Here is a 53,930-nt window from a genome sequence, read left to right on the forward strand (position 1 = left end):
CTTCATCAATAACACGGATGCGGAAGTGCGCCTTCTGGTGGTCGGGGAGGCCAACAAGGGCGAAAACCGGCTTTTCTATCCGAAGAATCTCGACTTGAAAGCGATCCGCCCCGACTGGTGGGACGACGCACCGGAGCGGCCGCTCGGCCCCCATGACGGCATACCGGATAAGGTGCGGGCCTGGAAGGCCGAGAAGGCAGCAAAGGAAACCGGCGGTGAGTGACGAGGAAAGACTGATCAAGCTCGAGGAGCTTGCTGCCTACCAAACAAAGGTGATCGAGGAATTGTCCGACCAGCTCGCCGAGCAATGGAAGGTGATGGAACAGACGCGCGCCAAGCTCGACCGGCTGACCGAACGGTTCCTGTCGCTGGAGGAATCCTCGCTGGAAGCGCCTTCCATCACCAAGCCGCCGCATTATTGACAGTCCGGCTGCCGCTCGGGCAGCCTGGATCGTATTTGTCGTCTCGCCGGCAATCCAGAAATATTTCGGCTGGTTCGTGGCCCGCATGCCTTCGCCGACAAGATAAGCTGGTTTGACGGGCGTCAATCGGCATGCTGAAAATGCTGATAGAGAGGAAGGGGCCGGACCATCCCGGCCACTTCGACAGGCAGTTGCATGACCCTTCCGGAATTCACCCTCGCCGTCCTCCTGCTTCTCTGCACGCCGGGGCCGACCAATACGCTGATGGCGCTTGGCGGGTATGCGCGCGGCTGGCTGAAGGGCCTGCCCCTGATCGCCGGCGAACTCGGCGGTTATCTGCTGGTGATCGTGCCGATGGCAACCCTTGCGGCGCCTTTCTTCGATACCTATCCGCAGGCGCTGGTCTGGGCGAAGCTCGCGGCAGGCGTCTGGGTGCTCTATTTGGTGTATCGTTTATGGACGTCCGAAAAGCAGGCGAAGGAAGCGGTGGAGATTTCCATCCGCCAGGTCTTCGTCACCACGGTTTTGAACCCCAAGACGCTGATCATCGCGCTCGTCATCATGCCGCATGATGGCCTCACCGAACTCGCGCCCTGGCTTGCGCTGTTTGCCGGACTGGTGCTCCTGGCCGCCAATGGCTGGATCGCCTTCGGCAGCCTGATGCGGCGGACCGAGCGTTTCGAAGTGAAGCCGATCGCCGTGCGTCGCACCGCTGCCGCCTGCCTCGTGCTCTTCGCAATGATCCTCGCCAGCGCATCGATCCAGTCGCTGGCCTGAGATAGACGACCTCGACCCGAGTTGACGAATCAAGGCCGGCTCGGCATCTTGGCCCTTGCGTGGCCTGCGCCGAACCTCCCCGGACCTTCTCCAGCATGGTCCTGAAACGGAGGCAAAGGGACTTCAGTCTCGGGTCGCTATCTTGGTCCGACCGTTTCGGATGTGGTTGCTGGGGAACTCCGTCCGGGACGTGAAAGGCTCAAGATGACCCAGAACGGAAATTTCAAACGCCGTGTCCGTGCCCGTGCCGCAAAGACAGGCGAATCCTATACCGCAGCCCTCAGCCACCTCCGCGGCAGCGCACCAAGCGATCCGCCGCAGGCAAGATTTGTGCGTCTGGCGGTGGCCCAGACCACGCCCTATGTCGATCCTGGCAACGTTGCCGAGCTTCGTGCAAGCGGAGCGGAGATGCGGCGCCTGATGCGCGAGGCGCAGAAGGCGAGCGTCAGAATAATCCACTTTCCTGAAGGCGCGACCTGCTCTCCCAACAAGCGCATCATGTCTTCGACTGGCCGCGATCCGGTCGGGCCGTCCGACTGGACCCGGTTCGAATGGACGGTGCTGCGCGAGGAACTGGATGCCACGAGGGCACTGGCAGGTGAGCTTGGGCTCTTTGCAGTGATTGGCTCCGTGCACCGGCTCACCGAGCCGCATCGGCCGCATAACAGCCTCTATGTCATCTCCGACCGTGGAGAGCTGGTAACGCGTTACGACGAGCGGCTGTTGTCGAACACCAAGATCTCGTTCATGTACACGCCGGGCTCGACCCCGGTGATCTTCGAGGTCGATGGCGTCCGTTTCGGCTGTTCGCTCGGCATGGAGACGCACTTTCCCGAAATCTTCAGGGAATACGAGCAGCTCGACGTCGATTGCGTCCTGTTCTCGACCACCGGCGCAACGCCGGCCTTCGCAGCCGAGGCGCTGGGACATGCGGCGAGCAACCGCTACTGGGTGAGCTTCTCGGTCCTTGCCTATCCCGGTTTCATGCCGCCCTCCGGGATCGCCGCGCCGGGCGGCGAATGGGCGGCGCAATGCCCGGCGGATGCCATGCCCTCGTTTGCGATCGTCGATGTCGAGCACAATCCGGGAGAGATCGCCCGCCCTTGGAGGCGGAAGGCGCGGGCCGGCATCTATGAGCCGCATAGGGTGAGCGACCCGCGCAGCGGCGGCCGCGACACCTTCTAGGCGCCCAAAGAAAAAGCCGCTCGCAACGACTTGTTGCGAGCGGCTTCAAAGTGTCGGCATCAAGATGCTCAGCTATCGAAGAATTCCTTCATCCGAGCGAAGAAGCCCGTCGATTCCGGATTGTTCTCCTTCGAGGAGAGTTCCTCGAATTCCTGCAGCAGCTCGCGCTGCCGCTTGGTGAGCTTCTGCGGCGTTTCGATCTGGATCTGGATGTAGAGGTCGCCCGTCTGGCTGGAGCGCAATACCGGCATGCCCTTGCCCTTCAGGCGGAACTGCTTGCCCGGCTGCGTGCCTTCCGGCACGGTCACGCGGGACTTGGTTCCGTCGAGCGTCGCCACGTCGAACGTGCCGCCGAGGGCGGCCGTCGTCATGGAGATCGGGACGGCACAATAGAGATCGGCGCCGTCGCGCTGGAAGAACTGGTGCGGCTTCACCGACAGGAAGATGTAGAGGTCTCCTGCAGGCCCGCCGCGCGTGCCGGCCTCGCCTTCGCCCTGCAGGCGGATGCGGGTGCCGTCTTCGATGCCGGCCGGGATGTTGACCGACAGCGACCGCTCTTCGGTGACGCGGCCCTGGCCGTGGCACTTGGAGCAGGGATCGGTGATCGTCTGGCCGCGCCCGTGGCAGGTCGGGCAGGTGCGTTCGACCGAGAAGAAACCCTGGCTTGCGCGCACACGGCCGGAACCCTGGCAGGTGCCGCAGGTCTTCGGCTGTGTGCCCGGCTTGGCGCCCGAACCGGAACAGAGGTCGCAGGTGATCGAGGTCGGAACCCGGATCTGCGCCGTCTTGCCGGCAAACGCCTCTTCGAGGGTGATTTCCATATTGTAGCGAAGATCAGCCCCGCGTTCACGACCGCCGGAGGACCGGCGGGCGCGTCCGCCGCCCATCATTTCGCCAAAGATGTCTTCGAAGATATCGGAGAAGCCACCGGCGCCCGCGCCCGAGAAGCCGCCGCCACCGCCGCCCATTCCGCCGTGTTCGAAGGCGGCATGGCCGAAGCGGTCGTAGGCCGCCCGCTTCTGGGGATCCTTCAAGGTCTCGTAGGCTTCGCCGAGCTCCTTGAACTTCTTTTCGGCTTCTGCGTCGCCCGGATTCTTGTCGGGATGATATTTCATCGCGAGCTTGCGAAAGGCGCTTTTCAGCTCCTTCTCATCGGCGGTCTTGCCGACACCCAGCGTTTCGTAAAAGTCTGCTTTTGCCATGGAGGTAACCGGCTCCGGAAAGGATTCCGGCTGCACGATGGCAGCCGGATACTTCAGTCAACTATGGTCGAGGTCTGGCCATCAGGCAACCGGCGGATCAGGCGGACTTCTTGTCGTCCTTGACTTCCTCGTAGTCGGCATCGACGATATCGTCCTTGCCGCCCTCGGAACCTTCGCCGCCTTCGGCCTGCTGGGCCTCGTAGATGGCCTGACCAAGCTTCATCGACACTTCCATCAGGGTCTGCGTCTTCGCCTGGATGTCATCGGCATCCGGCTCGGAAACTTCGATGGCGGCCTTCAGCGAAGCGATCGCATCCTCGATCGCCTTGCGGTCGGTCTCGGAAACCTTGTCGCCATATTCCTTCACCGACTTTTCGGTCGAGTGAACGAGGCTTTCGGCCTGGTTCTTGGCTTCGACGCCGGCGCGGCGCTTCTTGTCGGCTTCGGCATTGGCCTCGGCATCCTTGACCATCTTCTCGATCTCCGCGTCGGAGAGACCGCCGGAAGCCTGGATGCGGATCTGCTGTTCCTTGCCGGTGCCCTTGTCCTTGGCCGAAACCTGGACGATGCCGTTGGCGTCGATGTCGAACGTGACTTCGATCTGCGGCATGCCGCGCGGCGACGGCGGCAGGCCGACGAGGTCGAACTGGCCGAGCAGCTTGTTGTCGGCAGCCATTTCGCGCTCGCCCTGGGACACGCGGATCGTCACGGCCTGCTGGTTGTCCTCGGCGGTCGAGAAGACCTGGGACTTCTTGGTCGGGATCGTCGTGTTGCGGTCGATGAGGCGGGTGAAGACGCCACCGAGCGTTTCGATGCCGAGCGACAGCGGGGTCACGTCGAGCAGCAGAACGTCCTTGACGTCACCCTGCAGAACGCCGGCCTGGATGGCGGCGCCGAGAGCGACGACTTCATCCGGGTTGACGCCCTTGTGCGGCTCCTTGCCGAACAGCTGCTTGACGACTTCCTGGACCTTCGGCATGCGGCTCATGCCGCCGACGAGAACCACTTCATCGATTTCGGCTGCAGTGACGCCGGCATCCTTGAGGGCTGCCTTGCACGGTGCGATGGTGCGCTGGACGAGATCGTCGACCAGGCTTTCGAACTTGGCGCGGGTCAGCTTCAGGGTCAGGTGCTTCGGACCGGAAGCGTCGGCCGTGATGAACGGCAGGTTGATTTCGGTCTGCTGCGAGGAGGAGAGTTCGATCTTGGCCTTTTCGGCAGCTTCCTTGAGGCGCTGCAGAGCGAGCTTGTCGTTCTTCAGGTCGATGCCGTTGTCCTTCTTGAACTCGGCTGCGAGATATTCGACGAGACGCATGTCGAAGTCTTCACCGCCGAGGAAGGTGTCGCCGTTGGTCGACTTCACTTCGAAGACGCCGTCGCCGATTTCGAGAACCGAGATGTCGAACGTGCCGCCGCCAAGGTCGTAGACGGCGATCGTCTTGCCGTCCTTCTTGTCGAGGCCGTAGGCGAGCGCGGCGGCTGTCGGCTCGTTGATGATGCGGAGAACTTCGAGGCCGGCGATGCGGCCTGCATCCTTGGTGGCCTGGCGCTGCGCGTCGTTGAAGTAGGCCGGAACGGTGATGACGGCCTTTTCGACCTTCTCACCAAGATAGGATTCGGCAGTTTCCTTCATCTTCTGAAGGATCATCGCGGAAATCTGTGCGGGGGAATAGTTCTTGCCCTGGGCCTTGACCCATGCATCGCCATTGTCACCCTTGACGATATCGAAAGGAACGAGGCCCTTGTCCTTTTCGACGGTCGGATCTTCGTAGCGGCGGCCGATAAGGCGCTTCACGGCGAAGAGGGTATTGGTGGGGTTGGTCACCGCCTGGCGCTTGGCCGGCTGGCCGACGAGGCGTTCGCCGTCATCGGAAAATGCGACCATGGAGGGCGTGGTACGCGCGCCTTCGGCGTTCTCGATCACCTTCGCATCTTTGCCGTCCATGATGGCGACGCAGGAGTTGGTGGTTCCGAGGTCGATGCCAATTACTTTTGCCATTTTCTTCTCTCTCCTTTAAGCGAACCATCGGAACCCCTCAAAGGCATTCCATTGACAGTTCCTCGACTGGGATGGTGCGCAGCATCGGCTGCGGTCATGCGGCGTATATAAGGACGGGTTTTTAGGACTGCAAGGCGAGAAATCGCCCGTATCCGAGCAAAAAGAAGACTTTGCCGAGCAATACTGCGAATACGCTTCACTGACCCATGATCAGGTCGAAAAGCGTGGTCTGTCGGGGCTGGCCTCCGGGGCCTGCAATGCCGACGTCGCCGGGCGGAACGGGGCCGCCGCCGATCGTTCCGGGAGGGACCGGAGCAGACGAATCATAGGGGCCGCGATACTGGCGATAGTCGCGGACCGGGACGTCGCCAGGCGGTATCGCGTCTCCCCGACGGCCGCGGTCGCCATAGATCTGCCGATTGTCGTAGACCTGTCTGTTGTCCCTGTTGTCGTATCCCTGGCTGTCGCCGTAGACCGGCCGCACGCGGGCGGGTTCCCGTTCGATCGAGGCAGAATCCTGGGCGGGAGGGCGCGGTGCCGGCGGGTAATCGGCGGGCGGTTCCGGAGCCTGGCGGGCCCCCGGCAGGATGCCGGAAATGATGTCGCCGATCGTCGTCGATGGTGAGTCCGGCTGGGCGGCAGGCGGCGGCAGATCGAGGCCGCGTCCGGTGCCGAACAGCGGCGTCGGCGTATAACCCTTCATCGCCGCCGTCATGTATTCCTTCCAGGCTTTTGCCGGCAGCCCGCCGCCGGTAACCTTTTTCATGAAGGCGCCGTCGTCGTTGCCGACCCAGATGCCGGTCGTCATGATGCTGGTATAACCGACGAACAGCGCATCGCGGAACGACTGGGTGGTGCCCGACTTGCCGGCTGCCTGCCAGCCGTCGATCTTCGCGGCCTTGCCGGTGCCCTCGTTGATGACGCGGTTCATCATGCCGTTCATCGTCGCCGCCACCGGCTCGCTGAGCACGCGCGGCGGGTTGGCGTAGTCGGCCTCGTAAAGCACCTTGCCGTCCGGATCGGTGATGCGCTTGACGATATGCGGGGTCGCCTTGTAGCCGCCGTTCATGAACGACGCATAGGCCGAGGTCAGCTCGACCAGCGAGACTTCCGAGGTGCCGAGCGCGATCGAGGCATTCGCCTGGATATCGGAATCGATGCCGAGCCGGTGGGCAAGGCTCACCACCTTGTCGGGGCCGACCTGCATGACGAGCTGTGCGGCGACCGTATTCAGCGACTGCGCGAAGGCCGAGGCGAGCGTCACGGGACCGCGGTACTTTTCGTCGAAATTTTCCGGCGACCAGTTGCCGATCTTGACCGGCGCGTCGTTGACCATCGAGTCCGGCCGGGCGCCGGCTTCGAGTGCCGAGGCATAGACGAAGGGCTTGAAAGCCGAACCCGGCTGGCGCTTGGCCTTGACGGCGCGATTGAACTGGCTCGTCGCATAATCGCGGCCGCCGACCAGCGCCCGGATCGCACCGGTCGCATCGACCGAGACGAGGGCTGCCTGAGAGGCGTTGAGCTTGCCGCCTTCCTTCTTGAGAACGTCGTTCAGCGACTTTTCGGCGGCGGCTTCGAGGCGCATGTCGAGCGTCGTTTCGACGGTCACGTCGACTTTCGGCTCGCCGATCAGGCTCTTCACCTCGTCGACAACCATGTCGGCGGCATAGTGCTGGGCGCCTGTCCAGTAGCTCTTCGCCTTTGCCGGCGGCTGCGACATGGCGGTCTTGAGGTCGCTGTCGGTGACATAACCTTCCTCGCGCATCGTGCCGAGCACGACCTGGGCGCGGGCCTCCGCCGCCTTCGGATCACGGGCGGGCGACAGGCGGGATGGGGCTTTCAGGAGACCGGCAAGCGTCGCCGCCTCGCCGAGGTTCACGTCGCGGGCAGACTTGTTGAAATACCGCCGGGAAGCAGCCTCCACGCCATAGGCGTTCGAACCGAAGAACACCCGGTTCAGATACATGGCGAGAATCTGGTCCTTGGTGAACTTGTGCTCCAGCCAGAAGGACAGCAGCACTTCCTGGATCTTGCGCTCGAACGTGCGGTCCGGCGACAGGAACAGGTTCTTGGCAAGCTGTTGGGTGATGGTCGAACCGCCCTGGATCGGCTGGCCGGTCAGATTGTTGACGAGGGCGCGCGCCAGGCCCAACGGGTCGACGCCGAAATGCGAATAGAAACGCCGGTCTTCGATGGCGATCACCGCCTGCGGCAGGTAGGGCGACATTTCCTCGAGCGCCAGGGCTTCGCCGCCGGTCGAGCCGCGATTGGCGACGACCGAGCCATCGACCGCGGTGATCTTCATGTTCGGCGGACGATCCGGGATCGACCAGGTGCTGGCGGCCGGCATCTTGGCGCCGTAATAGAGCACCAGCCCGCCAACGGCGATGCCGGCCCAGATGCCGAGCACGAAACACCAGTAGATCAATCTGCGCAGCGGCGCGAAGAACCCGCCGCCCTGGCGGCGGGCCGGAGCTTTTTTGTTGCGGGAGGGGCGGCCGCGTTCCGGCGGCTCGTCGCGGTCCTCGCTTTCGGCTTTCGATGGACGCCTGCCGGGCCGGCCGTTGCCCACGACCCGTTCGTCCGCGTCGAGGCGGAAATCGCTGCTCGGCCGCGAACCTTCGAAGGATGGTTCAACGCGTTTGTCTGATCTGCCTCTGGCTGCCATGGTGAGCCGGCATACCCCCGTTACGCGCCTGTCAAAACAGGCTGTTACTGAATGTCTGATCGCCCAAACCTTGGCTGGACTCTAAATGCGGCGATTTAAGGAGGCGTAAAGGAATGGTTTATCGGCCGATACTTCTTGAACCGGTTGACTTCCGTTTCTATTTATGAGAACAAATAGAGAACATTTGGAGGGTGCTGATGAGCAGAACCGAACAGGTGATCGAACGTGCCATGGCTGCGGTCGCGGCATCGAAGGCTCTGCGCGAGGCTGAAGCGCAGCGTCGGCGCGAGACGTTCCAGAAGATACAGATCGCCAGCCAGCGACGCCCGAATATTCCCAAAGGCATCCAGCTGCCGCTGGACCTTCATTGAAATGCCGCAACGCCCCGCAATGCCGGGCGTTGGCCTATGTCACAAAAGCTGCCCGAGACCGTATTCGACCTTAAAAAAATCCGATTCCTGATGGAACAAGGAGGTAAGATCCGCGTTACGACGGATTCCGCCTTGGAGGAGGGGAGGATATGCAGAAAATCGTCGAGGCAGTCGTCCGCAATGGCGACCAGCGTGTCCCGGTCGGGCTGGTCAGCGTCAAGCAGGCGCTCGAAATGCCTGAAAGGGGGACGCTGGAATTCAGCCATCCCGCCTACGAGGCTGGGAAGACGGATATCTTCGTCAACCGCGAAACCCTTTCAAAGCTGATGTGATCGCGGCAGGCGACGAGAACAGGCAGCATGATGGCAGCTCGAAACGCGAATTCGTGATTTCGGGTTCATCATGTTGCGGGTTACCTTGACGACTGCAACCACAGCGAAAGGAGAATGGCATGAAGACAGTTCTCATCATCGCCGCCATGCTCGGCCTGTCGTCCACCGCAGCTCTTGCGGAATGCGCCGGCCACAACGTCACGGCTTCCGCCGAGGTGGACAAGGAAGTCACCACGGCAAGCATCGCAGCTCCGAAAATGGACCCGCGCGAGGAAGCCGTCGTGCTGAAGCAGTCCGAAGGACAGGCTAAAGTCACCGAATAATCGCTTTGCCCGCGCCGGCTATGTCGGCGCGGATTTCATTTCCTTCCGATAGCCTGCCCCTTCAGATAAGGAGCCGGAGACGGAACCTCGCGTTCCGCTTGGGTGTTGTTTCCGAAAAGGAGACCTCCAATGACCAAAAAACCTCTCGCCGCCGGCTTTACCGGTGATGTCGCTGAAGAGACAGGCGTTGCCGCCCGCACGAAATCTGCCGTTCACCATGTCAAGGACGAGGCAGGCATGGTCGCCGCCCACGCCGTCGACCATCCGGCCGCTACCGGCTCGGCAATCGCCGTCGTTGGCCTGCTCGGCCTGGCGATAGGTTACATGCTCGGCATATCGTCCGCCTCCCGCGACCGTCGCCGGTATCGCTAGGATTCGGCGGAATACCCGCTTCCCTCGGAACCGAGGCGGGCCACAGCCGTTGGGTCTCTGACAGGAAAAGGAGGCTATCATGCCCAATCGAGATCCCATCCCGACACCGAGCCCTCAGCCGCGCGGGCCGACACCGGCAGGCGGAGTTCCAGATCGCACCCAGGAGAAGCCGCCATTGACGCCTGCACAGGATCCTGGCGACAGCAAGAACCCGCAGGACCCGACGCTCGATCCCGCCCTGATGCCGACTGGAGATCCGGCGGGTATGGCATAAGCCGTCGTTGAACCTTCATGCCTCGTCTGTGGACACCCGGTGGACCCGTATAGGTAGTAACCCGTAAGGGTCCACCCTTATATTACACCCGTCTATTATTGTTATTGCCAATTTATTAGCCAAGGCTCAGAATCCTTTCTCCTGTAGCTTGTAGACCTTTTTGTTCCTCGGGCGCCGACAAGGCCGGCGCAAGTCTGCCGCAATAGAAGGCCGCTGGCAATTATTCGGCCGCCGTTGCTGAGCAGGGCGAGGGGAATGGTCCGCCGGTCGGGCACCGTATGATCGGGAGGGTTATATGCCTACACAGATGGTTAGAAATCCTGTCAATCCCGACCAGCTCAGCTTGCTGCAGCAGGTCTTTGACCAGGCTTGCGCCGAACACCAGATCGACAAGGCGAGCCCCGATGCGGAGGCGCTCGCACTGATCCTGGTGAACTCCCTTCAAAAAGGCTCGGACGACAAGCAAAAGCTCTCGGCGCTCGCCGAGGCGCTGGCGAAAAGCCGATAGCTTCCTGCTTTAAACGAGGAACCTATCAGTCCTTCGACAGTTGAACGGTCTCTTGATCAACCCAAGGAGGCCGTAATGGCAGAACCCGTCAGAAACCTGAACACCCCCGTGAAGTCGGATACGCCCTCTTTCGATCACCAACCCAGCGAAAACGTTAATGCTCAGATTGCGACGCTTCGTTCCGAGATCGCCAACCTGCGCGAAATGCTTTCCGAAAAGACCGGTGCTGCCTATGGCAAGGTCGCCGAGCGCGCCGGTAGCGCTGCGCATTACGTACAGAACGAAGCGAGTTCGGTGGCCGGGACCATCCGCGAGCATCCCGCAGCCACGACGACGCTGTTCACCCTGATCGGCGCAATCGGCTTCGCTATTGGCTATGTGGTGGCGACCGCTTCGGCGGAAAGCAAACATGCCTGGTACGACCGCTATCTGAGCGGCCGCCTTTAAGCGGCATCGCCGCCTGAAACCGGATCCTGGCCGACATCGATCCAGATCGCTGCGGTCAGGTCCGCCATGCGGTCGGGGCTGATGCGCACGGCGGCATTGATGGCGCCGGCCGCAGGCACGACTTCTCCGAATTTCCGAAGCGACACGTCGCAATAGATCGGCATCGGCGAGGGCAGCCCGAACGGGCACACACCGCCGATGGGGTGGCCGGTGATGTCTGCCACCTCGTCACCGCCGAGCATGCGCGGCTTGGCGCCGAAGCGATCCCGGAATTTACGGTTGTCCAGGCGACTGGTTCCCGACATCACCACAAGCAGGGTGATGTCGCCGGCGCGCACGCAGATCGTCTTGGCAATCTGCTCGGGAGCCACCCCGTGAGCGGCGGCGGCAAGCGGCACCGTCGCCGAGCTTTCCTCGGTCATGATCACGAGGATATCGGGGGCGTTGGCGGCAAGGAAGGCGCGGACGGATTCGAGGCTCATGCCCTCAAACTGGCGCAGGATGGTGCCGGCCGCAAGAGGACGAAGAAGCCATGCGAAAATTGCAATGCTGCACTGCGATATCGTGACTGTTTTTTAAGCTTGGCTCCTTTATGTTCAATTCATCGACGGGCGCACTCCTCCTCCCAGCGCCCCCGATGGGACCGACAACACCTCCTCCTCCCAGTTGTTGGTCAGTTTCGGAGACCCGGCGCACCTCCTCCCGCGCCGGGTTTTCTGTTTTATGCCCATTGAAATTGCTGGCAATTTTGCCTCTCCGGGCAAGCCTTAATTTTCCCGATCTTGACCTTTTTGAGCGAAGCCATTATCTGGTTCGCCATCGATATTTGTTTGATAGCCAGCACTATGCGCCTCGCGGCGTTTGCGACGATCTCTCTTCAAATACGAAACTTCAACGTTCCAAGCACCTAGCGTGGAATAGTCGGTCATATTTGCAAGGGAAAGGCATCGTTATGGCTACCGGTACTGTTAAGTGGTTCAACGCAACCAAGGGCTACGGCTTCATTCAGCCTGACGACGGTTCGCAGGACGTTTTCGTTCACATCTCTGCTGTTGAGCGCGCCGGTCTCGGCCAGCTCAAGGACGGTCAGAAGATCTCCTACGAACTCGTCAGCGACAAGCGTTCTGGCAAGGTTTCTGCAGACCGCCTCCAGGGCGCATGATCTGCTGAAGACTTTAAGTCTTGAGATTGCGAAAGGCCGGCTCGTCCGGCCTTTCTGCTTTTTGGAACGAGGGTTCTTCCGTCTAGAACGATTCTAAGGTGACCCCTTGTAAACGGAAACGGCAGCTCCCATGTAGGGATCAATAGCGTTTCCGACGCACCGCATGCTCGGGGCTCCAAAAGCTTCAGCGAGCATGTGCGTTACGGCAAATACGGGCGACCGTGCCGTCTTGAGGCGGTTTTCATATCTGCGTTAACGGAATGTTTACTCAGCCGAGGGACGATGATCGCTAGAGCCGCAGGGATCTGAAAAGGTCGGAAGCGGCCGCGTCGGAAATGCTTGTCCCATTTAGAGTGACCACGGATGTACTGGCACCAATGAATGGGAGTGGAAAGGTCGGGCTTGCCCCGGCCTTTTTGTTTTTTAGGGGCCTGACGCCGAGACGCGTCAGGCCCTTTCAGTTTCAGGCCCTGTTTCAGGCGAAAGGTCAGTCAGCCAGCGCCGCGATGATGCGCGCCCACGAGCGGATACCCTTGTGGAAGGAGCGCAGGTCGTATTTTTCATTCGGCGAGTGGATGCGGTCGTCGCTGAGGCCGAAGCCGACGAGCAGCGATTCCATGCCGAGGGTCTTCTGGAAATCGCCGACGATCGGGATCGAGCCTCCGACTCCGACAACCAGAGCCGGCTTCGGCCACTCCTCGGAAAGCGCCGTCTTCGCCTTGGTGAGCACTGGTGAATCGTAACCGAGCTGGATCGCCGGCGAGCCGCCATGCGTCAGGAATTCCACCGAGCAGTCAGCGGGGATCTTCGAGCGCACATAGGCGCGAAAACTCTCGCGGATCTTCTCCGGATCCTGGCCTCCGACCAGACGGCAGGACACTTTGGCCGAGGCCTTCGAGGCGATGACGGTCTTGAAGCCCTGGCCCTCGTAACCGCCGCTGATGCCGTTGAATTCGCAGGTCGGCCGCGCCCAGAGCAGTTCGAGCAGCGAACGGCCCTTTTCGCCGGCCAATTCAGACAAGCCCACCTCGCCAAGGAAATCGCCGCGGCCGCTGGCCAGGCTTTCCCAGGCCGCCTTGATGTTGGACGGTGTCTCCTCGACGCCATCATAGAAGCCTTCGAGCGTCACGCGGCCGGTATCGTCGTGCAGGCCGGCGAGGATTTTCGACAGGATCTGGATCGGGTTCGCCGCAGCGCCGCCGTACATGCCGGAATGAAGGTCGCGATTGGCGGCGGTGACGATGACTTCCTCGCCGACCAGGCCGCGCAGCGACGCGGTGATCGCCGGCGTATCCGCGTCCCACATGCCGGTATCGCACACGAGTGCGTAATCGGCCTTCAGTTCGGCGGCATTGGCATCGAGGAAGGGCGTGAGCGACGGGGAGCCGGATTCTTCCTCGCCTTCGAAGAGGATTGTGACGCGCACCGGCAGCGAGCCATGGACATCCTTGTAGGCCCTGCAGGCTTCGACGAAGGTCATCAGCTGTCCCTTGTCGTCGGCAACGCCGCGGCCCGTTAGCACCTTGCGACCGGCACCGAGTTCCTTGACCTTGGGATCGAAGGGATCGTCCTCCCAGAGCTCGATCGGATCGATCGGCTGGACGTCGTAGTGGCCATAGAACAGTACGTGCGGCGCGTCGGTGCTGGCGCCCGGATGATGGCCGACGACCATCGGATGGCCGGTCGTATCGCGAACCGACGCGTCGAAGCCGAGATCCTTCAGTTCGGCCACCAGCCACTCGGCTGCCTTGCGGCAATCCGGCTTGAAGGCCGGGTCGGTGGAGATCGACTTGATGCGGACGAGGCCGAACAGGCGATCGAGGCTTGCGGGAAGGTTTTGGTCGGCGCGGTCGAGGACGGAGGAAAGATCGGTCATGGGAAATCCTGTCTTTGAAATGCGGACCTCGAGGCCAGGAGGCAAGCGGCCCGTCGTTTCGAATGCCCGACCTTGTTAGCAAGTCCGGGACGGCGGAGACAATGGCAAAGACACGGAGGCCGTTGGCTTCAGATCTTGCGGGCGTTTTCGACGATCATCCGCATGTATTCGATCATCAGTTCGCGCTCGAAGCGGCGAAAGCCTGAAAAAAGTGCTGCATCCGCTTCGGATGCCGCTTCGACGGCCTGGACTTCCAGCTCGCGGCCGAGCGAGGTCAGCGTGATGATCTGTGCCCGGCGGTCGTTCGGATGGGGGGTGCGCTGGATGAGGCCGTCCCGCTCCATGCGGGCAAGCGTGTTGGCGAGCGTCGCCTGCTCGACCTCCAGCTTGTCGAGGAGCTGCTTCTGCGTGAGGCCGTCTTCCTGCCAGAGTTCGAGCAGGACGGGAAACTGGCCGGGAGAAAAGCCAAGCACCATGGCCCGCTTCTGCAAGGAGCGCGCAAAGCCTTTGGCGAGTTGGCCCGCCAGGTAAGTCGCCGAATGCGAGCGGTCGAATCCCATGGCTTGGTCTTCATCCCTCCCTGAACGAGCCCGTTTGCGAGCAATATCTGCCAGATATATCGCACGCCATGCTTTCGCCAAGCCTGTGCGAAGACGGGGGAAATGACAAGTCTTTCCTGCGAAAGGGCAATAAAAAACCGCCACGGCAGGGAGGGGACAGCCGTGGCGGTTCTGATGGAAGGACAAAGGCCCGGAGAGGGGGATAGGCCTTTGTCCGGTCTGGTTCGGCGGGGGACAGGCCGGCTGCCAGACTGCGGCGTGATCAATCGCCGGTGATACTGAAATGTGGGGCCGAACGCCGGTTTTCAAGCCATGCGCATATTACAAATCGGTAACGTTCCGGTGAGGCGCAGCGGGTCGCTGGGGCTCAAGTTTTCGTGGACGGATGAAGTGCCCCACGCTATTCCTTGCGCCATGAAAAAAGGCGATCATCTTTTCCTTATCGACGGTTCCGGCTTCATTTTCCGCGCCTTCCACGCGTTGCCGCCGCTCACCCGCAAATCCGACGGCCTGCCGGTCGGCGCCGTCTCCGGCTTCTGCAACATGCTGTGGAAGCTCTTGACCGACGCGCGCGACACCTCGGTCGGCGTGACGCCCAGCCATTTCGCGGTCATCTTCGACTATTCGGCCAAAACCTTCCGCAAGGAACTCTACGATGCCTACAAGGCGAACCGTTCGGCGCCGCCGGATGAGCTGATCCCGCAATTCGGTCTGATCCGCCAGGCGACCCGCGCCTTCAACCTGCCCTGCATCGAGACCGAAGGTTTCGAGGCCGACGACATCATCGCGACCTACGCCCGCCAGGCGGAAGCGACCGGCGCCGACGTGACCATCGTCTCGTCCGACAAGGACCTGATGCAGCTCGTGACGCCGAACGTCCACATGTACGACAGCATGAAGGACAAGCAGATCGGCATTCCCGACGTCATCGAGAAATGGGGCGTGCCGCCGGAGAAGATGATCGACCTGCAGGCGATGGTCGGCGATTCGGTTGACAACGTGCCGGGCATTCCGGGCATCGGCCCGAAGACGGCGGCCCAGCTTCTCGAGGAATTCGGCGATCTCGACACGCTGCTTGCCCGCGCCGGCGAGATCAAGCAGGTGAAGCGCCGCGAGAACATCGTCGCCAATGCCGATCTGGCCCGCCTGTCCCGCCGGCTGGTGTCGCTGCGGCTCGACGTGCCGCTGGATCTGGATCTCGACGCATTGGTGCTGGAGCCTCAGGATGGCCCGAAACTGGTCGCCTTCCTGAAGACGATGGAGTTCGGCACGCTGACGCGCCGTGTCGCTGCTGCCTGCAACTGCGATGCCGATGCCATCGAACCTGCCGTCGTGAATGTCGAATGGGGCCAGGCCGCCCGCGGCCCGGATCTCGATGCCGGCGGTGCGGCAGCGGTCGATACCGGCGAGGCAGCGGCAGAAGCGCCTGCCAATCCGGCCAAGGCGCCGGTCGCCAAGGGCACCGGTGAAGCCACGCCTTCGGAATTTGCCAAGACCCGCATAGACGCCTTTGCCAACGCGAAGCTCGATCCGAGCTGCTACGTGACCATCCGCGACCTCACAGTGCTGGACGACTGGATCAAGGCCGCGCGGGAAACCGGCCTCGTCGCCTTCGATACGGAAACCACGTCGCTCGATCCGATGCAGGCGGAACTGGTCGGCTTTTCGCTGGCGCTTGCGGACAATATTGCCAGCCCGTCCGGCCTTGAAGTCCGCGCGGCCTATGTGCCGCTCATCCACAAGACCGGCGTCGGCGATCTGCTCGGCGGCGGACTTGCCGAAAACCAGATTCCGACACGCGAAGCGCTGGCGCGCCTGAAGCCGCTGCTGGAGGACCCATCGGTCCTGAAAGTGGCGCAGAATATGAAGTTCGATTACCTGCTGATGCGGCGCCACGGCATCACCGTCGAGGGTTACGACGACACGATGCTGATGTCCTACGTGCTGGAGGCGGGCAAGGCGAACCACGGCATGGATGCGCTGTCCGAGCGCTGGCTGAATCACAAGCCGATCACTTTCAAGGAAGTTGCCGGCAGCGGCAAGGCGGGCGTCACCTTCGATTTCGTCGATATCGACAAGGCGACCGCCTATGCGGCGGAAGACGCCGACGTGACGCTGCGCCTGTGGATGGTGCTGAAACCCCAGCTGACGGCCGCGGGCCTGACGCGCATCTACGAGCGGCTGGAGCGGCCGCTGGTCTCCGTGCTCGCCCGCATGGAAGAACGCGGCATCACCATCGACCGGCAGATCCTCTCCAGGCTTTCCGGCGAGCTCGCCCAGCGGGCCGCCGCCTTCGAAGACGAGATCTACGAACTGGCGGGGGAAAAATTCACCATCGGTTCGCCGAAGCAGCTCGGCGACATCCTGTTCGGCAAGATGGGCCTGCCTGGCGGCGCCAAGACCAAGACCGGCCAGTGGTCGACCTCGGCCAGCGTGTTGGAAGACTTGGCCGCCGAAGGTCATCCCCTGCCGCGCAAGATCGTAGACTGGCGCCAGCTCACCAAGCTGAAATCCACCTATACGGATGCGCTGCCGGGTTACGTCCATCCCGAGACGAAGCGGGTCCACACCTCCTATGCGCTGGCCTCGACGACGACCGGCCGCCTGTCTTCCTCCGAGCCGAACCTGCAGAACATTCCCGTGCGCACGGCGGAAGGCCGCAAGATCCGCACCGCCTTCATCACGACGCCCGGCCACAAGCTGGTCTCGGCAGACTACAGCCAGATCGAGCTGCGCGTGCTCGCCCATGTTGCCGACATTCCGCAGCTGCGCCAGGCGTTTGCAGATGGGATCGACATTCACGCGATGACGGCTTCGGAAATGTTCGGCGTGCCGGTGGAAGGCATGCCGAGCGAAGTGCGCCGCCGCGCCAAGGCGATCAACTTCGGCATCATCTACGGCATTTCCGCCTTCGGGCTCGCCAACCAGCTGTCGATCGAACGTTCGGAAGCGGGCGATTACATCAAGAAGTATTTCGAGCGCTTCCCGGGCATTCGCGACTACATGGAAAGCACCAAGACCTTCGCCCGCGAGAACGGTTACGTCGAGACGATCTTCGGCCGCCGGGCGCATTATCCGGATATCAAGTCCTCCAACCCTTCGCTGCGCGCTTTCAACGAACGCGCGTCGATCAATGCACCCATCCAGGGTTCGGCCGCCGATATCATCCGCCGCGCCATGGCGAAGATGGAGCCGGCGCTCGAAGCGGCCGGACTGAACGGAAGAGCCCGCATGCTGCTTCAGGTGCATGACGAACTGATCTTCGAGGTCGAGGACGAGGCGATCGACAAGACCTTGCCGGTGATCATCTCGACCATGGAACACGCGGCCATGCCGGCGATCTCGATGCGGGTGCCGCTGAAGGTCGATGCTCGCGCCGCCAGCAATTGGGACGAAGCGCATTGAGCCTAAGGCTCAGTGCTCCTGCGGATAGAGAGACAGAAGTGCGGTCGAAAGCAGCTCGTCGGCATAGGTGCAGGCGGTAAGCCGCGCATCGTCCGGCATGTTCATCTCGTGACAACGCTGGTGCACGGCTTCGAGAACGAGGCTGCTGATTCCGCGGGCATATTCGACATCCGCATTTTTGGACGTGTCCATGGCAAGCGCCAATGCCGTCATGGAGACGATTTCCAGAACAACGACGCGCGCTTCCAGATCGATGGCGGTTGCCCCATCGGGATGTTGCCCTTCGCGCGGCTTGCTCTGGCTCATGATTTTTCCTTTCCTAATATAAGAAAAGACACATAGAGCCGGATCAGGGACTTTAAAGAACGATCGAACGTTTTTCGCTAGCCAATCGAGTGGCTCGCAAAGCAGCCGTTGAGGGCCTCGACCAGGGCCCTGCCGGCGTCTTCGAGCGATCCGCTATTGTCGATCGTCACGACACGGTAGTCGCCGGTCACGGCAAGCGAGCTGCGTTCGAGACGCCGAAGTATCTCCTCGCGGGTTTCCCGTCCGCGCGCTTCGAGCCGGGCCGCCAACACGTCCAGGCTGGCGGTGATGTTGATAACCACCAGCGACGGATAGGTATCCTTGAACCGGGGGAGCGCTGAACGCGAGCCGTTGGCGACGACCACCAGGCCTTTCGCGATGGCCTCTTTCGTCTCGACGGGGATGCCGTATCGCAGACCGTGGGCTCCCCAGGAGACGGCAAAACGGCCGGCCTGATCCAGGGCTTCGAATTCCGCTTCGGAAACGCCGTCATGGTCTTCACCCCCGGCGGCGGCATCGCGGGTGATAATCCGCCGTGCAAAGACGACGTCATCGCGCCCCTCAAAATGCCGGGCGGCATAGGCCATCAGCGTGTCCTTGCCGGCCCCGCTCGGGCCGACGACCGCGACCATGCAGCCGCCTTGCTGCCGTTCCGTTGCTGTCGGCCTAGCGTCCATCAGGCGACCCGCCGGCCTTCCCGCCAGACGGCGCGGGAGACGGGAACCCCCTCTTCGTGATGGACGCGGACGATATCGGCGCGCAGGCCGGCCGCGATCCGGCCCCGGTCGTCGAGGCTGACGGTGCGGGCAGGGGTCGAGGTGACCATGGCGAGCGCCTTCGGCAGCGAGATGCTCTCCACCTCTGCGGCAAGCACGAACGGCGCGTGCAGCAGGCTGAGCGGCACGTAATCGGAAGAGAGCACGTCGAGCACGCCGCGTTCAGCGAGATCGCGGGCGGCGATATTGCCGGAATGCGATTTGCCGCGAACGATGTTCGGCGCCCCCATCAGCACGCTCATGCCCGCTCCGTGCGAGGCCTTGGCGGCATCGAAGCTGGTCGGGAATTCCGCCAGCCGCACACCGTTGTCGATCGCCTCGTCCACATGGGAGAGCGTCGCGTCGTCATGGCTTGCGACAGTAATCCGACGCTCGGCGCAGACCTTGGAGATCGCGACACGGTGCGGCGTCGCGTTGCGTGCCGATTCTCCCTGGCGTTTGGCCACGAAGGCGGCGAATGCCTCGTCGCTGAGGCCGCGCTTCTTCTGGTAATAGAGCGTGTACTGATCCATCGTCTGGAACTGCCGCTGGCCCGGCGCGTGATCCATCAGCGAGACGAGCCGCACATGCGGATCGTTCTCGAAGTCGGCGAAATGCTCCATGCAATTGTCGGCGGAGACCTCGCAGCGCAGGTGCAGGAAATGTTCGGAGCGCAGGCGGCCGTCCGCGCCCGCGGCGGCAATCGCATCCGCCATGGCGCGCATCTCGCCATTCGCAAAGCCGCCGTCCTCGTCGGCGCCCATGCGCAGGCAGTCGAAGACGGTGGTGATGCCGGACGTGGCAATCTGCGCGTCATGGGCCTGGATCGCCGCCGTGGTGTTCCAGCGCACGCCCGGACGCGGCGAATAATGCTGCTCCAGATGGTCGGTATGGAGTTCGACCAGGCCGGGGATCAGGTAGTCGCCCTCGAAATCCTCGCCGGTATGGACATTGCCTTCCGAGATATCGGTGATCTTGCCGTTCCGGATCTGGACGGAACCGGAGATCACGCTGTCCTCGAGCACGATGCGGGCATTGGTGAGCACGAGTTCGGCGGTCATGATGCGGTCTTTCTGTTTTCGAAGGCGGACGCCAGCGGAAGCCAGCTATGGGCGATGAAGGGTGCGCCGCGCTCGGGTTCGACGAAAATGGCGAGGCCATCGATCGTCAGCGGCGCATTGGCGAAATCGGCGAAACGGCGGTCCAGCTCGCGACGCATGACGGGCGCCTGTTCCGTGGGGACCTGCCCCGTCAACGTCATGTGAAAACGGAACTCGTCCATGACATAAGGGTAACCCCAGCGATCGAGATTGGCGCGCTGGGCAGAGCTTAGCATATCAGGTTTACGCCGTGCGATGTCGGCCTCCGACAGCGGCGCGCGAAAATGTTCGAACTCCTCGACGACGCGGCCGGCGTAATGCTGGAGCTCTGGGTAAATCGTATCGGGAACGAGAGCGAAGAACCGCCCCAGCTGGCCGACAATCACGTTCGGGATATCGAAGACCGGCGTCTCTTCCGCAAACCGTTCGGCGGCATGGATCAACTGGGCTTCCGTCCGGTCGGGATGCAGTTCGAACGGCGCCTTGAGCGTCGCGTGAAAGGCGTAGCGGCGCGGATCGGCGGTCAGTTCGTGGACGGTGTCGCGGGGCAGGCCTTCGACATCGGGCGTCGGAAACGCCTCGCCGGTAAAGGCGTCGCGGCCGAGCCAACGCGCTGCCGCCTTCGTCAGCGGATGGTTTTCGGCGGGCGAAAAATAGAGAGCGTAGCGCAAAATGGGATTCCGGAATCAGGAGAAGGCCGGCCGACCTTACCTGTCTGCCGGCCCGCGAAACAGGACCCTCGGCTAAAAGATTTCCATGACAGAATGATGATAATCAGGCCTGTCAGTGGCCCTTTTTGCCCATGACGCGCGAACGCAGCGCGTTGGAGAGGTTGTCGAAGACGAAGACCACCAGAAGGATCAGCAGGACCATGTAAGCGACCTTGTCCCAGTCGGCATTGGTCTTCATGGATTCGAGCAGCTTGAGGCCGATACCGCCCGCACCGACGGCGCCGATCGCGGTTGCCGAACGGGTGTTGGACTCCCAGAAATACAGCGATTGCGAGATGAAGATCGGCAGGACCTGCGGCACGACGCCATAGCGCTGCACGATGACCGGTGCCGCACCCACCGACTTGACGCCCTCGCGCTGCTTGTCATCGACATTCTCCAGCGCTTCCGAATAGACCTTGCCGAGCGCGCCGGTATCCGTGAAGAAAATCGCGGCAATGCCGGGCAGCGGCCCCGGCCCGAAGGCGCGGGTGAAGAACAGCGCCCAGATCAGCATGTCGATGGAGCGCAGGAAGTCGAAAAAGCGCTTCATGCCCCAGTTGAGCGGTCGGCTCGTCGTGATGTTGCGTGCCGCGACGAAGGCAAGCGGGAAGGCGATGATGGTGGCAAACAGCGTGCCGACAAAGGCCATGACCAGCGTCTGCATCAGCTTGGAGAGAATATCGCCATGCTGCCAGCTGCTATTGTTGAGAAAGTTGTCGAGCGCCAGCGAGGCATTGGACTGGGCGGGGTCGATCCGCTCGCCGAAGAGCATCAGCCCGGCGACGCTGGTGACGCTGCGGCCCCAGAACGGCGATTGCGTGTCGAAGAAGAAATTTGCCCAGCCGAGAAAACGCCGCTGCACATAGACCTGGCTGTTGCGGATTTCCGCCTGGCCAGCAAAGCCGAAATGGACATTGACCTTGTTGCCGTCCTGTATCATCCGCGCCGGCGCACCGGCCGGCAGGATCGCCTGGTCTCCTTTGATCGCTACGGGATAGAGTTTGCCGTCGATATAGACGTCGACCTGGCTCGGGGTGACGTCGAGCCGGTCGTCGCTACCGAAGATCACCGTGTAGCCGCCATTGGAGGTCGGCTTCAGCCAGTCGATCGCCGCACCCTCCGGATATTGCCCGCGGCTCGTCCATTGCGGGACGACCTGACCGTTCTGGAAGCGCAGGCGGGGCTGGGCGCGCCATGAATACCAGTCCTGCAGGTAGATCGCCGCGCGATCCCAGTTGCCGTTGGCGAAGGTCGGAATGACGTTGAAGAAGGAGAAGCAGAACGCGAGGTAGACGAAGACTGCGACGGCCGCGATCGCAAGGCCCCAGCGCTGCATGAAGCTGCGGTGAAAGATTTCCGGATAGGTGCGAAGCAGGCGTTCGCGATCGGCGGCATTGACGGCGAGATTGGACATCAGGCAGCTCCACGGCCGAATTCGAACGATTGCTTGCCGATCAGCCGGCGGCGCAGCCAGGCCGAGAACTGGTCGACGCAGATGACCGTAATCAGAAGAAGAATGATGATCGCATAGGTCTTGGCGGCATGGTCGCGGCCGATCGACAGGCTGAACACTTCGCCGATGCCGCCGCCGCCGACGGCGCCGATGATCGTCGAGGCGCGCACATTGATTTCGGTGCGCAGCAGCGTGTAGGAGACGAAATTCGGCAGGACCTGCGGCAGGATCGCGAAGCGGACGCGCTCCAGCCAGCTGGCGCCCGAAGCGCGCAGACCCTCGTCCGGCTTCATGTCGGCATTCTCGACCACTTCGAAGAACAGCTTTCCGAGCGCCCCGACGGTGTGGACCGACACGGCGATGATCGCCGCGATCGGACCGATCGACAGGATCGCTGCCAAAAGGCCTGCGACGACGATTTCCGGAAAGGCGCGCAGGATTTCCATGATGCGCCGCACCACCCAGCGCGTGAGACCGGCGCCGACGAGATTGGTGGAGGCGAAGAAGCAGAGAAGGAAGGCGCCCGTGGCGCCGAGTATGGTCGAAACGATGGCGATGTTGATGGTGATTGCCAGCTGGTAGAAGAAGTTCGGGATATAGAAACTGTCGGTGATCCAGACGCGATCGCTCGTATAGTCGAACTTGATCGACCCGTCGGCATAGGGCGACGGCAGGTCGAACATGGCGCGGAAGATCTCCAGCGGGCTGTTCGGCACGAAGCTCTTCAGGAAATCGAATAAATAGGGAAGGCGTTCGAAGAACTTGCCGGAATTGGCTTCGTTGGCGAAATCCAGCGACGCTCCGAGCACGACCAGGAAAACGATGATGGAGACGACGGTATAGATCCGCCGGGTCCGCACCTGTTGCTGATAATGGTCGAGGATGGTGCGGGAGCTTTCCTGCAGCCCGCTGAGCTGAGCGGGTCCGGCCACGTGCGCCATTCGGGGTATCCTTGTTGAACGAGCGGCGGCACCGTCATGGCGCCGCCGCAGGAAGAATGTTCGGGCAGTATCAGCCGCCGATGACGGCCTTACGAGCGTCGATGATGGTCTGGTAGAACTTCTGGTCGACCGGCGACCAGTCGACGTAACCGCCGCCCGTGAAGCTCTCGAAGCAAGATTTGTCCTTCTTCGGCAGCTCGGCGAAGTAGGCGGTCACCTTCTTCTTCATGTCGTCCGAAAGTTTGTTGGAAACCATCAGCGGGCCGTTCGGGATGAGCGGCGATTTCCAGACCTGGACGATGTCGTCCATGTCGAGCAGGCCCTTGGAGACCATGATGCGCAGGTTGCCGGACGAGTACCCCTGCGCCCAGTCGCCGACGGCCGAGCCGAAGGTGGTGCCGACGTCGAACTTCTTGTCGAGAACGCCGAGAACGAGGTTCTCATGGCCGCCGCCGAAGCCGGTTTCGGAGAAGTACTGCTTGACCGGCATGCCGATGTCCTTCGGCAGGGCGACGTTCGGCACGAGGTAGCCGGAGGTCGAGTCCGGATCGGCGAAGCCGATCTTCTTGCCCTTGGCGTCGGCGAGCGTCTTGATGCCCGAATCCTTGCGGGCAACCATGATCGAGTAATAGCCGGTCGAACCGTCGGCCTGCTTGGTGGTCAGGACCGGGGTAACGGCGTTTGGGTCCTTGATGTAGATCGCGGCATAGGAAGCCGCGCCCATGACGGCGAGGTCGATCGTGCCGCCGAGCAGGCCCTGGATGACGCCGTTATAGTTCGGCGACGGGAACAGCTTGACGTCCGAAGCGCCGGTCGCGGCGATCAGGCCCGGCTTGACGCATTCGGTGCGGCGGACCTGGTCGGCTTCGTTTTCGCCGCCGTCGAGGCCGATGCGCAGAACCGGTGCGCTCTGGGCGTGGGCCTGGCCGGCAACGGCGGCGATGGCGATCGTCGCCATCAGGATCTTGCGGAATGCAGACATGGAAGTCTCCTTTGGTGATTGGGGTGGTCAACCCGGAAAGGGCGTCAGTCTTCCGGCCGCGGGTCGCAGCCGGAAACGGGTCAGCGCATGGCGGCGGCTTCGGTCACCATGCCGGATGTGTCGATCGCGGCCGGAGCCCCGCCGCGGCGGGTGGCGGCAAGGCTGGTCGATGTCATGGTCTCGTCGATCCCGGCGCCATCCTTGTCGGAACCGTAGATCTCGCGCACCGCATTGGCATTGAGCTGCTGCGGCGGGCCGTCGAAGACGACGCGGCCGCCCGCCATGCCGATGATCCGCTCGCAATAGCTGCGGGCCGTATCGAGCGTATGCAGATTGGTGATGACCGTGATGCCTTCGCGTTCGTTGATGTCGCGCAGCGCATCCATGACGATCTTGGCGTTGAGCGGATCGAGCGAGGCGATCGGCTCGTCGGCAAGCATCATTTTCGGTGCCTGCACGAGGGCCCGGGCAATCGCCACACGCTGCTGCTGGCCGCCCGACAATGTTCCGGCCGCCTGCAGCGCCGTCTGTTCGATGCCGAGCCGCTCGAGCGCCGCCATCGCCATGACGCGCTCGTCACGGCTGAAGATCTTCAGCAGGCTCATCGTCGTCGAGCGGTGATTGAGACGGCCGAGCAGCACGTTGGTCATCACGTCGAGGCGCGGCACCAGGTTGAACTGCTGGAAGATCATCGCGCAGTCGCGCTGCCAGTTGCGCAGCGCCCGGCCCTTGAGGGAAGAGACCTCGGAGCCGTTGAAATGGATGGAGCCGGAACTCGGCTCCTGCAGGCGGTTGATCATGCGCAGCAGGGTCGACTTGCCGGCGCCGGAGCGCCCGATGATGCCGACCATCTGGCCCTGGGGAATCTCGACGTTCACGGCGCTCACCGCGATACGATCGCCGAAACGGCGGGTGATGTCCCTCAATTCGAACTTCATGCTCTCTCGCCAATTCAGCTTTTTTCTGAGAGCTCGATAGCGATGGTTGATGAAGTCTGAATGTCGGATTTATGTCGGATTTATTATATTCCGGAAGCGCCCGCCGCGCTTCCGTTACCTGGCATGACGGGACACGAATTCCTCTGCCGAAAGTGTCCGGAAGTCGTCGAGAGCAGCCCTCAGTTTCAGGTGGTCCCAGTCCCACCAGGCAAGCCGGTCCATCGCCTCGCCGACCGCTTTCGTGAAGCGCTCGCGGATGAGTTTTGCCGGCACGCCGCCGACGATCGTATAGGGGGCGACATCCTTGGAGACAACCGCGCCGGCGCCGATCACCGCGCCGTTGCCGACGGTGACGCCCGGCAGCACGGTGGCGCCATGGCCGATCCAAACGTCATGGCCGATCGTGACGCGATGGTCGCGCCGCCATTCGAAGAAGCTCTTCTCGTCCTCGGCATCGTCCCAGTAGCTGGCGGCGCGATAGGTGAAGTGGTGCAGCGTCGCCCGCCATGTCGGATGGTTGGTGGCGTTGATGCGAACCGAGGCCGCCATGTTGACGAACTTGCCGATCGTCGCACACCAGATCGAGCCGTCCTGCATGATGTAGGAATAGGCGCCGATCTCGGCCTCGCTGATGCGGCAGCGCTCGGAAACTTCGGTATATGGACCGAGCGTGGAATTGCTGACGTTTGCCGTTTCGTGGATCGCGGGCTCGAGCCCGACCTTGACGCTCATGCTGCGACTGCCTTTCGCGGGGAAAACCGGGAGACGTCGAGAACGCGGTCGGCCACCGCCTCGCGTACTTCCTCGTCGTGGAAGATGCCGAGAAGGGCGACGCCTTCGCGTTTCTTGTCCGCGATCATGTCCACGACGACGCGCCGGTTGACCGCGTCGAGCGAAGCGGTCGGCTCGTCGAGGAGCAGGATGCGGTGGCTGGTGATGAAACCGCGGGCGATGTTGACCCGCTGCTGTTCGCCACCCGAAAACGTTGCTGGCGGCAGGGTCCAGAGCTCCTGCGGGAGGTTGAGTTTGGCCAGAAGCTCGGCAGCCTTGTCGCGCGCTTCCGGCGCTGCGACGCCGCGCGCAACGAGCGGTTCGGCGACCACGTCGAGCGCGGAGACGCGCGGCACGGTGCGCAGGAACTGGCTGACATAACCGAGCGTATGGCGGCGCACGTCGAGCACGGTGCGCGGGTCGGCGCGGGCGATATCGACGATCCGGTCCTTGTGGTCGACAAGGATCTGCCCGGCATCGACGGCGTAGTTGCCGTAGAGCATCTTCAGGATCGAGCTCTTGCCGATGCCCGACGGACCGCCGAGCACGACGCATTCGCCGCTTGCTACGGAAAAATTCACATCGTTGACGACCGGCAGCTTGATGCCGTCGCGTAAGTGCATGGTGAAGCTCTTGAAGACTTCGGAAACGACGAGAGGGGTAGCCATCAGTATTCTCCTCAGACCTGCAGGATCGATGAGACGAGCAACTGCGTATAGGGCTCGCGGGGGTCGTCGAGCACCCGGTCGGTCAGCCCGTGTTCGATCACATGGCCGTCCTTCATCACCATCATCCGGTGCGAGAGGAGGCGGGCCACCGCGAGATCGTGGGTGACGACGATCGCCGACAGGCCGAGATCGTTGACGAGGCCGCGCACTAGGTCGAGCAGGCGGGCCTGGACCGAGACGTCGAGGCCGCCGGTCGGCTCGTCCATGAACACCAGGCGCGGGCCGGTCACCAGGTTGCGGGCGATCTGCAGGCGCTGGCGCATGCCGCCGGAAAAGGCGCGCGGCTGGTCGTCGATGCGGTCGGTGCCGATCTCGACGCGGGTCAGCCAGTCGCTCGCCGTCTCGCGGATCCTGCCGTAATGCCGGTCGCCGACCGCCATCAGCCGCTCGCCGACATTGGCGCCGGCCGAGACCGTCATGCGCAGGCCATCGGCCGGGTTCTGGTGCACGAAGCCCCAGTCGGTGCGCATCAGGAAGCGACGCTCGGCCTCGCTCATATGGTAGAGATCGCGGAAATTGCCGTCGCGCATCCGGTACTCGACGCTGCCAGTGGTCGGCATCAGCCGGGTCGACAGGCAGTTGAGCAACGTCGTCTTGCCCGAGCCGGATTCGCCGACGATGGCGAGCACTTCGCCCGGCCACAGGTCGAAGGAGACGTCCTTGCAGCCGATCCGGCTGCCGTAGAATTTCGAGACGCCGCTGACTTTGAGGAGGGGTGTGTCGGTCATTGAGCGTTGTCCTTGGGTGTCAGTGCGTGTGGTTTATTCCTCTCTGTCCTGCCGGACGCCACTGCCTTCGCCGTCATCCTCGGGCTCGACCCGAGGATCCAGGCCATCGCGCTCCATGCGTCGAAATTTGGAGAGCCGCTGCGGCAAAAGAGTGTGGGTCCCCGGGTCAAGCCCGGGGATGACGGAAGGTGAAGAGGGGGAGATGTCCGGCAGGACAGAGGGGGGTGAACCGCAACCACCATCACTCAGCCGCCTCCTTGGCAGGCGCCAGCATGGCGCCGACATGGCCGTGTTCGCGGCGGTCCTCGCAATTGTCGGTATCGGAGCAGACGAACATGCGGCCGCCCTTGTCGTCGAGCACCACCTCGTCGAGATAGACGTTCTCGGCGCCACAGAGCGCGCAGGGCTTGTCGAACGTCTGGATTTCGAACGGATGATCCTCGAAGTCGAGGCTGACGACATCCGTATAAGGCGGCACGGCGTAAATGCGCTTCTCGCGGCCGGCGCCGAACAGCTGCAGCGCTTCCGACCGGTGCATTTTCGGATTGTCGAATTTCGGCGTCGGCGACGGGTCCATGACGTAGCGGCCCGCGACTTTGACCGGATAGGCGTAGGTCTTCGAGATGCGGCCGTTATGGGCGATGTCCTCGTAGAGCTTCACATGCATGAGGCCATATTCTTCCAGCGCATGCATCTTGCGGGTCTCGGTCTCGCGCGGCTCGAGGAAGCGCAGCGGTTCCGGGATCGGCACCTGGTAGACGAGGATCTGGTCCTCGGCGAGCTTGTGTTCTGGAATCCGGTGGCGGGTCTGGATGATCGTCGCGTCCTTCGTATGGGTGGTGACGGCGACATTGGCGACCTTCTGGAAGAAGGCACGGATCGAGACCGCATTGGTCGTGTCGTCGGCGCCCTGGTCGATCACCTTCAGCACGTCTTGCGGGCCGATGATCGCCGCCGTCACCTGCACGCCGCCGGTGCCCCAGCCGTAAGGCATCGGCATTTCGCGGGAGGCGAAGGGTACCTGGTAACCGGGGATGGCGATTGCTTTCAGGATCGCGCGGCGAATCATCCGCTTCGTCTGCTCGTCGAGATAGGCGAAGTTGTAAGTGGCGAGGTCCGTCATCGTGGAGTATCCTGTGACTGCGTGAACCAACTAGAAGGAAAGGCTGTCATGGACGCCATCACTTCGAACGGATTGCGGGGCGTGGCCGTCTTCGCGGCCTTCATCGCCTGCGGGATCATCATTCCCTTTTATCTCGTCAAGCCGCCAAAGGACGCCGCGATTGCCAATGCCGGCAGCGATGGCGGCTGGGCCGGAGGCTCCGCGAACGGCTGCGACAGCAGCGGTACGGGCGCCTGCGATGGCGGCGGTGACGGGGGAGGTGGCGGAGGCGATTGATACGTCCCTGAACCGCGACCGAACCGGCATCGCCGTCATTCGGCCGCCTCCTGCAGGCCTTTGCCGCCGTTGCGCGCCGTCTCAATATTCGAGCGCATCTTGCGCACCAGCCCAAGCTCGGCCTGGAAGTCGACGTAATGCGGCAGTTTCAGGTGCTCGACGAAACCGGTCGCCTGGACGTTGTCCGAATGCGAGATCACGAATTCCTCGTCCTGCGCCGGCGCGGTAATGTCCTCGCCGAGTTCTTCGGCCCGCAGGGCGCGATCCACCAGCGACATCGACATCGCCTTGCGTTCGCTCTGGCCGAAGACGAGGCCGTAACCGCGGGTGAACTGTGGCGGCGCCTTGGACGAACCCTTGAACTGGTTGACCATCTGGCATTCGGTGATCCGGATGCGGCCGAGCGAGACGGCAAAGCCGAGTTCGGCGACTTCGATCTCGACGTCCACTTCGCCGATGCGGATTTCGCCGACGAACGGGTGGTTGCCGCCGTATCCGCGCTGGGTGGAATAACCGAGCGCCAAAAGGAAACCCTCGTCGCCGCGGGCGAGCGCCTGCAGCCGCAGATCCCGGCTCATCGGAAATTCCAGCGGCTCGCGGGTAAGGTCACCGGCCTGATGATCCTCGGAAAACTCGCCATCGCCCTCGATCAGGCCCTCATGGGCAAGAATGTCGGAGACCCGCATGATGTGTTCTTCCGACGTGTCGCGGCGCTCCGGCTCGTCGACCGGTTCGTCGGTGAGCAGCGAAGGGTCGAGCAGGCGGTGGGTATAGTCGAAGGTCGGCCCGAGAAGCTGGCCGCCCGGCAGGTCCTTGTAGGTCGCCGAAACGCGCCGCTCGACCTTCATCGCCGCCGTATCGACCGGAACGGAAGAGCCGAAGCGCGGCAGCGTGGTGCGATAGGCGCGCAGCAGGAAGATCGCCTCGATCATGTCGCCACGCGCCTGCCGGACCGCAAGCGCTGCGAGCGCCCGGTCATAAAGCGAAGCTTCTGCCATCACACGATCGACGGCGAGGCCAAGCTGCTCGACGATCTGCTCGATGGTGACGGAAGGAAGCGAGCGATCACCCCGACGCCGGTCGGCCAGCAGCCTGTGAGCGTTGTTGATGGCGGCCTCGCCACCCTTGACGGCAACATACATGGTTCATTCTCCTGGCCATCACCGGCATCTCGATCGGAGATGCGGGAAGGTTGGTCACTCGGCCCAAAGGGTAAAAGTCAGGCATCCGTTCATTGCGTTGCGATCCGCACCGTCCGCGGTAGGCACAACAGGTTCTTACCCGACGTCAGGATGACATCGACGCCGCGCGGGAAGAGCGCCCGGTTGTCGGCCCAGAGCCGCGGAAAAACCTCCGGCAGGCCCTTCACCATGACAGTCGTCGCATGCGGAATACCGGGGCCGGTCAGTGTCAGCGGCTGGCCTTCGCCAAGTGCTGCCACCTCGATCACCAGCGTCGTCGAGCGGTCGGGATATTCCTGAGTACCGGCCGAGAACAGGCCGAACGAGGCGAGCGTCGCGCCGGCCTCCACGAAGGCGAAGCGGGCCTCGGCCTTCTCGCGGGTGATCGGCGCTCCGGTATGGAAACCGATCCATTCGCCGACGGCGGATTTGGCCAGGCCTGCGCTCAGCCAGACGGGCGTTTCATGGTCGCAGAGGGTCACGGCGATCGCCCCGGCCGCTCCTCCAAGCGGCTCCGGCTGGCCGACATCCGGTCCGACGGTGCGGATGGTTCCGGGACGGGCCATGCTGTCCATGAGCATGCGGAACACGCCCTGGGATTCGAAGACCGGCTCTTTAAACCCCCCGGAAAGCGCTTGCGTCTTGATGTTCATCAGTCGTCCCCCCGTGCCATGGTGAAGAAATCGACGCGGGTCGCCGCCGTCTCCTCCGCCTTCTGTTTATCCTCTGCTGCGCTGCGTTGCTCGATCCGGTCGAGCAACGCGGCCTCCACGAAATCGCGCGTGCTCGCCTCCTGCCAGAGTGCGTCGAAGACGGCTGCGAGCCGGACATTCGCCTTCGCGGTGCCGAGCGCCTGCGCATGGCCGGCGGTGCCGGATGCCAGGAGCACGGTCGCGCGCGTCACGGTCGCCTCGCCGAGATTGAAGGGTGCGCCGCCGCCGCCGATGCGGCCGCGGATCATCACCAGCCCGGTCTCTGGTCCGCGCACCGGCTTCACCTCTGGTTTGGCCGGAAGCTTTTCCCAGGCGGCATGCAGTTCGTTCGTCGTCGCGCGCGCAAGCAGCCCGATGGCGCGACGGCGCGCGGCGATTTCTGCATTCGGCTCGATTTGTTCCGCCAGGTCCATCGCCAAGCTCCTAAATGTCTATTGATATAGACAACTATACAAGTTATATGTACTACTAACTTCTGGATATAACAAGCGTGTGACATGGATACGGGGCAGACAAACGTTCACCGTCAAAACGGCGTGGCACTATGGCGGCAGATCGCCGACCGCATTCGCGCCTCGATCGCCGATGGCGACTATGACGCGACCGGCAAGATGCCGCCGGAATTCACCCTCGCCGCACAGTTCGGCGTCAACCGTCATACGGTGAGAAGCGCGCTTGCCGCGTTAGCTCAAGAAGGCATCGTTCGTTCGGTTCAGGGGCGGGGTACGCTGATCGAGCGCAAGGAGCGGCTGAACTTCCCGATCACGCGGCGCACCCGGTTCAGCGAGGGCATCGGTGATCAGGCGCGGGAAAAGGAGGGCCTGCTGCTTCATTCGGCGCAGGAACCGGCGTCTGCCGACCTGTCGGCGCGGCTGCGCATTCCGGAAGGCGCCACGGTGATTCGCCTGGAAACGCTGAGGAAAGCGGATCACCGCCCGGTCTCCCGCTCGACCACCTGGTTTCCGGCCGACCGTTTCGGCGGCATCGAAGAAGCCTACAGCAAAAGCGGCTCGATCACCGTGGCATTCCGGATGCTCGGCCTTTCCGACTATCTGCGTGTCTCGACGGAAGTGACCGCGGTCCATGCGGATGGAGCTGATCTCGCCGACCTGCAGCTGTCGCCGGGCGCTATCATCCTCGTCGCCCGCGCGCTCAACACCGATACGGAAGGCGTGCCGGTCCAATACGCCGTCAGCCGCTTCCCGGCCGACATGGTGCAGTTCACGATCGAGAATTGAATCTTCACGCGCGCGGCGGGCTTGCATAATGGCAAAATTATAATTATATTTTTGTAATGGACCTGATGCGTTTCGAATGGGATCGCGCAAAGGCGGCGACGAACATCAAGAAGCACGGCATCAGCTTCGAGACCGCTGTGCGTATTTTTGCCGACCCTTTCGTCCTGATCGAGCAGGATCGCATCGAAGGTGGAGAGCAGCGCTGGCAGGCGGTTGGCTCGGTCGACGGTCTTGCCGTCCTTCTCGTTGCCCACACCGTATACGAGGACGAAGAGGATGACGGCCGGACCTACGAAGTGATCCGCATCATTTCCGCGCGAAAAGCCGATCCGAGAGAAAGACGACGTTATGAAGAAGAGCGCTGAGATCGTCAGATACGAAGTTGATAGGGATAGTTTGCCGCCTCTGACCGAGAAGCAGAAGGCTGAGCTTGCAGCCCTGTCGGAGCTTCCTGACGAGCAGATTGATTACAGTGACATTCCAAGGCTGACCGACGAACAACTCCAAAATGCCGGAAGGGGACGTTTCTATCGCCCCCTGAAGCAGCAGATTACGGCCCGAGTGGATGCTGATGTAGTGGACTGGCTCAAGTCGCAGGGCAAAGGGTATCAGGCCCGCATGAACGCGATCCTTCGCCGGGAAATGCTGGCGTCACTGAAATCCCAGAAGCGGACCTGATTGCTTCCGACGCGCTCAATGCGCGCCGGACATATCTCCGAGAACATCCTTGGAAGCGACGGTCGAGTCGGCCTTGAGCGTGTAGACCATCGGCACGCCGGTCGCGAGGTTGAGCTTGAGGATCTCTTCCTTGCTGAGCCGGTCGAGAACCATCACCAGCGAGCGAAGCGAATTGCCGTGTGCGGCGACGAGGACCTTTTCGCCACGCAGCACGCGCGGCAGGATTTCCGTCATGTAGTAGGGCCAGACGCGGGCGCCGGTATCGCGCAGGCTTTCGCCGCCCGGCGGCGGAATGTCGTAGGAACGGCGCCAGATATGCACCTGCTCCTCGCCCCACTTGGCGCGCGCATCGTCCTTGTTGAGTCCGGAAAGATCGCCGTAGTCGCGCTCGTTGAGCGCCTGATCGCGGATCGTCTCGAGATCCGGCTGGCCGACCTTGTCGAGGACGATCTTCAGCGTGTCCTGGGCGCGCTTCAGCACCGAGGTGAAGGCAATGTCGAACTTGATGCCCGTTGCCGCCAGCGCTTCGCCGCCGGCCTCGGCTTCCTGGATACCGAGCGGCGTCAGATCCGGATCGCGCCAGCCGGTGAAAAGGTTCTTGAGATTCCAGTCGCTCTGGCCGTGGCGAACGAGGACGAGAGTTCCGCTCATGGGATGAATTCCTCCGGGAAGATTTTCAGGAAAGCCCGAGCACGTCGAGCATGGAATAGTTGCCGGGCTTCTTGTCGCGCGCCCAGAGCGCCGCGGCAACCGCGCCGCGGGCGAAGATCGAGCGGTCGCGCGCGCTGTGGGAGAGCGTCACCAGTTCCCCTTCGCCGGCAAGGACGACCGAATGGTCGCCGACGACCGAGCCGCCGCGCAGCGTCGCAAACCCGATCGTGCCGGTCGGGCGGGCGCCCGTATGGCCGTCGCGCACTCGGACCGACTCGCTTGCGAGATCGATGCCGCGGCCTTGCGCTGCGGCTTCGCCGAGCAGCAGCGCCGTCCCGGATGGCGCATCGACCTTGTGCTTGTGATGCATTTCGACGATCTCGATATCCCAGCCGGCGGCGGGCAAGGCCTTCGCCGCCTGCGCGACGAGCACGCCGAGCAGGTTGACGCCGAGGCTCATATTGCCGGACTTGACGACGCGGGCGTGACGGCCGGCGGCCTTGAACTTTTCCTCGTCCTCGACAGAGCATCCGGTCGTACCGATCACATGGACGATGCGTGCCTGCGCGGCGAGGACCGAGAAGGCAACGCTGGCCGCGGGCGTGGTGAAATCGAGAACACCATCGGCATCGAGAAAAGCCTTCAGCGGATCGGAGGTTACGGGAACGCCAAGAGTTCCGACACCCGCAAGCTCGCCCGCGTCCTTGCCGATGAATGGCGAACCCTCGCGCTGAACGGCCGCGTGCAGCGTCACGCCTGCTGTTTCATGGATGACCCGGATCATGGCCTGGCCCATCCGGCCTGCAGCACCAACCACCACGAGTTTCATGTCATTTGCGGTCATGCGCGGTGCAGTCCTTGCTTCGTCGGTCAGTCTTTTCGAGCGGTTACAGCTTGTTGGAGCGAGCGTAAAGGCCACTTCCGCACCGCGCAAGCATCTCTTGCGTGGTGTCTCCAGGAAAACGGGCGTCGCCCGCGACGATAACCTCGGGCCGCACCTAGCGTTGCCAGCGGCGGCCGTCCATCGAAAGGCCGTAGGCAGAAGGCGTGCGGGCAAAGCTTGCAAGGCCGGCGAGCGCCGCCTGCGGATGGGTCACCACGAAGGTGGGAATCGTGCCCATCAGCTCCGTATGCGGCGCCTTGTCCTCGAAGGCGGCGCGGAATTCGGGGCCTTTCAGCGCCGGAACGATCTTCTGCGAGATGCCGCCGGCGAGATAGACGCCGCCGCGCGCCATGAAGATCAGCGCCATGTCGCCGGCGACCCGGCCTAGATAGGTGGCAAATAGCGAAAGCGTTTCGACGGCCTGGGAATTCTTGCCGTTCAGACCGTGGGCCGTGATATCCGCCGGATCGGAAAACGCTGGCTGCAGACCGTCTGCCGCACAGACGGCCTGGTAGATGTTGACGACGCCGCGCCCGCTCAGGATTTCTTCCGCAGAAACGCGACCCTCGATGCGCTTGAGGTGCGGAAAGATCTCGAAATCCCGCTCCGAGCGCGGCCCGACATCCACATGCCCGCCCTCACCGGGAACCGGGAACCACATGTGGCGGGCATAAACGAGACCGGCGACACCGAGGCCGGTGCCGGGACCCAGCACAACACGCGATGCCATGTGCGGCTCGTTGTTTGCACCGAGCGTCTCGCGGTATTCGTCGGGCATGGCCGCGACGGCAAGCGCCTGGGCTTCGAAATCGTTGACGACCAGCACGTCCTCGAAGCCGAGATCGGCGATCATGCCTTTCGGCCGCACCACCCAATCGCAATTGGTGAGATCGATCTCGTCGCCGTCGATCGGACCGGCGATCGCAAGGATAGCTGAACGGGGCTTTATCGAACTCCTGTCGAGCACGATTTTCCGGATCGCCTCATCGATCGTCGGGTAGTCGGCGGTGCGCACGTTCGGGAACGGCTTCGGTTCCGTATCGGCGTCGAGGAGAATGGAGAAGCGGGCATTGGTGCCGCCGATATCGCCGATCAGGATCGGAAACGGCAACTTGTCGGTCTTCATGGTATCGGCCATCGGGAAGCTTAGTCCTTCTGAAAGTCGATGAGTTTTTCGGCTGTGGCGCGGTTGAGCGCCATCGGTATGTCATAGACCGTCGCAAGCCGGGTCAACGCCTTGACGTCGACATCGTGGGGAAGCGCGCTCAAGGGATCGATGAAGAACACCAGCATGTCGACCTCGCCGGTGGCGATCATCGCGCCGATCTGTTGGTCGCCGCCGAGCGGGCCGCTCTTCAGCCGCGTCACTTCGAGGCCGGGGCAGGCATCCTGAACCCGGCCGCCCGTCGTGCCGGTGGCGACGATGCGGAACCGCGAAAGGGCCACCTGGTGATGGCGGGCGAAATCCGCCATGTCGTCCTTCTTCTGGTCGTGCGCGATCAACGCGATGCAGGGCTTGGCCGACATGATTGGGTATCCTCGCCAGAACGATATTCAATCGATTTGTGACGCGTTCTAGCGTGCCCTTTCGTTCTTGGAAAGGTGGCGGCAAGACCGGCGGTTTCGATTGCCGGCCTTATCCGGCACTATTGCAGCGGCCGCGGCGTCGGGATCGGCATGTCGTCGGAAGCGGCCGGCGGATCGTTGACGATCGCCTCGATGGTCTTTGCCGGAGCCGACGCGGCAGGCTGAGCCGTGTAGGCCACAGCGCTGCCGCCGAAGGTCGCGTCGTCTTCGGGGCGCGAGGGGGCGGCAAGCACGGCTGCGCAGGCTTTGGGCAGGTCCGAGAGCATGACCTGGCGAGGCTTGACCGGCTTCTTGTTCGGGTCCGGCTTTGGCGGCGGCGCCCACGGTTCCTTGCTGAACCACCAGGCGAGGGAATTGTCGCAGCCATCGCCCTTGGCGACCGGCGCCTGGCTCTGACAGGTCGCAGCGCCGGCGGGGCAGTGGATGCGGATATGGAAATGTTCGTCATGGCCGTAGATCGGCCGCACCTTGCCGAGCAGGCTCCGGTCGCCGGTCCAGGTTTCGCAGAGCTTCTTCTTGATGGCGGGGTTGACGAAGACCCGCTCCACCTGCGGATAGCTCGCCGCCTGCATGACGACCTTGGCGTGGGTGCTGGTCCAGCGGCTGGGATCGACGGTCAGGAACTTGCTCTTGTCGAGCATGGAGGTGAACGGCAGGCTTTCGCGTTGCTGCGCGCTCAGAGGTTGGGCGGGCTTCGGCGTGAACCAGATATCGGCGTCGAGGCCGATCTGGTGCGAGGCATGGCCGGTAAGCATCGGGCCGCCGCGCGGCTGGGAAATGTCGCCGACGAGGATGCCGGAACCCCAGCCGAGCCTTGCGGCATCGCCGGAGAACCGTTCGAGCAATGAGATCATTGCCGGATTGCCCCAGCGGCGGTTGCGCGAGAGGCGCATCGCCTGCCAGGTCGGTCCGTCGGTCGGCAACGCCACGGCACCGGACATGCAGCCCTTCGCATAAAAACCGAGCGGTTCCGCCTCCGCCTTGCTCGGGAGCTTCACGGCACCGAAAAGCTGTTTCGCCGGCGTGCCTTCCTGCGCTGCCACCGGCCCTGTGAAGGCGCCGCAAAGGAAAGCGGTCATCGTCAACCGCAAAATAGTACCCGAAATCGATCTCATGCCCATCCGCCGCAAATCACCTGATCGCCTCGAATCTACCGTGAAACAGGATTTTGGTGAAATGGAGATGGTGGAAGCCCTGCCGATTTCCGAAAGATAAACGCCGGATAAAACGGATGTGAGCGCCGGACTCCTGTTTTTCGCCGCCTTTTGTCCTATGCTTCACCGCAACAAGGAAACCCGGAAGAGGTAACGAATGGTCTTGGCTCGGCTGAAGGTAGGTTTCGCGATCGTCCTGGTGACGGTTCTCGCAGCGTCGAACGTGCCGGCCCAGGAACCGAAATGGCGGCATGGCATGGCCGTTGTAGGGGATCTCAAGCTGCCGGAAGGCTTCAAGCAGCTCCCCTATGTCGATGTGAACGCGCCGAAGGCCGGCGAACTGCGCCTCGGCGACGAAGGCACGTTCGACAACCTCAATCTGGTGATCGACCGGGGTGCGGTGGCTTCGGGCGTCAGCCTGATCTACGACACGCTCATGAAGCGGTCGGAGGACGAGGTTTTCGGCACCTATGGCCTTTTGGCCGAGGCGGTGTCCTATCCCGACGATGTGTCTTCGGTGACGTTCCGGTTGAGGGCGGAGGCGAAATGGTCGGACGGGCAGCCGGTCACCCCGGAAGACGTGATCTTCAGCCTGGAGAAGCTGAAGGAGCACAGCGCCCTCTATTCCGGCTATTATCGGCACGTCACCGCTGCTGAAAAGACCGGCGATCGCGAAGTGACCTTCCGCTTCGACGAAAAGAACAACCGCGAACTGCCTTCGATCGTCGGCGATTTCCCGGTCCTGCCCAAGCACTGGTGGGAAGGCAAGGACGCACAGGGCAACCAGCGCGACATTTCCCGCACCACCCTGGAGCCGCCGATCGGGTCCGGACCCTACAAGATCGGCGCCGTTCAGCCGGGCTCCACCATTCGCTATGAGCTGCGCGACGATTATTGGGGCAAGAACCTGCCGATCAATCTCGGCCAGCATAACTTCCGGACGATCAGCTATACCTATTTTTCGGATGCCGACGTGGAATTCGAGGCTTTCCGGGCCGGCACGATCGATTATCGCCAGGAGAACAGTTCGAGCCGCTGGGTCACCCGTTATGATTTCGATGCGGTGAAGGACGGGCGGGTTATCAAGGAAGCCCTGACCAATCCGTTCAAGGCCGTCGGCGTCATGCAGGCTTTCGTGCCGAATATGCGGCGCGACATCTTCAAGGATGCGCGCGTCCGCGAGGCGCTGAACTACGCCTACGACTTCGAGGATCTCAACAAGAACCTTGCCTATGGCGGCCTGAAGCGGGTCGACAGCTTCTTCTGGGGCACCGAGCTTGCTTCATCCGGCCTGCCGCAGGGGAAAGAGCTGGAGATACTCAACGGATTGAAGGACAAGATTCCGGCGCGGGTGTTCACCACCCCGTACACCAATCCCGTGGGCGGCGACCCGAACAAGGTGCGGGATAACCTGCGCACGGCCATCAGCCTGCTGAAGGAGGCCGGCTGGGAGCTGAAGGGCAACCGGATGCTCAATGCCAAGACCGGACAGCCCCTGAGCTTCGAAATTCTCCTGAACAGCCAGTCGCAGGAGCGCACCGTGATGCCCTATGTGACGAGCCTCAAGAAGATCGGCATCGACGCCCGGCTCCGGATAGTCGACGCGTCGCAATATATCAATCGAATCCGCAGCTTCGACTACGACATGATGTATGGGGTTTGGGCCCAGACCATGAACCCCGGCAACGAACAGGCGGACTACTGGGGATCGGCGTCCGTCAACCGGCCCGGATCACGCAACTATGCCGGCATTGCCGATCCGGCGGTGGACCAGCTCATCAACATGATCACCTTTGCTCAGAACCGGGAGGACCAGGTGGCAGCCGTCAAGGCGATGGACCGTGTGCTGCTCGCCAACCACTATGTGGTCCCGATGTTCTATTCCGGCGAAGCAAGGATCGCCTATTGGAACCGCATCACACACCCGCAGAGACTGCCGGAATACAGCATCGGTTTCCCGGAGACCTGGTCGGCCAGAAACCCTGCGAAATGACGCAAGAAGCGCGGACTTGCGCCGCCGACCGGCACCTGTTCCAAATGAACCCGTATGATTCGCACCGGAAAAGAGGAAAGAGCCATTTGATCGGCATTGGGATATGCGGTGAGACAAGCCCTGTGGCCACGGGCAGGGAGCTCTGATGGGCGCCTATATTCTCCGCCGTCTTCTGCTGATGATACCGACGATCGTCGGCATCATGGCGATTTCCTTCCTCGTCGTGCAGTTCGCGCCGGGAGGCCCGGTCGAGCAGGTGATCGCCCAGATCCAGGGCCAGGATACCGGCGACCGGCTTTCCGGCGGTGGCGGCGACGTGCTCCAGCAGCAGGGCGGAGGCGAGGAAAGCCGCTACCGTGGTGCCCAGGGCCTCGACCCGGAATTCATCGCCAAGCTCGAGAAGCAGTTCGGTTTCGACAAGCCGCCGGCGACCCGCTTCCTCGAAATGATGTGGAATTACATCCGCTTCGACTTCGGCGAGAGCTTCTTCCGCAATACCTCGGTTCTCGATCTGATCATCGACAAGATGCCGGTATCGATCTCGCTCGGCTTCTGGATCCTGATCGTCTCCTATCTGATCTCGATTCCCTTGGGCATCCGCAAGGCCGTCAAGGACGGCTCGACTTTCGACGTCTGGACATCCGGGGTGATCATTATCGGTTATGCGGTGCCGAGCTTCCTGTTCGGCATCCTGCTGATCGTGCTTTTCGCGGGCGGTTCCTTCTTCGACTGGTTCCCCTTGCGCGGCCTAGTTTCGGATAATTTTTCCGAACTCTCCTGGTGGGAGAAGATCATCGACTATTTCTGGCACCTGACATTGCCGCTGATCGCGATGTCGCTGTCGGCCTTCGCCACCACCACTCTGCTGACCAAGAACTCGTTCATCGACGAGATCAAGAAACAGTATGTGACGACGGCCCGCGCCAAGGGCCTGAACGAGCGGCAGGTTCTCTACGGCCACGTCTTCCGCAATGCCATGCTGATCGTCATCGCAGGGTTTCCGGGCGCCTTCATCTCCGCATTCTTCACCGGTTCGCTGCTGATCGAGAACATCTTCTCGCTCGATGGACTGGGGCGCCTCGGTTACCTCGCGATCGTCAACCGCGATTACCCGATCGTTTTCGGCACGCTCTACATATTCTCGCTGATGGGCCTGTTCGTCAGCCTGATTTCGGACCTGATCTATACCTGGATCGACCCGCGCATCGATTTCGAGCGGAGGGATGTCTGATGGAGGCGACCGCCGCAAAGATCCCCGTGCAGACGGCACCGCCGCAAAAGCGGCCCTGGATCTCGCCGACCAACCGCCGCCGGCTCGCCAATTTCCGCGCCAACAAGCGTGGTTACTGGTCGTTCTGGCTGTTCATGATCCTTTTCGTGCTCAGCCTGTTTGCGGAATTCATCGCCAACGACCGGCCGATCGTCGCCTCCTACAAGGGCGAGATCCTCTACCCGGTCCTGGTGGATTATCCGGAAGAGAAGTTCGGCGGCTTCCTGGCGACGACCGATTACCGCTCCGACTACATCCAGCAGGAAATCGAGGCGAACGGCTGGATGGTCTGGCCGCCGATCCGCTATTCCTACCAGACGGTCAATTCCAACATCCCCCATTCGGCGCCGACCGAACCCTTCTGGCTGATGGAGAAGGCGGATCGCTGCGCCGCCTATCCGCAGAAGGATCAGGACCCGAACTGCATCCTCGGCAACCTGAATTGGCTCGGCACCGACGACCAGGCACGCGACGTGACCGCCCGCATGATCTACGGCTTCCGCATCTCCGTCCTGTTCGGCCTGGTACTGACGATCTGCTCGGCGGTGATCGGTGTGACGGCCGGCGCGGTGCAGGGTTATTTCGGCGGATGGACGGACCTGCTGATGCAGCGGTTCATCGAGATCTGGTCGTCCATGCCGGTTCTCTACATCCTGCTGATCATCGCCTCGATTCTGCCGCCGGGATTCTTCATCCTGCTCGGCATCCTCCTGCTGTTCTCCTGGGTCGGTTTCGTCGGGGTGGTGCGCGCCGAATTCCTGCGGGCCCGCAATTTCGAATATGTCCGCGCCGCCCGCGCGCTCGGCGTCGGCAACTGGACGATCATGTCCCGGCACCTGCTGCCGAACGCCATGGTCGCGACGCTGACCTTTCTGCCCTTCATCCTGTCGGGTTCGATCGCGACGCTGACCTCGCTCGACTTTCTGGGATTCGGCCTGCCGGCAGGCTCTCCGTCTCTCGGCGAGATGATTTCGCAGGGAAAGAACAACCTGCAGGCGCCGTGGCTCGGCTTCACTGCCTTCTTCACAATGTCCCTCATGCTGTCATTGCTGATCTTCATCGGCGAGGCCGTGCGCGATGCCTTCGATCCCAGAAAGACGTTCGGGTGAGCGCGGGTCGTAATTGCGCGATGGATGCGCTAGATTGTCGGGGAGGCCAGCGAGCGTGACGCCATGAACAAGATCGTCAGAGAGCACTATCCAGTCGCCAACCTTCCCGAGGACCTTCGGGAGGGACTGGAGAGGGACGCGACCGTGCGGGTGGTCATCGAAAGTCACACTGTAACCGATGCCGAGGATATCGAACGCGATTCCGTCTTCAAGGACTTCGGGATGCCGGTGCGAAAGCCACTCACGATTGAGGAAACGCTGGAGATGATCCGCCGGATCAGGGCAGAGGACAGGCCATCCGTGTCCATGGAAGAAGCCGTAGCTCGCATTCGAGAATTGCGGGACGAATGGGACTATTGATGGGGAGCTTTGCTCGTATCTATCTTGATACGAATATCTTCATATTGGCGTTCGAAAAAAAGGACGCCTCGGGCGCTATGTTGTCAAATCTCTTTGCGGTGGGCAAAAATTTCTCAAATCGCCTCTTTGTGACGAGCGAGCTGACACTTTCCGAGCTTCTTGTCGTGCCATATAGGGCTAATGATGCGACGTTCATAGAAGCCTATGCATCATTGCTTCAGAGTAATGAATGGCTGGAGGTGCACCCAGTTGAACGGTCGGTTCTTGTGCAGGCTGCATTCCTGCGCTCACGTAAGCAAGGACTGAAATTGCCGGACGCCATTCATCTTTCAACCGCAATTGGAACACGGTGTTCGCACATCCTCACGGCAGATGCGGGGATAAACGAGCAGGCCTTTCAGGCGAATGAACTAGGGGTTCTCCGCCCCGACGCGCCTACGCTGCAATCACTCATCGAAAGCCTTGGCCGATGACAGAGCCGCTTCTTTCCGTCCGCGATCTCTCCGTCGCCTTCCATCAAGGCGGCGATACCTCGATTGCCGTCGATAGGGTCTCGTTCGATATCATGCCCGGCGAGGTGATGGCGCTGGTCGGGGAATCCGGGTCCGGCAAGTCGGTGACGGCCAATTCCATCCTCAAGCTGCTGCCCTATCCTTCGGCAAGCCACCCGTCCGGCCAGATCCTGTTCGACGGCAAGGACATGTTGAAGGCGTCCGAGCCAGAACTGCGCCATGTGCGCGGCAACGACGTCACGATGATCTTCCAGGAGCCGATGACCTCGCTCAATCCGCTTCATTCGATCGAGAAGCAGATCGGGGAAATCCTGGAACTTCATCACGGAATTGCCGGTCACGCAGTGCGTATCCGCACCCTCGAACTCCTGAACCAGGTCGGCATACGCGAGCCGGAAAAGCGGCTGAAAGCCTATCCGCACGAACTGTCCGGCGGCCAGCGCCAGCGCGTCATGATTGCCATGGCGCTCGCCAACCGCCCGAAACTGCTGATTGCCGACGAGCCGACCACGGCGCTCGACGTCACCGTGCAGGCGCAGATCCTCGATCTTCTGCGCGGACTGAAGGGCGAGCACGGCATGTCCATGCTGTTCATCACCCACGACCTGGGCATCGTCCGGAAATTCGCCGATCGTGTCTGCGTCATGACCAAGGGCAGGATCGTCGAGACCGGCACGGTGGAGGATGTCTTCACCAGCCCGCAGCACGCCTATACGCGTCATCTGCTCGCCTCCGAGCCGCGCGGCGAGCCGCCACCGACCGATCCCTCGAAGCCGGTGGTGATGGAAGGCAGGGACATCCGCGTCTGGTTTCCGATCAAGGCGGGTTTCCTGCGCAAGGTGGTCGATCATGTGAAGGCGGTCGATGGCGTCGATCTCGAGCTTCGGGCAGGCGAAACGCTCGGCGTCGTCGGCGAATCCGGTTCCGGCAAGACGACGCTCGGCCTGGCGCTGGCAAGGCTCATCTCCTCCAAGGGCCGCATCGCCTTCATCGGAACGGACATCGACAAGTTCTCCTTCAAGGAGATGCGACCGTTCCGCGACCGTCTCCAGGTGGTGTTCCAGGATCCTTACGGATCGCTGAGCCCCCGTATGTCGGTCGGCGATATCGTCGCCGAGGGGCTGAAGGTGCATGAACGGTCGCTCTCCGCCGACGACCGCGACGAGCGCGTCGCCTGGGCCTTGAGCGAGGTCGGCCTCGATCCGGCGACCCGCTGGCGTTATCCGCACGAATTTTCCGGCGGCCAGCGGCAGCGCATCGCGATCGCCCGCGCCATGGTGCTGAAACCGCGTTTCGTGATGCTCGACGAGCCGACGTCGGCGCTCGACATGACCGTCCAGGCGCAGGTCGTCGATCTGTTGCGCGACCTGCAGAAGAAGCACGATCTCGCCTATCTCTTCATCAGCCACGATCTGAAGGTCGTGAAGGCGCTCGCCAACCACGTCATTGTCATGCGGCTCGGCAAGGTGGTGGAAGAAGGTCCCGCGGACCAGATTTTCCAGGCGCCGAGGCAGGATTATACCCGTGCCCTGATGGCCGCAGCCTTCAATCTTGAAGCCGTCGAAATCGAAGCCATCAGTCAATAAACCTGAATTAGATCAAGGTCATCAGTCCATGCCTGCCAAACATCCGGTCGTCGTCGATCTTAAATTCGAGCGCCGCGAGATCGACGCTGCGCTCGCAAGCGCCTTCACCGGCCGCACCGTGCTGCACGCCTCCGACCCCGGCCTGGACATTTCCGAGGCCCGCTATGCGGTGATCTGGAAGCCGGACCCGGACCTGTTCCAGCGGGCGCCGAAGCTGGAAGTCCTGTTTTCCGGCGGCGCCGGCGTTGATTATATCCTCACCATGCCCGGCCTGCCGGATATCCCGATCGTCCGTTTCGTGGACGAAAGCCTGACGACGCGGATGAGCGAATGGGTCGTGCTGCAGGCCCTGAGCCACCTGCGGCAGGTGCCGGCCTATCTCGGGCAGCAGCGCGAACGCCAGTGGCGCGAACTCTCCCAGCCGGAAGCGAAGGACCTGACCGTCGGCGTGATGGGCCTTGGCGTGCTCGGCCTGGACTCTGTCCGGAAGCTGAAGATCATGGGTTTCGATGTGATCGGCTGGTCGCGCAGTAAGAAGACGATCGAAGGTGTCGAGACTTTCGATGGTGGCGAACTCGATACTTTCCTTGCCCGCACCGATATTCTCGTCGGCCTCCTGCCGCTGACGCCGGAGACGCGCGGCATCTTCAATGCCTCGCTGTTTGCGAAGCTTCGCCAGGGCGGCGCCCTGGGCAGACCGGTCTTCATCAATGCCGGACGCGGCGGCAGCCAGGTGGAGAGCGATCTTGTTGCCGCGCTCGATAACGGCATTCTCGGCGGCGCGTCGCTGGATGTCTTCGAGAAGGAGCCGCTCAGCGCGGATAGTCCGCTCTGGGAGATGGACAATGTCATCATTACGCCGCACGCTGCTTCCGCGTCCGATGTGAGGGCGCTGTTCCGCAACGCGGAAACCCAGATGGAGCGTTACGAGGCGGGCGCCCCCCTGCAGCACGTGGTGGATCGCCGGGCGGGCTACTGACCCCCCCTGCCGGAACATTCGTATCCGCCAACCGTTTCTTGTGCACGGGCCGGGCATTCCGGCCGAACAAGGAGCGAAATCATGAACACTCGTTTCGATCCCGAGGACGCCGAAACCCGTCATCCGAACCCGATCGGTTCGCCGCCGGTGGTGGAAACCGCCACGGAAGCGCGCCAGGGAAGCTGGGGCGCGCCGGTGCTGAAGATGCTGATTGCCGGCCTCATCCTGGCAATGGTCGCCTGGGCGGGCGCCGAGTGGTACGGCCAGAGCTCCGCACCACCGGACGAACAGACCGCTACGCCGCCAGCCGGAAGCACGACGCCCGCAAACCCGAATGCGCCGCCGACCGCCAATCCCTCTACGCCGCCGGCCGCCACGCCACCGGCAACCAACTCCCAGTCAGGCAACTGACGTGCATCATTGGTGATTTCTTCGGCCGCGATCCCTCGCGGCCGAATTGCGTCTGGACTTACTCTGCATTTTTTTCGATAAAAATGCCCGGAGGTTGATCAGCCGCTGCCTCCATATGCATCGAAATCGGCGGAGCCGGCCCGGAAGGGCCGGGGCAGGGGCAGGCATGACCAAGACCGATATCGCGAGCAGGGTTTACAATCACACCTGGAAGCTCGACCCGATCATCCGCAGTCTGATCGATACGGATTTCTACAAGCTCCTGATGCTGCAGATGATCTGGAAGCTCCATCCGGACGTGGACGCCACCTTCTCGCTGATCAACCGCACGACCAGCGTCAAGCTGGCGGAGGAGATCGAAGAGGGCGCGCTGCGCGAGCAACTCGACCATGCCCGCACGGTCGGCCTGTCGAAGAAGGAGATGATCTGGCTCGCGGGTAACACGTTTTATGGTCGCAAGCAGATTTTCGAGCCCGAATTCCTGAACTGGCTGTCCACCTACAAGCTGCCGGAATACGAGCTTTCGAAGCGCGACGGCCAGTACGAACTGACCTTCCACGGCAAGTGGATGGAAACGACGCTCTGGGAAATTCCGGCCCTTGCGATCATCAACGAGCTGCGCTCCCGCTCCGCGATGCGCTCGCTGGGCTTCTTCACGCTCGATGTGCTTTATGCGCGAGCCAAGGCCAAGATGTGGGAAAAGGTCGAGCGGCTGCAGGCCTTGCCGGGCCTGCGCATCTCCGATTTCGGCACGCGCCGCCGCCATAGTTTCCTGTGGCAGCGCTGGTGTGTCGAGGCGCTCAAGGAAGGCATCGGCCCGGCGTTTACCGGCACCAGCAACGTCCTGCTGGCGATGGACTCCGATCTCGAAGCCGTGGGGACCAACGCGCACGAGTTGCCCATGGTGGCCGCGGCACTCGCCGATACTGACGAGCAGCTGCGCGCCTCCCCTTACCAGGTCCTGAAGGACTGGAACCGGCTTTACGGCGGCAACCTGCTGATCGTTTTGCCGGATTCCTTCGGCACGGCGGCGTTCCTGCGCGATGCGCCGGACTGGGTGGCCGACTGGACCGGTTTCCGCCCCGACAGCGCGCCGCCGATCGAGGGCGGCGAAAAGATCATTGCCTGGTGGAAGAAGATGGGCCGCAACCCCAAGGAAAAACTGCTGATCTTCTCCGACGGGCTGGACGTCGATGCGATCATCGATACCTACCGGCATTTCGAGGGCCGCGTGCGCATGAGCTTCGGCTGGGGCACCAACCTGACCAACGATTTCGCCGGCTGCGCACCCCACGAGATTGCCGGCCTGATGCCGATCTCCATCGTCTGCAAGGTAAGCGAGGCGAATGGCCGTCCGGCGGTGAAACTCTCCGACAATCCGCGCAAGGCAACGGGAGATCCCGCCGAGGTCGAACGCTATCTCAAGTTTTTCGGTCAGGAAGATCGCGTCGATCAGGTTGTCCTCGTCTAGACGACCGCTCGAACGGGAACAGGCCCCGCTGGAAGTAGGCGGAGCCTGTCTGCATTGATTGCCTTAAACCGCGCTTACCGGATGACCTGCACGACGGTGTGGGTCTGCGGATCGACGATCACGCGCTGATTGTTGACCACCGTATAGGCATATTTCGGATTGCTGGGCACCGGTGTAACGACGACGCTCTGGGGGAGCGGCCTGCCGACAGCGATCGGCTGTTCGACGATCACGGAAGCGGTCGGTGCTGGCTGTTCCTCGACGTAAGTGACGACTTCGCGCGGTGGCGGATCGATCGCGGTACCGGCTACGGCGCCGACGACCCCACCCACCGCGGCGCCGACCGGACCGCCGACGATGGCGCCGGTAATAGCTCCACCGGCAGCGCCGTTGACGGTGCCCTGCTGGGCCACGGCCTGGGTCGCAAAGGAAGCGGCGAGAATGGCGCAGGACGCGAGAATGATCTTCTTCATGGGTCTTCTCCTCTTCTTTGAACTTCCGAAGGGCTAACCCACCAGTTTTTGAGTGGTTCCTGTCTACCAGTCACCTTTCGTAAGGGTCTGAAATCTTGAGCGAGCGGTACTCGAAGATACGGACGACGTTCCGCTTGCCAAACGGCTAACCGGCGACGTAACCCTGGTCACCGCCGTTCCGGCAAATCCATCGGCCGGGTGTCCGTGCCGCGGCTCGACGCCAGGGATCTAGATCAAAAAATCGATATCGGGACCCTGCTCCTATTGCCAAGCGACGATCGGAGTCTATTTGCCTCCTTCAGTCCGGGAGGATCTGCTGGTGGAATATCGTTTCCTGATCGTCGAAGACAGTTTGCTGGTCGCGATGGATATCGAGGACGCCATCCATCGAAGCGGCCATGACGTCGTCGGAATAGCACCCGACATGACGGTGGCGCTGAACTATACCCGTGACACCGATATCGCCTTCGTGGACGTGCGGCTTGCCGATGGCGAGACCGGCCCCGAGATCGCCAAGGCGCTGGCGGAATACGGCATCGTGGTGATCATGATCACCGGCAATCCGGGGCTCGTGGGCGCGGGCGTCTCCGGTGTCCTCGGCGTGATGGCAAAACCGCTGACCGACCAGGCCTCGATGGACCTCATCCAGTTCGCCGTCGATCGGAAGAACGGCCGGCCGGGCGTGCCGCCGGCGCGGCTGCGGCTCTTTCACTGAAAGCGGCCTGATTGTCCGGCAGTTTAAATAACTTCTGCGCCTGAGATGACAGGGCCGGATATCCGCGCTATGGGATCGGCCCCAGAGCGACAGCGGGTCATACATGCGTTACTTCATCACCGGGACGGCAGGCTTCATTGGTTTCCATTTGGCACGACGCCTGCTGGAGGATGGCCACGAGGTTCTAGGCTTCGACGGGATGACGCCCTACTACAGCCTGCGCCTCAAGGAAGCCCGCAATGCCGGGCTGGCGCAGTTCCCGGCCTTCCGCCCGGTCATTGGCATGCTGGAAGACAAGTCGTTGCTCGACAAGTCGGTCGAGGACTTCAAGCCGGATGTGTTGATACACCTCGCCGCCCAGGCCGGCGTGCGCTACAGCCTTGAAAACCCCAAGGCTTATCTCGATTCCAATCTCATCGGCTCCTGGAATATCCTGGAGATTGCCCGCAACTACGGCGTCGGCCATCTGATGCTCGCTTCGACGTCGTCGGTCTACGGCGCCAATCCGGACATTCCTTTCCGCGAAAGCGACCGCGCCGACGAACCCCTGACCTTTTATGCGGCGAGCAAGAAGGCCATGGAACTGATGGCGCACAGTTATGCCCATCTCTACAAGGTGCCGATTACCGCCTTCCGCTTCTTCACGGTCTATGGCCCCTGGGGCCGGCCGGACATGGCGCTCTTCAAGTTCGTCAAGGCGATCATCGAGGATCGCGAGATCGAGATCTACGGCGAAGGCAAGATGAGCCGGGACTTCACCTATATCGACGACCTGGTGAATTCGATCATCGACCTCTCCAAGGTCTATCCGGGCGAGGACAATCGCGTCGCGGGCATCGATACGCTCTCTCATCAGGCACCGTTCCGCGTCGTCAATATCGGCGGCGGACAGCCGTCGGGCCTCCTCGATTTCGTCGAGACCATCGAGCGGATCATGGGGAAATCGGCCAAGCGCAAGATGCTGCCGATGCAGAAGGGCGACGTGCCGAGAACCTTCGCCAGCCCCGATCTTCTGGTGGCGCTCACCGGCCGCAAGCCGGAAATCGGGCTTGAAGAAGGCGTCAAGGCCTTCGTCCAATGGTATCTCGACCACCGCCACGAGATCGACTGAGGCGACATGCGCTGAAGCGCCTCAGCCGCGCCCGAACTGCCTCGACGAGACTGTCATCCGGGCTTCGTGCCTCAAACAGATGGCGCGGCGATCTCGAACGGTGCTCGCGACCTCAATTCCGAGGAAACGTACCATCCGTCCCACTGCGAGAACTGCGGAAAAACGCGAAAGTAGCCGTTTCGCAGCAATAGGTCTCCGATACCCTTCTCGGTCTTGGAATTCTGCTCGACCGAAATGAGATTGACTCGTCGACGGGTAAAATCGAACGCTGACAAGATATCGAGTTCGCTACCTTCGGTATCGATGGAAATATAGTCTATCTCTCGGGGAGCGTCATATTTGTCGAGCAGATCGTTTAGGGAAATAGTCTTTACATCGAGAGCGGTTCCGCCCCTGCGGACGTCGGCGAAATGATCGCCATCGGCGAAAGAAGCAATCGTGCTGAGCTCAGGATCGACGCCGTCCGTTGCTAGGAATCTCACAACCTCTTCCGACCTGGAAGACACACATAGATGTTCAATATGTACCGTCCGGTTTCTCGCGAGTGCGGCATGCCAGATGGGATTCGGCTCCGCCAAAATTCCCCGCCAATTGAGTTCTTTCTCGAGCAGCCACGTGTTGCTGTTGATAGCTCCATTCGTGGCGCCGAACTCGACAAAGAAGCCGCCGTTCTTTTCCCCGAGCTCATAGCAAACCCAGAGATCCTGCAAAATCTGCGCCTTCGATTTCCGGCGCCTCGCAACGCAGTATGCCATGAACGATAGGTCATCGGATTGCAGCCAATCCGTTACCTCGGGGCGGTTCAACCGCACGGCGTTGAATACTATCCGTTGAAGGGAGGGTTTGTGCAGCAACGGTCCGACACTTCGTGCTGATGCAGACAAGAGGAAATTCCGGGGGCGCATGCGATACCCTTTCCACTATCGGCGGATAATCCGCCTGTTTCAGAGCTGCAGAGACGGTAACCAAACAGGCTGCCGTCAATTTCCATGAAAGCCTCAGCCGCGCCCGAACTCATCGACGATGCGGATGATGTCGTCCTCGCCGAGATAGGAACCGGTCTGCACCTCGATCATCTCAAGCATGATCTTGCCTGGATTGGCGAGCCGGTGCACTTCGCCCTGCGGGATATAGACGGACTCGTTCTCGCGCACGACGCGGGTTTCTTCGCCGATCGTCACTTCCGCCGTGCCCTTGACGCAGATCCAGTGTTCGGAGCGGTGGTGGTGCTTCTGCAGCGAGAGCTTCTTGCCGGGCGTCACGAACAGGCGCTTCACCTGGAACCGGTCGCCGTTCAGCACCGACGTATAGCCGCCCCAGGGCCGGTAGGAGGTCGGATGGGTTTCGGTCAGCGCCGCGGTCGCCTTGGCGGCGGCGAGCTGCTTGACGATCTTGCCGACATCCTGGCTGTCCTCCAGCCGACCGATATAGACGGCATCCTCGCTGGCGATGACGGCCACGCCGTCCAGCCCCTGCACGGCGAGATGGCTGGTGCGCGACATCACCAGCGAATTCTTCGTGTTGATCAGCGTCGCATTGCCGGAAGTGACGTTGCCGGCCTCGTCGCGGGCGCCGAGTTTCCAGACCGCGTCCCAGCTTCCGAGATCCGACCAGTTGAACGAGGAAGGCACGACCGCCGCATTCGAGGTCTTTTCCATCAGCGCGTAATCGATGGAGATATCCGGGCTTGCGGCAAATTCCTGCGCGTCGAGGCGGGTGAAGTCGAGATCGCTCGAAGCCTTGGCAAGCGCCGCGCGCGCGGCCGCCTCGACCTCCGGCGCGAAGGAGCTCAGTTCGCTCAACACCTGCCCGGCCTTGAACATGAAGATGCCGGAGTTCCAGGCAAAGCCGCCGGCAGACAGCATCTTCTCCGCCTCGGCCAGGATCGGCTTTTCGACGAACCGCTTGACCTTGCAGGCGCCAGCCGGCAGCGCCTCGCCGATCTCGATATAACCATAACCGGTGGCGGGCTCCGTCGGAGCAATGCCGAACGTGACGAGCTTGCCGGACAGGGCTGTCTCTTTGGCAACGCGGATCGTATCGAAATAACCGGCATCGGCGGTGATCTCGTGATCGGAGGCAAGCACCTGCAGGACGGCGTCCTCGCCGAACCGGCTTTCGACGAAGGCGGCAGCGACGGCGACTGCCGGAGCCGTGTTGCGGGCGACGGGCTCAAGCAGGATGCCGGAGAGCTTGATGCCGAGTTCGCGCGCCTGTTCGGCGACCAGGAACCGGAAGTCCTCGTTGGTGATGACGACCGGGGCTTCATAGAGCTTCTGGTCTGAAACACGCGACAGCGTCGACTGGAACAGCGTCTTGTCGCCGATGAACTGGATGAACTGTTTCGGCGCACTGGCGCGCGACAGCGGCCAGAGCCGCGTTCCCTTGCCGCCTGCCATGATGACGGGGATGATCTTGCTATTCATTCCAATATCTCCGGCAGTTATCGTCCAGTTATCGTTCAATTTTTGCAGCCCAGGCGCGGATGAGGCTCAGGCCCTCGTGCAGCAGGGACTTCGCTTCGTCCTCCGTCCCGGCCTCGACATAGCAGCGCATTTCCGGTGCGTTGCCCGATGGTCGGAAATGCACGACCCGACCATCTTCAAGTGCCACCCGCAGGCCATCGATATCGCTTTTGGCGGCGACTGTCGAAATCGGCGCGAGGAAGGCTGCAAGATTGTCGTCGGATTGCCTGAGATGCGCCATCAGCGCAGCGCTCGTTTCCACGGGAAAATTCTCCAGCCGGTCGGCTGCGGCAAACGGCAGCCGGAAGGCGGCGGCAACCTGGGACAGGGGTTTCTTTTCGCGGGCGGCGAGCACAAGCGTCGCCAGCACCGGCAGAAAACTGTCGCGGGTCGGCAGCGGTAAGAGCGTGCCCGAGCCGGTATCGAAAGGCGAGGCGGTCAGAAGCCCGCCGTTTGCCTCGAACCCCATGACGCCCGTTCTCCCGGCTTCGACTGCTGTGAGCATACCAGCGATCACGAAAGGCGATCCGACCTTGGTGCGGACAACCTCGAGCCCCCCGGCCGCCTCAATGCCCGAATTGGAGGTGACCGGCGTCACGACGACGCGTGCTCCGAGGAATTTCGCCGCGATAAGGCCTAGAAGGTCGCCGCGCAACGGCTCGCCGGTTTCGTCGGAAACCAGCGGCCGGTCGCCGTCGCCGTCCGCGGAGACGATCGCATCGAGCCCGTGTTCGCGCGCCCAGCCCTTGAGAAGCTCGATCGTCTCAGTCGAGACCGCTTCCGTATCGACCGGAATGAAATCCTCGGAGCGGCCGAGCGGCACGGCGTTTGCGCCGTAGCCTTCAAGAACCCGCACCATGAGATCGCGGGCGACCGTAGAATGCTGGTAGACGCCGACCCTGAGGCCAGCGAGCGCGCCTTCCGGCAGCATTGCCGCGTTGCGGGCGAGGAACAGCGCCTCGGCTTCGGCCGAATGATCCGGCGCTTCGCCCGGCGTCGTGTCGATCTGGCTTCTGTCCAGTTCGGCGGCGACCGCCGTGATCCGGATCTCGTCCTGTTTGTCGATCTCCCCGTCTGGTCGGTAGAACTTGATGCCGTTGCGATCCGCCGGGATGTGCGAACCGGTGATCATCAACGAAGCGGCATTGAGTTGAATGCCGTAGAGCGCCAGCGCCGGCGTCGGCACGGCCCCGCAGTCGATCGGCGAAAGGCCGGCACGTCTGAGTGCGCCGATGCAGGTGGCGGCAATACCGGGGCTCGACGGACGGAAATCGCGGCCGACCAGCACGGCGTCACCGGGCCGGGCAGCGCCCGTTTCCAAGAGATGCCGGGCAAAGGCCTGGGTGTAGAGCGATGAGGCCCGCCCCTCCAGGTCAGTCACAAGGCCGCGAAGACCGCTCGTTCCGAATTTCATGCCATACCCATCAGCAGATTCCTGCACTGTTCGTCCTAGTTCATTTCCTATGAAAATAAAGTCGAAACTGGCAAGACCCCAAATCGGTGGTCCTCAAGGCCGAAGGGCCACGTTTCCGCAAAGCGTGGCGGGCCGCACGGAATGGTGTTATCCTTTCTGCGTAATCGGGCTTGTCCGGATGGCCGGGCCTTGTTTCTTGAGTTCGGCTGCTTCGGGTTCGAAGTTTGGGAGAGCCGTGATGGGAGCGAATATCCTAAAGAGCGTCGCCTTCGTGGTGCCGATCGCCGGCCTTGCGGTTCTCATGGCCATGGGCGAGCCGACCGAAGACGAAACGTGCCCGGGAAACATCGCGTTCGAGAAGTCCCGCCAGCTCGTCGAAGAGCGTCCCGAAATCGTCGATGTCGCCTGGGGCGACCTCCGCTGGATCGACGATTGCCGATTTCTGATGGCCGGTTCTGCCGACATCAACACTGACAAGGGCCTGGACCGCAGGGATTTCGAACTCGTGGTCGCTTTCGATCGGCAATTGAGCCGCTGGCGGCAGGTCAGCTTTTCGATCTCCCAATAACGCCCAGCCTCGGCCGCGAGCCAGTCGACCCCGCCAGCCATGTCGGGGTCTCGCCATCGGGATCGATTTATCTGCAGACGCGTGTCGTCTTGGTGACCCACCGCCCGTGATGGCGGTACTCGACGCTCCGGACCCTGCAGTGCGGTCGGTAGTGGTGCCTGGAATATTGCCGGTAGTAAGGGCGATGGTAGCGATGGTACCCCGGCCGATAGTGGTGTCCGGCCGGCCGATATCCTCGATCGCCGATCGTTATGCTGAAACTGTCGGCGAGGGTCGGGGCCGCGGTGGTGGTGAGACATCCAAGCCCGATGATGCAGGCGGCAATGAACTTTTTCATCTTCTCCTCCTTCGGATTGGCCGCTGGACTGGCGGTTTCCGTGAGGGTAGGCCGCGGAAAATGAACGAACGCTGACAGATGCGTTCATGTCCGGTCAGAGTTGCCGGCCGCGGCCGCTGTCCGGCCCAGATGCTCCCCCTCCCCCCGAGGCCGTCTCGGATCATGGAGCAGTGATGTCGAGTCGCCGGCAGTCCTCAGGACGGTCGATGCTCGACCACGTCGGAAATCGGCGAACGTCGCGGTGAACGCCAGCGATCACCGCGGTCTCACGAACACGATCCCGGCGAAACGCAGGCCAATCGAGGGCATCTGCCGCGGCCGGAAAATATGCAGAAGAAACAGCTATTTTAAAAAGCCAATGGCGGACAAGGTGG

At 62.3% G+C, this 53,930-nt stretch carries 60 protein-coding genes and 1 tRNA gene (2 of these 61 only partly in view); 29 read left to right on the forward strand and 32 right to left on the reverse strand.

Annotated features, from left to right (window positions below):
- The 4 genes from ABCW43_RS23545 to ABCW43_RS23560 form a co-directional block, all read left to right on the forward strand.
- Nucleotides 1-223 carry the 3' portion of a cupin domain-containing protein gene (locus ABCW43_RS23545; RefSeq protein WP_345928961.1) on the forward strand. Its footprint begins 332 nt before the window's first position, so only the last 223 of its 555 coding nucleotides appear in the window; its start codon lies off the left edge, out of view; its stop codon occupies nt 221-223.
- Nucleotides 216-422, forward strand: coding sequence for a SlyX family protein (locus tag ABCW43_RS23550; protein WP_345928963.1), 207 nt, complete (start codon nt 216-218; stop codon nt 420-422). Before ABCW43_RS23545 ends, ABCW43_RS23550 begins: the two co-directional genes overlap by 8 nt.
- Before the next feature lie 195 nt (nt 423-617).
- The gene (locus ABCW43_RS23555; RefSeq protein ID WP_345928965.1) at nt 618-1,199 is read left to right on the forward strand and encodes a LysE family translocator; all 582 of its coding nucleotides are present in this window, start codon (nt 618-620) and stop codon (nt 1,197-1,199) included.
- Between the two features lie 204 nt (nt 1,200-1,403).
- Entirely contained in the window at nt 1,404-2,384 is a 981-nt protein-coding gene (locus ABCW43_RS23560) for a carbon-nitrogen hydrolase family protein (protein ID WP_345928967.1), read from the forward strand.
- Nucleotides 2,385-2,452: 68 nt separating this feature from the next.
- Here ABCW43_RS23560 and dnaJ read toward each other — a convergent pair whose 3' ends face one another.
- The 3 genes from dnaJ to ABCW43_RS23575 form a co-directional block, all read right to left on the reverse strand.
- Nucleotides 2,453-3,586, reverse strand: coding sequence for a molecular chaperone DnaJ (gene dnaJ / locus ABCW43_RS23565; protein WP_345928969.1), 1,134 nt, complete (start codon nt 3,584-3,586; stop codon nt 2,453-2,455).
- A 97-nt stretch (nt 3,587-3,683) separates the two neighbouring features.
- Complete coding sequence (dnaK, locus tag ABCW43_RS23570; RefSeq protein ID WP_345928971.1) at nt 3,684-5,585, reverse strand: molecular chaperone DnaK; 1,902 nt, start codon at nt 5,583-5,585, stop codon at nt 3,684-3,686.
- Nucleotides 5,586-5,781: 196 nt separating this feature from the next.
- Nucleotides 5,782-8,253, reverse strand: a complete 2,472-nt coding sequence (locus ABCW43_RS23575) for a transglycosylase domain-containing protein (RefSeq protein ID WP_345928973.1) — start codon at nt 8,251-8,253, stop codon at nt 5,782-5,784.
- Between the two features lie 197 nt (nt 8,254-8,450).
- Between ABCW43_RS23575 and ABCW43_RS23580 the strand changes: the two genes are divergently transcribed.
- The 7 genes from ABCW43_RS23580 to ABCW43_RS23610 all read left to right on the forward strand — a co-directional run bounded on the left by ABCW43_RS23580 (nt 8,451) and on the right by ABCW43_RS23610 (nt 10,880).
- Nucleotides 8,451-8,624, forward strand: coding sequence for a hypothetical protein (locus ABCW43_RS23580; RefSeq protein WP_345928975.1), 174 nt, complete (start codon nt 8,451-8,453; stop codon nt 8,622-8,624).
- A gap of 149 nt (nt 8,625-8,773) precedes the next feature.
- Nucleotides 8,774-8,956 (forward strand): hypothetical protein, encoded by a 183-nt coding sequence (locus ABCW43_RS23585; RefSeq protein WP_345928977.1) that lies wholly within the window; start codon nt 8,774-8,776, stop codon nt 8,954-8,956.
- A gap of 119 nt (nt 8,957-9,075) precedes the next feature.
- Nucleotides 9,076-9,279: a hypothetical protein gene (locus ABCW43_RS23590; RefSeq protein WP_345928978.1), complete on the forward strand. Its 204-nt coding sequence runs from the start codon at nt 9,076-9,078 to the stop codon at nt 9,277-9,279.
- Between the two features lie 129 nt (nt 9,280-9,408).
- Nucleotides 9,409-9,651 carry a hypothetical protein gene (locus ABCW43_RS23595; protein ID WP_345928980.1) on the forward strand — a complete coding sequence of 81 codons (243 nt, stop codon included), beginning with the start codon at nt 9,409-9,411 and terminating at the stop codon, nt 9,649-9,651.
- A 79-nt stretch (nt 9,652-9,730) separates the two neighbouring features.
- Nucleotides 9,731-9,925: a hypothetical protein gene (locus ABCW43_RS23600; RefSeq protein ID WP_345928982.1), complete on the forward strand. Its 195-nt coding sequence runs from the start codon at nt 9,731-9,733 to the stop codon at nt 9,923-9,925.
- Between the two features lie 295 nt (nt 9,926-10,220).
- Entirely contained in the window at nt 10,221-10,433 is a 213-nt protein-coding gene (locus ABCW43_RS23605; protein WP_172716915.1) for a hypothetical protein, read from the forward strand.
- A gap of 75 nt (nt 10,434-10,508) precedes the next feature.
- Entirely contained in the window at nt 10,509-10,880 is a 372-nt protein-coding gene (locus tag ABCW43_RS23610) for a hypothetical protein (protein WP_345928987.1), read from the forward strand.
- Here the strand turns inward: ABCW43_RS23610 and ABCW43_RS23615 are convergent.
- The gene (locus ABCW43_RS23615; RefSeq protein ID WP_345928989.1) at nt 10,877-11,362 is read right to left on the reverse strand and encodes a YbaK/EbsC family protein; all 486 of its coding nucleotides are present in this window, start codon (nt 11,360-11,362) and stop codon (nt 10,877-10,879) included. The two genes, ABCW43_RS23610 and ABCW43_RS23615, sit on opposite strands and share 4 nt — an antisense overlap.
- Before the next feature lie 470 nt (nt 11,363-11,832).
- On the opposite strand from ABCW43_RS23615, the gene ABCW43_RS23620 reads away from it, so the two are divergent.
- Nucleotides 11,833-12,042, forward strand: coding sequence for a cold-shock protein (locus ABCW43_RS23620; protein ID WP_007754264.1), 210 nt, complete (start codon nt 11,833-11,835; stop codon nt 12,040-12,042).
- Between the two features lie 487 nt (nt 12,043-12,529).
- On the opposite strand, the gene ABCW43_RS23625 is transcribed toward ABCW43_RS23620, so the two are convergent.
- Together ABCW43_RS23625 and ABCW43_RS23630 are read right to left on the reverse strand one after the other, a co-directional pair.
- Nucleotides 12,530-13,918, reverse strand: coding sequence for a M20/M25/M40 family metallo-hydrolase (locus tag ABCW43_RS23625; protein ID WP_345928994.1), 1,389 nt, complete (start codon nt 13,916-13,918; stop codon nt 12,530-12,532).
- A gap of 128 nt (nt 13,919-14,046) precedes the next feature.
- The gene (locus tag ABCW43_RS23630; protein WP_046602923.1) at nt 14,047-14,478 is read right to left on the reverse strand and encodes a MarR family winged helix-turn-helix transcriptional regulator; all 432 of its coding nucleotides are present in this window, start codon (nt 14,476-14,478) and stop codon (nt 14,047-14,049) included.
- A gap of 414 nt (nt 14,479-14,892) precedes the next feature.
- Between ABCW43_RS23630 and polA the strand changes: the two genes are divergently transcribed.
- Entirely contained in the window at nt 14,893-17,883 is a 2,991-nt protein-coding gene (gene polA / locus ABCW43_RS23635) for a DNA polymerase I (RefSeq protein ID WP_345928997.1), read from the forward strand.
- 9 nt (nt 17,884-17,892) lie between these two features.
- On the opposite strand, the gene ABCW43_RS23640 is transcribed toward polA, so the two are convergent.
- The 12 genes from ABCW43_RS23640 to ABCW43_RS23695 form a co-directional block, all read right to left on the reverse strand.
- Nucleotides 17,893-18,189: a hypothetical protein gene (locus ABCW43_RS23640; RefSeq protein WP_345928998.1), complete on the reverse strand. Its 297-nt coding sequence runs from the start codon at nt 18,187-18,189 to the stop codon at nt 17,893-17,895.
- Nucleotides 18,190-18,266: 77 nt separating this feature from the next.
- Nucleotides 18,267-18,866, reverse strand: coding sequence for a phosphonate metabolism protein/1,5-bisphosphokinase (PRPP-forming) PhnN (phnN, locus tag ABCW43_RS23645; protein WP_345929000.1), 600 nt, complete (start codon nt 18,864-18,866; stop codon nt 18,267-18,269).
- Nucleotides 18,866-20,005: an alpha-D-ribose 1-methylphosphonate 5-triphosphate diphosphatase gene (locus ABCW43_RS23650; RefSeq protein ID WP_345929002.1), complete on the reverse strand. Its 1,140-nt coding sequence runs from the start codon at nt 20,003-20,005 to the stop codon at nt 18,866-18,868. Before ABCW43_RS23650 ends, phnN begins: the two co-directional genes overlap by 1 nt.
- Nucleotides 20,002-20,715, reverse strand: a complete 714-nt coding sequence (locus ABCW43_RS23655; protein ID WP_345929004.1) for a DUF1045 domain-containing protein — start codon at nt 20,713-20,715, stop codon at nt 20,002-20,004. The genes ABCW43_RS23650 and ABCW43_RS23655 overlap by 4 nt, the downstream gene beginning before the upstream one ends.
- Nucleotides 20,716-20,827: 112 nt before the next feature.
- Nucleotides 20,828-22,171, reverse strand: coding sequence for a phosphonate ABC transporter, permease protein PhnE (gene phnE, locus ABCW43_RS23660; protein ID WP_345929006.1), 1,344 nt, complete (start codon nt 22,169-22,171; stop codon nt 20,828-20,830).
- The gene (phnE, locus tag ABCW43_RS23665) at nt 22,171-23,151 is read right to left on the reverse strand and encodes a phosphonate ABC transporter, permease protein PhnE (RefSeq protein WP_345929008.1); all 981 of its coding nucleotides are present in this window, start codon (nt 23,149-23,151) and stop codon (nt 22,171-22,173) included. Before phnE (ABCW43_RS23665) ends, phnE (ABCW43_RS23660) begins: the two co-directional genes overlap by 1 nt.
- 70 nt (nt 23,152-23,221) lie before the next feature.
- Nucleotides 23,222-24,133 carry a phosphonate ABC transporter substrate-binding protein gene (gene phnD, locus ABCW43_RS23670; RefSeq protein WP_345929009.1) on the reverse strand — a complete coding sequence of 304 codons (912 nt, stop codon included), beginning with the start codon at nt 24,131-24,133 and terminating at the stop codon, nt 23,222-23,224.
- An 80-nt stretch (nt 24,134-24,213) separates the two neighbouring features.
- Nucleotides 24,214-25,071: a phosphonate ABC transporter ATP-binding protein gene (gene phnC / locus ABCW43_RS23675; protein ID WP_345929011.1), complete on the reverse strand. Its 858-nt coding sequence runs from the start codon at nt 25,069-25,071 to the stop codon at nt 24,214-24,216.
- A gap of 114 nt (nt 25,072-25,185) precedes the next feature.
- Entirely contained in the window at nt 25,186-25,803 is a 618-nt protein-coding gene (locus ABCW43_RS23680; protein ID WP_345929013.1) for a DapH/DapD/GlmU-related protein, read from the reverse strand.
- A complete protein-coding gene (phnL, locus tag ABCW43_RS23685; RefSeq protein ID WP_345929015.1) occupies nt 25,800-26,510 on the reverse strand; it encodes a phosphonate C-P lyase system protein PhnL in 711 nt (236 codons plus the stop codon). Before phnL ends, ABCW43_RS23680 begins: the two co-directional genes overlap by 4 nt.
- Before the next feature lie 11 nt (nt 26,511-26,521).
- Nucleotides 26,522-27,298, reverse strand: a complete 777-nt coding sequence (gene phnK / locus ABCW43_RS23690) for a phosphonate C-P lyase system protein PhnK (RefSeq protein WP_345929017.1) — start codon at nt 27,296-27,298, stop codon at nt 26,522-26,524.
- 241 nt (nt 27,299-27,539) lie between these two features.
- The gene (locus ABCW43_RS23695; protein WP_345929019.1) at nt 27,540-28,421 is read right to left on the reverse strand and encodes an alpha-D-ribose 1-methylphosphonate 5-phosphate C-P-lyase PhnJ; all 882 of its coding nucleotides are present in this window, start codon (nt 28,419-28,421) and stop codon (nt 27,540-27,542) included.
- Between the two features lie 48 nt (nt 28,422-28,469).
- Here ABCW43_RS23695 and ABCW43_RS23700 point away from each other — a divergent pair, with 48 nt between their 5' ends.
- Nucleotides 28,470-28,697: a hypothetical protein gene (locus ABCW43_RS23700; RefSeq protein WP_345929021.1), complete on the forward strand. Its 228-nt coding sequence runs from the start codon at nt 28,470-28,472 to the stop codon at nt 28,695-28,697.
- Between the two features lie 35 nt (nt 28,698-28,732).
- On the opposite strand, the gene ABCW43_RS23705 is transcribed toward ABCW43_RS23700, so the two are convergent.
- The 3 genes from ABCW43_RS23705 to phnG all read right to left on the reverse strand — a co-directional run bounded on the left by ABCW43_RS23705 (nt 28,733) and on the right by phnG (nt 31,004).
- Nucleotides 28,733-29,839, reverse strand: a complete 1,107-nt coding sequence (locus ABCW43_RS23705) for a carbon-phosphorus lyase complex subunit (RefSeq protein WP_345929023.1) — start codon at nt 29,837-29,839, stop codon at nt 28,733-28,735.
- Nucleotides 29,840-29,928: 89 nt separating this feature from the next.
- The gene (gene phnH, locus ABCW43_RS23710; RefSeq protein WP_345929025.1) at nt 29,929-30,531 is read right to left on the reverse strand and encodes a phosphonate C-P lyase system protein PhnH; all 603 of its coding nucleotides are present in this window, start codon (nt 30,529-30,531) and stop codon (nt 29,929-29,931) included.
- Nucleotides 30,531-31,004: a phosphonate C-P lyase system protein PhnG gene (phnG, locus tag ABCW43_RS23715; RefSeq protein ID WP_345929027.1), complete on the reverse strand. Its 474-nt coding sequence runs from the start codon at nt 31,002-31,004 to the stop codon at nt 30,531-30,533. Before phnG ends, phnH begins: the two co-directional genes overlap by 1 nt.
- An 84-nt stretch (nt 31,005-31,088) precedes the next feature.
- On the opposite strand from phnG, the gene phnF reads away from it, so the two are divergent.
- From phnF to ABCW43_RS23730, 3 genes are all read left to right on the forward strand, one after another.
- Complete coding sequence (gene phnF, locus ABCW43_RS23720) at nt 31,089-31,829, forward strand: phosphonate metabolism transcriptional regulator PhnF (protein ID WP_345929029.1); 741 nt, start codon at nt 31,089-31,091, stop codon at nt 31,827-31,829.
- A 65-nt stretch (nt 31,830-31,894) separates the two neighbouring features.
- A complete protein-coding gene (locus ABCW43_RS23725) occupies nt 31,895-32,194 on the forward strand; it encodes a BrnT family toxin (RefSeq protein WP_445738996.1) in 300 nt (99 codons plus the stop codon).
- On the forward strand, nt 32,178-32,507 hold the full coding sequence (locus tag ABCW43_RS23730; protein WP_046639653.1) for a BrnA antitoxin family protein: 330 nt from the start codon (nt 32,178-32,180) through the stop codon (nt 32,505-32,507). The genes ABCW43_RS23725 and ABCW43_RS23730 overlap by 17 nt, the downstream gene beginning before the upstream one ends.
- A 15-nt stretch (nt 32,508-32,522) precedes the next feature.
- Here ABCW43_RS23730 and ABCW43_RS23735 read toward each other — a convergent pair whose 3' ends face one another.
- The 5 genes from ABCW43_RS23735 to mepA all read right to left on the reverse strand — a co-directional run bounded on the left by ABCW43_RS23735 (nt 32,523) and on the right by mepA (nt 36,707).
- Nucleotides 32,523-33,158: a 2,3-bisphosphoglycerate-dependent phosphoglycerate mutase gene (locus ABCW43_RS23735; protein WP_038592256.1), complete on the reverse strand. Its 636-nt coding sequence runs from the start codon at nt 33,156-33,158 to the stop codon at nt 32,523-32,525.
- Nucleotides 33,159-33,183: 25 nt separating this feature from the next.
- A complete protein-coding gene (gene dapB, locus ABCW43_RS23740) occupies nt 33,184-34,002 on the reverse strand; it encodes a 4-hydroxy-tetrahydrodipicolinate reductase (RefSeq protein WP_345929033.1) in 819 nt (272 codons plus the stop codon).
- 154 nt (nt 34,003-34,156) lie between these two features.
- Nucleotides 34,157-35,179 (reverse strand): glucokinase, encoded by a 1,023-nt coding sequence (locus ABCW43_RS23745; protein ID WP_345929035.1) that lies wholly within the window; start codon nt 35,177-35,179, stop codon nt 34,157-34,159.
- Nucleotides 35,180-35,187: 8 nt separating this feature from the next.
- Nucleotides 35,188-35,568: a methylglyoxal synthase gene (locus ABCW43_RS23750; RefSeq protein ID WP_345929037.1), complete on the reverse strand. Its 381-nt coding sequence runs from the start codon at nt 35,566-35,568 to the stop codon at nt 35,188-35,190.
- Nucleotides 35,569-35,687: 119 nt separating this feature from the next.
- Nucleotides 35,688-36,707, reverse strand: a complete 1,020-nt coding sequence (gene mepA, locus ABCW43_RS23755; protein ID WP_345929039.1) for a penicillin-insensitive murein endopeptidase — start codon at nt 36,705-36,707, stop codon at nt 35,688-35,690.
- A 232-nt stretch (nt 36,708-36,939) separates the two neighbouring features.
- On the opposite strand from mepA, the gene ABCW43_RS23760 reads away from it, so the two are divergent.
- The 9 genes from ABCW43_RS23760 to pncB all read left to right on the forward strand — a co-directional run bounded on the left by ABCW43_RS23760 (nt 36,940) and on the right by pncB (nt 46,473).
- Nucleotides 36,940-38,775 carry an extracellular solute-binding protein gene (locus ABCW43_RS23760; RefSeq protein ID WP_345929041.1) on the forward strand — a complete coding sequence of 612 codons (1,836 nt, stop codon included), beginning with the start codon at nt 36,940-36,942 and terminating at the stop codon, nt 38,773-38,775.
- Between the two features lie 145 nt (nt 38,776-38,920).
- A complete protein-coding gene (locus tag ABCW43_RS23765; protein ID WP_345929043.1) occupies nt 38,921-40,006 on the forward strand; it encodes a microcin C ABC transporter permease YejB in 1,086 nt (361 codons plus the stop codon).
- Nucleotides 40,006-41,154 (forward strand): ABC transporter permease, encoded by a 1,149-nt coding sequence (locus ABCW43_RS23770; protein WP_345929045.1) that lies wholly within the window; start codon nt 40,006-40,008, stop codon nt 41,152-41,154. The genes ABCW43_RS23765 and ABCW43_RS23770 overlap by 1 nt, the downstream gene beginning before the upstream one ends.
- Nucleotides 41,155-41,217: 63 nt before the next feature.
- Nucleotides 41,218-41,514 (forward strand): hypothetical protein, encoded by a 297-nt coding sequence (locus tag ABCW43_RS23775; protein ID WP_345929047.1) that lies wholly within the window; start codon nt 41,218-41,220, stop codon nt 41,512-41,514.
- Entirely contained in the window at nt 41,502-41,987 is a 486-nt protein-coding gene (locus ABCW43_RS23780) for a type II toxin-antitoxin system VapC family toxin (protein WP_345929049.1), read from the forward strand. Before ABCW43_RS23775 ends, ABCW43_RS23780 begins: the two co-directional genes overlap by 13 nt.
- Nucleotides 41,984-43,612 (forward strand): ABC transporter ATP-binding protein, encoded by a 1,629-nt coding sequence (locus ABCW43_RS23785; RefSeq protein WP_345929051.1) that lies wholly within the window; start codon nt 41,984-41,986, stop codon nt 43,610-43,612. Before ABCW43_RS23780 ends, ABCW43_RS23785 begins: the two co-directional genes overlap by 4 nt.
- A 28-nt stretch (nt 43,613-43,640) precedes the next feature.
- Nucleotides 43,641-44,591, forward strand: a complete 951-nt coding sequence (locus ABCW43_RS23790; RefSeq protein WP_345929053.1) for a 2-hydroxyacid dehydrogenase — start codon at nt 43,641-43,643, stop codon at nt 44,589-44,591.
- Between the two features lie 81 nt (nt 44,592-44,672).
- On the forward strand, nt 44,673-45,002 hold the full coding sequence (locus ABCW43_RS23795) for a hypothetical protein (RefSeq protein ID WP_345929055.1): 330 nt from the start codon (nt 44,673-44,675) through the stop codon (nt 45,000-45,002).
- A 166-nt stretch (nt 45,003-45,168) separates the two neighbouring features.
- Nucleotides 45,169-46,473, forward strand: coding sequence for a nicotinate phosphoribosyltransferase (gene pncB / locus ABCW43_RS23800; RefSeq protein ID WP_345929056.1), 1,305 nt, complete (start codon nt 45,169-45,171; stop codon nt 46,471-46,473).
- Nucleotides 46,474-46,547: 74 nt separating this feature from the next.
- Here the strand turns inward: pncB and ABCW43_RS23805 are convergent, their stop codons facing one another.
- On the reverse strand, nt 46,548-46,946 hold the full coding sequence (locus ABCW43_RS23805) for a DUF1236 domain-containing protein (protein ID WP_345929058.1): 399 nt from the start codon (nt 46,944-46,946) through the stop codon (nt 46,548-46,550).
- Nucleotides 46,947-47,265: 319 nt separating this feature from the next.
- Here ABCW43_RS23805 and ABCW43_RS23810 point away from each other — a divergent pair, with 319 nt between their 5' ends.
- Together ABCW43_RS23810 and ABCW43_RS23815 are read left to right on the forward strand one after the other, a co-directional pair.
- Nucleotides 47,266-47,661, forward strand: a complete 396-nt coding sequence (locus tag ABCW43_RS23810; protein WP_345929060.1) for a response regulator — start codon at nt 47,266-47,268, stop codon at nt 47,659-47,661.
- A gap of 103 nt (nt 47,662-47,764) precedes the next feature.
- Nucleotides 47,765-48,772, forward strand: coding sequence for an NAD-dependent epimerase/dehydratase family protein (locus ABCW43_RS23815; RefSeq protein WP_345929062.1), 1,008 nt, complete (start codon nt 47,765-47,767; stop codon nt 48,770-48,772).
- 71 nt (nt 48,773-48,843) lie between these two features.
- On the opposite strand, the gene ABCW43_RS23820 is transcribed toward ABCW43_RS23815, so the two are convergent.
- The 3 genes from ABCW43_RS23820 to ABCW43_RS23830 all read right to left on the reverse strand — a co-directional run bounded on the left by ABCW43_RS23820 (nt 48,844) and on the right by ABCW43_RS23830 (nt 52,651).
- Nucleotides 48,844-49,656: an FkbM family methyltransferase gene (locus ABCW43_RS23820; protein ID WP_345929064.1), complete on the reverse strand. Its 813-nt coding sequence runs from the start codon at nt 49,654-49,656 to the stop codon at nt 48,844-48,846.
- Between the two features lie 114 nt (nt 49,657-49,770).
- Entirely contained in the window at nt 49,771-51,198 is a 1,428-nt protein-coding gene (locus tag ABCW43_RS23825) for a mannose-1-phosphate guanylyltransferase/mannose-6-phosphate isomerase (RefSeq protein WP_345929066.1), read from the reverse strand.
- 28 nt (nt 51,199-51,226) lie between these two features.
- Nucleotides 51,227-52,651, reverse strand: a complete 1,425-nt coding sequence (locus ABCW43_RS23830) for a phosphomannomutase (protein ID WP_345929068.1) — start codon at nt 52,649-52,651, stop codon at nt 51,227-51,229.
- A gap of 238 nt (nt 52,652-52,889) precedes the next feature.
- Between ABCW43_RS23830 and ABCW43_RS23835 the strand changes: the two genes are divergently transcribed.
- Nucleotides 52,890-53,219, forward strand: a complete 330-nt coding sequence (locus tag ABCW43_RS23835) for a hypothetical protein (protein ID WP_345929070.1) — start codon at nt 52,890-52,892, stop codon at nt 53,217-53,219.
- A gap of 67 nt (nt 53,220-53,286) precedes the next feature.
- On the opposite strand, the gene ABCW43_RS23840 is transcribed toward ABCW43_RS23835, so the two are convergent.
- Complete coding sequence (locus ABCW43_RS23840) at nt 53,287-53,556, reverse strand: hypothetical protein (RefSeq protein ID WP_345929072.1); 270 nt, start codon at nt 53,554-53,556, stop codon at nt 53,287-53,289.
- Between the two features lie 359 nt (nt 53,557-53,915).
- Nucleotides 53,916-53,930, reverse strand: a tRNA-Ser gene (locus ABCW43_RS23845) (it continues 75 nt past the right edge of the window).

The organism is Neorhizobium tunisiense, assembly GCF_039631515.1.
Taxonomy (GTDB): Bacteria; Pseudomonadota; Alphaproteobacteria; order Rhizobiales; family Rhizobiaceae; genus Neorhizobium.

What these genes read in the sequence shown, in the direction of transcription:
- ABCW43_RS23590 (WP_345928978.1), top strand. Translation starts at nt 9,076, where the DNA reads ATGAAGACAGTTCTCATCATCGCCGCCATGCTCGGCCTGTCGTCCACC.
- ABCW43_RS23595 (WP_345928980.1), top strand. Translation starts at nt 9,409, where the DNA reads ATGACCAAAAAACCTCTCGCCGCCGGCTTTACCGGTGATGTCGCTGAA.
- ABCW43_RS23770 (WP_345929045.1), top strand. Translation starts at nt 40,006, where the DNA reads ATGGAGGCGACCGCCGCAAAGATCCCCGTGCAGACGGCACCGCCGCAA.
- mepA (WP_345929039.1), bottom strand. Translation starts at nt 36,707, where the DNA reads ATGACCGCTTTCCTTTGCGGCGCCTTCACAGGGCCGGTGGCAGCGCAG.
- ABCW43_RS23575 (WP_345928973.1), bottom strand. Translation starts at nt 8,253, where the DNA reads ATGGCAGCCAGAGGCAGATCAGACAAACGCGTTGAACCATCCTTCGAA.
- phnK (WP_345929017.1), bottom strand. Translation starts at nt 27,298, where the DNA reads ATGACCGACACACCCCTCCTCAAAGTCAGCGGCGTCTCGAAATTCTAC.
- ABCW43_RS23825 (WP_345929066.1), bottom strand. Translation starts at nt 51,198, where the DNA reads ATGAATAGCAAGATCATCCCCGTCATCATGGCAGGCGGCAAGGGAACG.
- ABCW43_RS23630 (WP_046602923.1), bottom strand. Translation starts at nt 14,478, where the DNA reads ATGGGATTCGACCGCTCGCATTCGGCGACTTACCTGGCGGGCCAACTC.
- ABCW43_RS23795 (WP_345929055.1), top strand. Translation starts at nt 44,673, where the DNA reads ATGAACACTCGTTTCGATCCCGAGGACGCCGAAACCCGTCATCCGAAC.
- ABCW43_RS23620 (WP_007754264.1), top strand. Translation starts at nt 11,833, where the DNA reads ATGGCTACCGGTACTGTTAAGTGGTTCAACGCAACCAAGGGCTACGGC.
- ABCW43_RS23560 (WP_345928967.1), top strand. Translation starts at nt 1,404, where the DNA reads ATGACCCAGAACGGAAATTTCAAACGCCGTGTCCGTGCCCGTGCCGCA.
- polA (WP_345928997.1), top strand. Translation starts at nt 14,893, where the DNA reads ATGAAAAAAGGCGATCATCTTTTCCTTATCGACGGTTCCGGCTTCATT.
- ABCW43_RS23650 (WP_345929002.1), bottom strand. Translation starts at nt 20,005, where the DNA reads ATGACCGCCGAACTCGTGCTCACCAATGCCCGCATCGTGCTCGAGGAC.
- ABCW43_RS23695 (WP_345929019.1), bottom strand. Translation starts at nt 28,421, where the DNA reads ATGACGGACCTCGCCACTTACAACTTCGCCTATCTCGACGAGCAGACG.
- ABCW43_RS23790 (WP_345929053.1), top strand. Translation starts at nt 43,641, where the DNA reads ATGCCTGCCAAACATCCGGTCGTCGTCGATCTTAAATTCGAGCGCCGC.
- ABCW43_RS23725 (WP_445738996.1), top strand. Translation starts at nt 31,895, where the DNA reads ATGCGTTTCGAATGGGATCGCGCAAAGGCGGCGACGAACATCAAGAAG.
- ABCW43_RS23835 (WP_345929070.1), top strand. Translation starts at nt 52,890, where the DNA reads ATGGGAGCGAATATCCTAAAGAGCGTCGCCTTCGTGGTGCCGATCGCC.
- ABCW43_RS23640 (WP_345928998.1), bottom strand. Translation starts at nt 18,189, where the DNA reads ATGAGCCAGAGCAAGCCGCGCGAAGGGCAACATCCCGATGGGGCAACC.
- ABCW43_RS23735 (WP_038592256.1), bottom strand. Translation starts at nt 33,158, where the DNA reads ATGAGCGGAACTCTCGTCCTCGTTCGCCACGGCCAGAGCGACTGGAAT.
- ABCW43_RS23840 (WP_345929072.1), bottom strand. Translation starts at nt 53,556, where the DNA reads ATGAAAAAGTTCATTGCCGCCTGCATCATCGGGCTTGGATGTCTCACC.
- phnE (WP_345929006.1), bottom strand. Translation starts at nt 22,171, where the DNA reads ATGTCCAATCTCGCCGTCAATGCCGCCGATCGCGAACGCCTGCTTCGC.
- ABCW43_RS23700 (WP_345929021.1), top strand. Translation starts at nt 28,470, where the DNA reads ATGGACGCCATCACTTCGAACGGATTGCGGGGCGTGGCCGTCTTCGCG.
- ABCW43_RS23765 (WP_345929043.1), top strand. Translation starts at nt 38,921, where the DNA reads ATGGGCGCCTATATTCTCCGCCGTCTTCTGCTGATGATACCGACGATC.
- ABCW43_RS23705 (WP_345929023.1), bottom strand. Translation starts at nt 29,839, where the DNA reads ATGTATGTTGCCGTCAAGGGTGGCGAGGCCGCCATCAACAACGCTCAC.
- ABCW43_RS23555 (WP_345928965.1), top strand. Translation starts at nt 618, where the DNA reads ATGACCCTTCCGGAATTCACCCTCGCCGTCCTCCTGCTTCTCTGCACG.
- ABCW43_RS23580 (WP_345928975.1), top strand. Translation starts at nt 8,451, where the DNA reads ATGAGCAGAACCGAACAGGTGATCGAACGTGCCATGGCTGCGGTCGCG.
- ABCW43_RS23815 (WP_345929062.1), top strand. Translation starts at nt 47,765, where the DNA reads ATGCGTTACTTCATCACCGGGACGGCAGGCTTCATTGGTTTCCATTTG.
- phnH (WP_345929025.1), bottom strand. Translation starts at nt 30,531, where the DNA reads ATGAACATCAAGACGCAAGCGCTTTCCGGGGGGTTTAAAGAGCCGGTC.
- ABCW43_RS23610 (WP_345928987.1), top strand. Translation starts at nt 10,509, where the DNA reads ATGGCAGAACCCGTCAGAAACCTGAACACCCCCGTGAAGTCGGATACG.
- ABCW43_RS23750 (WP_345929037.1), bottom strand. Translation starts at nt 35,568, where the DNA reads ATGTCGGCCAAGCCCTGCATCGCGTTGATCGCGCACGACCAGAAGAAG.
- dnaK (WP_345928971.1), bottom strand. Translation starts at nt 5,585, where the DNA reads ATGGCAAAAGTAATTGGCATCGACCTCGGAACCACCAACTCCTGCGTC.
- ABCW43_RS23585 (WP_345928977.1), top strand. Translation starts at nt 8,774, where the DNA reads ATGCAGAAAATCGTCGAGGCAGTCGTCCGCAATGGCGACCAGCGTGTC.
- ABCW43_RS23625 (WP_345928994.1), bottom strand. Translation starts at nt 13,918, where the DNA reads ATGACCGATCTTTCCTCCGTCCTCGACCGCGCCGACCAAAACCTTCCC.
- ABCW43_RS23780 (WP_345929049.1), top strand. Translation starts at nt 41,502, where the DNA reads ATGGGACTATTGATGGGGAGCTTTGCTCGTATCTATCTTGATACGAAT.
- phnF (WP_345929029.1), top strand. Translation starts at nt 31,089, where the DNA reads ATGGATACGGGGCAGACAAACGTTCACCGTCAAAACGGCGTGGCACTA.
- phnG (WP_345929027.1), bottom strand. Translation starts at nt 31,004, where the DNA reads ATGGACCTGGCGGAACAAATCGAGCCGAATGCAGAAATCGCCGCGCGC.
- dnaJ (WP_345928969.1), bottom strand. Translation starts at nt 3,586, where the DNA reads ATGGCAAAAGCAGACTTTTACGAAACGCTGGGTGTCGGCAAGACCGCC.
- pncB (WP_345929056.1), top strand. Translation starts at nt 45,169, where the DNA reads ATGACCAAGACCGATATCGCGAGCAGGGTTTACAATCACACCTGGAAG.
- ABCW43_RS23775 (WP_345929047.1), top strand. Translation starts at nt 41,218, where the DNA reads ATGAACAAGATCGTCAGAGAGCACTATCCAGTCGCCAACCTTCCCGAG.
- ABCW43_RS23830 (WP_345929068.1), bottom strand. Translation starts at nt 52,651, where the DNA reads ATGAAATTCGGAACGAGCGGTCTTCGCGGCCTTGTGACTGACCTGGAG.
- ABCW43_RS23680 (WP_345929013.1), bottom strand. Translation starts at nt 25,803, where the DNA reads ATGAGCGTCAAGGTCGGGCTCGAGCCCGCGATCCACGAAACGGCAAAC.
- ABCW43_RS23600 (WP_345928982.1), top strand. Translation starts at nt 9,731, where the DNA reads ATGCCCAATCGAGATCCCATCCCGACACCGAGCCCTCAGCCGCGCGGG.
- phnE (WP_345929008.1), bottom strand. Translation starts at nt 23,151, where the DNA reads ATGGCGCACGTGGCCGGACCCGCTCAGCTCAGCGGGCTGCAGGAAAGC.
- ABCW43_RS23615 (WP_345928989.1), bottom strand. Translation starts at nt 11,362, where the DNA reads ATGAGCCTCGAATCCGTCCGCGCCTTCCTTGCCGCCAACGCCCCCGAT.
- ABCW43_RS23745 (WP_345929035.1), bottom strand. Translation starts at nt 35,179, where the DNA reads ATGGCCGATACCATGAAGACCGACAAGTTGCCGTTTCCGATCCTGATC.
- ABCW43_RS23760 (WP_345929041.1), top strand. Translation starts at nt 36,940, where the DNA reads ATGGTCTTGGCTCGGCTGAAGGTAGGTTTCGCGATCGTCCTGGTGACG.
- phnC (WP_345929011.1), bottom strand. Translation starts at nt 25,071, where the DNA reads ATGAAGTTCGAATTGAGGGACATCACCCGCCGTTTCGGCGATCGTATC.
- ABCW43_RS23605 (WP_172716915.1), top strand. Translation starts at nt 10,221, where the DNA reads ATGCCTACACAGATGGTTAGAAATCCTGTCAATCCCGACCAGCTCAGC.
- ABCW43_RS23785 (WP_345929051.1), top strand. Translation starts at nt 41,984, where the DNA reads ATGACAGAGCCGCTTCTTTCCGTCCGCGATCTCTCCGTCGCCTTCCAT.
- phnN (WP_345929000.1), bottom strand. Translation starts at nt 18,866, where the DNA reads ATGGACGCTAGGCCGACAGCAACGGAACGGCAGCAAGGCGGCTGCATG.
- ABCW43_RS23730 (WP_046639653.1), top strand. Translation starts at nt 32,178, where the DNA reads ATGAAGAAGAGCGCTGAGATCGTCAGATACGAAGTTGATAGGGATAGT.
- phnD (WP_345929009.1), bottom strand. Translation starts at nt 24,133, where the DNA reads ATGTCTGCATTCCGCAAGATCCTGATGGCGACGATCGCCATCGCCGCC.
- ABCW43_RS23805 (WP_345929058.1), bottom strand. Translation starts at nt 46,946, where the DNA reads ATGAAGAAGATCATTCTCGCGTCCTGCGCCATTCTCGCCGCTTCCTTT.
- dapB (WP_345929033.1), bottom strand. Translation starts at nt 34,002, where the DNA reads ATGACCGCAAATGACATGAAACTCGTGGTGGTTGGTGCTGCAGGCCGG.
- phnL (WP_345929015.1), bottom strand. Translation starts at nt 26,510, where the DNA reads ATGGCTACCCCTCTCGTCGTTTCCGAAGTCTTCAAGAGCTTCACCATG.